Here is a 57671-nt window from a genome sequence, read left to right on the forward strand (position 1 = left end):
TCGCCGAAAACAATTGCGGCACCTTAATGGCAACGAATGTCCTTAAGGGGGATTTACCCAAACTCAGTGCTACGCGAGTAAAGCTCGGATTATAGGCCCGCCATGGACCGTCAAGCGCAAGGTAGATAAATGGAAAGGCAAAAAACATATGCGCCCAGCAGACCCACAACCAATAATGGTCGCCTCCGACGAATAAGGTCATCATCTGAAAACCAAATAAGATTGAGAGCTGAGGGATCAGCATTGGCACCGCGATCAGATACCCCGGCACTTGCCAGCGATACTTAATTCGATACTCGTGAGCGATAATGGCAAACAGCAGTGCCACACTGGCAGAGATGAGTGCCAAAGTCAGGCTTTGCTCAACGGTCGAGACAATACCTGACCACTCATGCTGCCAAAATCTTAAGCTGTATCGTGTCGGTAAAAAATCAGGAAAGCGCCATCGCTGGGCAACACTCCAAATAACAGTAACAGGAATGATCAGACTACTGATCGCCACCATGGTAACAATCAGGCTAACGCCGGGCAGTTTCAGCCCTGACCGCCCTGAGGTTTGCCATTGACGTAAGCCTTTAGTAAGTACCCATTCTATCGCGCGAACCATGGCTATCATGACGCCCGCCAGCAAAAACAACACACAGGCCCCTGCGGACGCTCGAGGCAGTAAGGTCAGTTCGGGATCATTGAACCACTGCCAAACCAAAACGGAAAACGTGGGCGGATTGGTGGGTCCCAATATCAGTGCGACATCAACCACCGACAACCCATACGCCAAGACGGCCAAGATTGGAAAGCGCATTTTGACCAGCCACTGGCTAAACATGCACTTCCACCAAAACTGATGGTGTTGATAACCCAGTGATTGGCACACCTTGTCCGACTTTTCCGTATTAAGCTGTTTTAAGACCGGAATGCTCATTAGCAGCAAAAATGGCACTTCCTTGAGAGTCAGCATGACAATTAGACCCAAACCGTAAGGGTCTTGAACTAGGGTGGCAAAGCCCTGCTCACCAGCTCCCGTCAGGTCAATACCAAACAGCTGGAAAAAGGCTCTTACCCCCAAGCCGGTAGGTGCAAATAGAAAGGCAAAACCGATGGCATACGCCACATGAGGCATCGACATCAAGGGGGATAAACACCACTCAACACGTCGCCATCCCCTTCTGCCCCACAAGCGTTGAAGGATGCAGAAGGTCGCTAAACAAGTCAGTATCGTACTGAACAGGGAGGTCGTGAATGACAGTAACAGTGACTTGCCTACCCCGTGCCACGCCAACACTTGAGAAAAGCCATTCAGCGAAAACGTCTCCATACCCAAAACTGGTATAAAGCTTAATGACGCTATGACCACACCCAAAAAACCAGGCAACGTGGGAAGCATGCAAATCGCTACCACAAAAAAATATAACAGTCTTAACATGGTGTTCGGTTATCGGCCGTAGCGTTTAAACCACTCCTGCTCAATCGCAGATTGCCAGCTAGGGTGTGGCTCCGCTATCGCTTGATAGTAGCGAGTGTTGGCCGCACTGCCCGTTAAGTGTTTTACATCTAAAACCGAGGGATCGCCCCAGATATTCAGGTCACCCTTGCGCGATTGTGCCTCCGGGCTCAATAAGAAGTTGATCGCCAACAGTGCCCCTTCTCTTGCGGTCGCGTTCCAAGGAATGGCAAGAAAATGGATGTTAGACAAGGCCCCAGATTCAAAAGCAAACACTTGGGTTGTTTCAGCTAACTGGCCCGATGCTTGTGCCGAATACACCGCATTAGGGTTGAAGGTAATTGCAAAGTCTAGCTGGCCATCATCGAGCAAACGAATCGTCTCTGAAGTTCCTGCGGGAAACTGACGACCGCTGCGCCAGGCAACTTGGTGGAATTCATCAAGGTACTGCCACATTGGACTCGTTACCTGGTCAAATACAGCCTGATTGACCTCTTGATAGAGCGCGGGGTGATGGTTAGAAAGCTCAATCAGTAATGCCTTTAGAAAGCTCGTACCATGAAACTCCGGTGGTTTAGGGTAACTGAGGCGGTTTGGAAATACCTTGGCATAACTAAGCAGCTCGCTAAACGATTGCGGAGGGTTATTCAGCTCATCTTGATCATGAATAAACACCAACTGACCTACTCCCCACGGAGCCTCAAGCCCTTCGGTTGGCTCGGAGAAATCAACGTCAATTGGCAGAGTTTTATCTACATACTGCCAGTTTGGCAACTGCTCAGTGAAAGGGCCAAACAATAGCTGGTTGTCTTTCATTGATTTGAAGTTTTCACCGTTGATCCACACGAGATCAACGCTGCCACCAGTGTTTTTTCCTACCGCCTTTTCTGCAATCAAGCGTGGGGTCGTCTCAGCAATATCCGTGACTTTGACATGATGCAACTGCACGCCGTAACGTGAACTCAGCTCTTTACCTGCCCATTGTATATAGCGATTGATCTCTTGGCTTCCACCCCAGGCATGAAAATAGACAGTTTGTCCTTGAGCCTTCTCGGTGATTTGTTGCCATTGCTGCTCTGCTGCGTTGACACTTAAAGACAGTGCTGCCACAAGAGTCAATATCTGGTTCATTTTATTCATCAGTTTGACATTCCATTTCATTACCTGTCGCCCAACCCATTTAAGCGTTGATCGAGTGTAACAAAATTTCTTCAATAGTTTGTAAAACAAAAACAGAAGGGAGAATCCGGACACAAAACACCCTTCCTTTCAAAGGGTTGGGTAGATTGTAATGATACTTGCCATTAAAAGGGATGGTTGTTTTGTATACTAAGATTTTGCCTTTCCGGACACAATGCACCCAGAACGTCACTACTTAGCCAAGACTTCGATACCAATGCCCTTATTCTTGGCAATCTACTTTGGAGTTAATGGCATACCAAAAAAGCCAAGCCAGCCGCAACCTATGACTGACCAGCTGTGCCTGTCACTCCGAACGATTGAAGTACACCGCTCAAATATTCTAGACAAGCTTGCGCTCACTACCCTCGCTGAACTGATGTTGAAATACTGCGATATCATCAGAAATGGTACTTAGACTTGAGACGAAAAAAGCCCCGAACACCGTATATAAAGTACTCGGGGCTTTTTAGATTCAGTCACTAAGTGGCGGGGATTATTCCCACTCGATAGTCGCTGGTGGCTTACCTGAGATATCGTAAACCACGCGTGAGATGCCATCGATCTCGTTGATGATGCGGTTCGATACCTTACCTAGGAAGTCATATGGTAGGTGTGCCCAGTGTGCAGTCATGAAGTCAATCGTCTCAACCGCGCGCAGTGAGACTACCCAGTCGTACTTGCGGCCATCGCCCATTACGCCAACAGAGCGTACTGGTAGGAATACCGTAAACGCCTGAGAAACCTTGTGGTATAGGTCCGCTGCGTGTAACTCTTCAATAAAGATAGCGTCGGCGCGGCGTAGCAGGTCACAGTACTCTTTCTTGATCTCACCAAGAACGCGTACACCAAGACCAGGACCCGGGAAAGGGTGACGGTAAAGCATGTTGTATGGTAGACCAAGCTCTAGACCAATCTTGCGTACTTCATCTTTAAACAGCTCACGTAGAGGCTCAACCAGACCCATCTCCATATCGTCAGGCAGACCGCCAACGTTATGGTGAGATTTGATCACGTGCGCCTTACCCGTCTTTGACGCTGCTGACTCGATAACGTCGGGGTAGATAGTGCCTTGAGCTAGCCATTTAGCGTTCTCAAGCTTCTTCGACTCCTCATCGAATACATCAACAAACACGTGACCGATGGTTTTACGCTTGTCTTCTGGATCAGATTTGCCTTCTAGAGCGTTTAGGAAGCGCTCTTCTGCGTCAACCTTGATGATGTTCAGACCGAAGTGGTCACCAAACATCTCCATTACCTGCTCGCCTTCATTCAGGCGCAGTAGGCCGTTGTCAACGAACACACACGTCAGCTTGTCGCCGATCGCGCGGTGCACTAGCATCGCTACCACAGATGAATCAACACCACCTGATAGACCTAGGATCACTTCATCATCGCCCACTTGCTCTTTGATGCGAGCGATCGCATCATCGATGATCGACTGAGAAGTCCATAGCTTTTCACAGCCACACACGTTAAGAACAAAGTTCTCAAGCATGCGAGTACCTTGGCGAGTGTGCGTCACCTCTGGGTGGAACTGCACGCCGTAGTACTTCTTCTCTTCGTTGGCCATTGCCGCGTAAGGACAGGTGTCTGTTTGGGCAATCTTGGTGAAGTCAGATGGGATCTCAACCACTTTGTCACCGTGGCTCATCCATACGTCGAGTAGTGCTTTGCCGTCTTCCGCAATCGCATCTTCAATGTTGCTAAACAGTGATGACTCGTGAACCACTTTGACTTGTGCGTAGCCAAACTCGCGCTCGTCAGAGCCTGCTACTTTACCGCCTAGCTGCTCAGCCATGGTTTGCATGCCGTAGCAGATACCCAGTACAGGAACACCTGAATCAAACACGTATTGTGGTGCGCGTGGCGAGTTGTCTTCGGTTACGCTTTCAGGGCCACCAGAAAGGATGATACCGTCTGGATTGAATTCACGAATATCCGCTTCTTCTACGTCCCAGCTCCATAGTTCACAGTAAACACCGATTTCGCGAACGCGGCGGGCTACGAGCTGAGTGTATTGCGATCCGAAGTCTAGGATCAGGATACGCTGGTCATGAATATTTTTTGTCATATTGGGCAGTCTTTTTAAGCTGGGTTAAGAAAACGAGGCGAGTTTACTCGCCCCGCTTAAATGCTTCAAGGAAAAAGCAAACGTTTTCGTCGGGCGACTCTTATCCAGAGTCTCTAATTTCTGCTGAGAAATTAACCGCGACGGTAGTTTGGTGCTTCCTTAGTGATTTGAACGTCATGCACGTGCGATTCCGCCATACCTGCACCCGAGATGCGGACAAATTCAGCTTTAGTACGCATATCTTCGATAGTGGCAGAGCCAGTTAGACCCATGCTTGAACGCAGACCACCCATTTGCTGGTGTACGATCTCTTTTAGGCGACCTTTGTACGCGATACGACCCTCGATACCTTCTGGTACCAACTTGTCTGCAGCGTTATCAGTCTGGAAGTAACGGTCTGAAGAGCCTTGAGACATCGCGCCAAGAGAGCCCATACCACGGTACGCTTTGTATGAACGGCCGTTATATAGAATCACTTCACCCGGTGCTTCTTCAGTACCAGCGAACATTGAACCGACCATCACACAAGATGCACCAGCAACAATCGCTTTACAGATATCGCCAGAGAAGCGGATACCACCGTCAGCAATCACAGGAATGCCTTGCTTGTTAGCAACTTCAACCGCATCAGCAATCGCTGTCACCTGAGGAACACCGACACCCGTTACGATACGAGTAGTACAGATTGAGCCTGGGCCGATACCCACTTTCACTGCGCTAACGCCAGCGTCGATCAATGCCTGAGCACCAGCAGCGGTCGCTACGTTACCGCCGATGATATCGAGTTCTGGGTAAGCTGCGCGAGTTTCACGGATACGGTTTAGAACACCCTCAGAGTGGCCATGCGAAGAGTCAATTAGAAGAACATCGATACCCGCTTCAACAAGGGCTGCAACACGCTCTTCGTTGCCTGCGCCAGCACCCACTGCAGCACCGACACGCAAGCGACCTTGTGCGTCTTTACATGCGTTTGGCTTGCGCTCTGCTTTGTGGAAGTCTTTTGCCGTGATCATACCGGTCAGTTGGAACTCTTCGTTCACTACCAGTACTTTCTCAACGCGCGCTTCGTGCATCTTCTCTTGCACTTCTTCACTCGTTGCACCTTCCTTCACTGAAGCTAGGTTCTCTTTTGAGGTCATTACTGACTCAACAGATTTGGACAAATCAGTTACAAAGCGTACGTCACGACCAGTGATGATGCCCACTAGCTCATTGTTTTCGGCAACAACCGGGAAACCAGCAAAGCCATGCTTTTCAGTCAAAGCTACAACATCGGCAATCGTCGCATGTGGGTTAACCGTTACAGGATCTGTCACTACGCCAGCTTCAAATTTCTTAACTGTGCGAACTTCAGCAGCTTGCTGCTCGATAGACATGTTCTTATGGATAAAACCAATGCCGCCTTCCTGCGCCAGAGCGATAGCCAGACGGGCCTCGGTCACGGTGTCCATCGACGCAGAGATCATTGGAATGTTTAGAGTAATATTCTTCGTCAGCTGAGTGCGAAGATCAGCTGTATTTGGGAGAACGGTGGAGTGTGCTGGCACCAGGAGTACGTCGTCGAATGTCAGCGCTTCTTTGGCAATTCTTAGCATTTGCAATATCTCACAATTAGGATAGGTAAAAATGGAAAAACCCAAACTCATCGTTTCGCATAATGAGTGCACTTGGCTGTGTTTGGATTAGATATTGCGGAGGGATTATACGGTCAACGAAAACGGTTGGCTACACATTTTTCTATTTTTTATTTGCGTTTTACCCCTTGCTATGTATTATATTGCCGCTAACTTCCATATTCACGCCCTGAGATTCGCTGTGTCTGCTGCGACCAATCCTAATATCTTCACTGTTTCACGGCTCAATGCCGAAGTGCGCCTCCTTCTTGAAAACGAGATGGGTATCGTTTGGCTGCTCGGTGAGATCTCCAACTTCTCAGCCCCGGTATCGGGCCACTGGTACTTCACGCTCAAAGATGCTCGCGCTCAAGTTAAGTGCGCCATGTTTCGTGGTAATAATCGCCGCGTCAGCTTTAAGCCACAGTCTGGGCAGCAGGTATTAGTCAAAGCGCGCCTATCGCTTTATGAGCCACGCGGCGACTATCAACTGATTATCGAAAGTATGCAGCCTGAAGGCGATGGCCGGCTGCAGCAGCAGTTCGAAGAGCTAAAAATGCGCCTTGCAGGCGAGGGGCTGTTCGCCCAAACCAATAAGCAGCCGCTTCCTGAACACCCTAAACAGGTTGGGATCATCACCTCGAAAACGGGTGCTGCTCTATTTGATATCTTAGATGTGCTGAAAAGGCGTGACCCGACGCTTCCAGTGGTGATCTACCCTACCATGGTCCAAGGTGGTGATGCCGCGATTAAGATCGCTCAAGCCATTGGTACCGCCAATGAGCGTAATGAGTGTGACGTACTGATCGTCGGGCGTGGTGGTGGCTCACTTGAGGATCTATGGTCCTTTAACGAAGAGATTGTTGCCCGCACTATTGCGGCGAGCCAGATCCCCATCATTAGTGCCGTTGGCCACGAGATTGATGTGACTATCGCTGACTTCGTTGCCGATATGCGCGCACCAACGCCGTCGGCCGCGGCCGAGTTAGTCAGTCGTGATAACAGCCATAAGCGTCAAGGTGTACAAACTCGCGTCAACCGTTTGTTCAATGCCGCACGTTTGTATTTTCAAGAGCAAAAGCAGCGTCGAGCGCAACTGCTGCACCGACTCGAGAAACAGCACCCAAGCTATCAACTTGAACGCCAGTCACAACAGCTCGATGAACTCGAGCGCCGCATGCAACACGCGATGGCACTGTATATGACCAAGCAACGCAGTGGTGTTGAACGTCAGCAGCAGAAAATCCTGTCTGCCTCACCAGTCAACAACATTAACCAACAGCAACATCAACTCAGTCGCACCCAGCATCGCTTGGTAGACGCCATAAAGCGTCAACTTCTGACCTCCCAACACCAAGTCGCACTCGCGGCTGAAAAGCTCGATGCGGTCAGCCCACTGGCAACACTCAAGCGCGGCTACTCGATCACCCAACTAGAATCTGGACAGGTCGTTACACAGGCTGAGCAAGTTAAATCCGGGGATGTGTTGGTGACGCGACTTGCTGATGGTGACGTTACTTCTATTGCGCGCTAAGCGCAGAGGCGGGAGGCGAGATCGGGCTTTGCCCTGCGAGAGGCGAGGAGTTTCCACCTCGTTGTGACTCCTCGCTCCCCGAAGCGCAGCGTCCTCGCACCTCGTTCCTTTTGTTAATCTTGTACGAATTCGACCCTGACTCGCGATTTAGACTTTAGCTCGTTACAGCTGTTACAGAAATAGCTGGCGGCGCCGCAGGCTTGGAGCTTCTCTAATTGGGCTTGGCAGTCTGGGCAGAAGGCGAGCTTTTTAACGCGCACTTCACACTTATTACACACATAGCCACCATCCCAGTCCAACTCTTGATGACAATTTGGACAATCATTGCTGCTCATTACGACTCTCACTAAATAAGTTTGTTATAAATTGAAGAAGCTGACCCAAGCTTTCGCCAATGATCTTTACACGATCATCGGCGTTTTCCAATCTGATCAGCGATCTGTATCAAAAAGAACATTTATATAACCACACACCGAAAGCATAAGTTACATATCCTGCATTTCAATTTCCTGTAGTATAAAATACTATAGAAATGGTATTGAAACACTAATTACCACACTTAATAAAAGGATCTTATTCTTAATCTGCACTAATTACATTGGTGTGCATTTCAATGTTCTGCGCATCAATTTGACGCAGTTCGACGTTAATCGTCGCATACTCTTTGAGCGATTTCACGTGGGTTCCACCACATGGGATCACGGCAGGAGCTCGCTCACCGAGATCACAGTGCCAGTAGCGTGAATGCGTCAGTGCCTTGCCTTGGCACTCCATTACCACATCCGCGCCAGTAGCAAGCCAGTCCACCAGCTGTTGATTCACCTGCAGGGCTATCTGTTCGAGGTTGGTCAGCATATCGGCGCTATTTAGGCCCCGTTTGCGTAGAGTCTTACCTAAGCGATACTGGTCAACACAACGGTCCTCACTAACAAAACTGGTTTCTTGTGCGTAGCTATTAAAATCGTAATGCCCATGTGGATCGAGGCGATCTGCTTGTTTGCGCCAGTAGCTGCCCTCGACCAGAACTTTATTAAGAGCAAGGTACGCCAAGTGACCTGCACTGTGACCACGACTTAAAGCACGTTGATAGCTTTGATCCACATTCAACGATACGTCAGCATCAACGCTTACCGTCACTTCTCCATCAAGCACGTGTACCACAACAAACGCCCAGCCAAACTGATCGCGCTTTACTGGGATCGCACTATCGACAAACAACTCTCCGGTGGCGAGATCAACGGCACCAACCAGACAATCGACGACCTGGTGTGACTCACTTCCTAGCGCAAGGTTACCCTTATCCGCAGGATGATCCGGCCAGATATGACTCACTGGATGAAAAGGACTTTGCTCGGTGATCACATAGGTTTTATCAGCTTCGTGCTTAACCAGTTGCACCTTGCTCGTCAGCGACCAAATACCATGACAAAACTGTACTTGGGTTGGAGATACTTGCATCTTTACTCCTTAGGTTAAATGCAAAAAGCGCCATAGACTTTGGTCTATGGCGCTTTTAAAATCAATCGACTGGATTACTTCTTACGGCCTTTCATCATGCTCATAAGCTTTTTACGCTTACGTTCTTGAGACAGCGTCATCTTGCTCGACTTACCCTCAAACGGGTTATCGCTGCTCTGGAACTGGATACGGATTGGTGTACCCATGATATCGAGAGACTTACGGTAGTAGTTCATCAGGTAACGCTTGTACGAATCTGGCAGCTCGTTAACTAGGTTGCCGTGGATCACCACGATTGGTGGGTTGTAACCCCCTGCGTGTGCGTACTTAAGCTTCACGCGGCGGCCACGCACCATTGGTGGTTGGTGATCATCGGTTGCCATCTTCATGATACGGGTCAGTACTGAAGTGCCCACGCGTGTTGTTGCTGAGTTGTATGCCTCTTGTACCGACTCAAATAGGTGACCAACACCTGTGCCGTGCAGCGCAGAGATAAAGTGAATGCGCGCAAAGTCAACAAAGCCAAGACGACGGTCGAGCTCTTTCTTCACGTGCTCTTTGACATCCATATCCAGGCCGTCCCACTTGTTAACAGCAATCACAATTGAACGACCCGCGTTCAATGCAAAACCTAGCAGGCTCAAGTCTTGATCCGAGATGTTCTCACGTGCATCGATAACTAGCAGTACTACGTTAGCATCTTCAACCGCTTTCAGCGTTTTTACCACCGAGAACTTTTCAACTGTCTCGTTGATACGCTTACGACGACGTACACCCGCCGTATCGATTAGGACATACTCACGACCGTCACGCTCCATCGGGATATAGATAGAGTCACGCGTTGTGCCTGGCATATCGTACACCACCACGCGCTCTTCACCCAAGATGCGGTTAGTCAGGGTCGATTTACCGACATTTGGACGACCGATGATCGCCAGCTTAATTGGCTTTTCTTGCAGGCGTTGGTACTCGGCTTCAGCCTCTTCCTCGGTGTAATCGAGTTTCTCGTCCTCAACGTCTTCAAACTCGGTCAGATCTTCAATCTCACCCTGCTGCTGCTCAAGCAGCTGCTCAGCAAATGGGTTTAAAGCACGATCAATCAGAGCGCCGACACCACGGCCGTGCGCTGCAGCAATCTGGTACATACTCTCAACACCCAGCTGCCAAAAGTCGGCACTGGCTGCATCGGCATCAATACCATCAACCTTATTCACCACCAGCATTGATGGCTTTTCGATCTTACGCAGGTGATTTGAGATCGCGATATCCGATGGCGTCAGACCAGCACGGCCATCCACCATAAACAGCACCACATCCGCCTCATCAATTGCCGCTAGCGACTGCTCCGCCATTTTGGTCTCAACACCTTCCTCAGTACCGTCGATACCGCCGGTGTCGATCACAATAAATTCGTGCTCACCAAGCTTAGCTTGGCCGTATTTACGGTCGCGCGTTAACCCAGGGAAATCCGCAACCAATGCGTCGCGCGTACGAGTCAATCGGTTAAACAACGTCGACTTACCAACGTTCGGACGCCCAACGAGGGCAACAACAGGTACCATAATAACCTCTACACTATGTTCTCTCTGTAGCTATAGGTAACCGCTTGCTTATCAGTTCGCCAACGTTTTACCTATAACCACAAGTTTATAAAAGATTGAGTAATTTTCGTCCCTTGTTTACTCGCTTTCAATAAAACGGCCCCTAACTGCGCAGCAGCCAGGAGCCGAATGTGAATACTATCACAAATTATTTGTTAAGCGTCAGTTTCTTTACATCGCCATTACGCGTGATAAGCACATAGCCATCATCTACCGCGATTGGGCTGACAGCAAATCCACTCTCATCAACTAACTGCTTAGAGACAAAGTCGCCTGACTCACGATCCAGCCAGTAAAGGTAGCCTTCACTGTCCCCCACCACCACATGACGCTCAATGATCACCGGCGCGGTCAGCAAGCGGTGCTCAAGCTGATTGTTAACCCACAACTCAGTACCACTGCGCGCATCGACCGCCACAAGATGGTCTTTGTCCGTCGCTAGATAGATGTTGCGGTTATCGGTCGTCATATCGTTGGCTGATGAGTATGGGCGTTTCCACACTGGCTGCCCAGAGCGAAGATCAACGCTGACCAAGTTGCCATTAAAGCCAACAATGTACAGCGTGCTACCAAGAATAATTGGTGACGCATCGACATCGACCAAGCGATCGATCTCAGTTGCCCCTTGCGGCAAACCGATCGGTTGCTGCCAGATCAACTGACCATTATCGACAATGGCTGCCGCCAAGCGACCATTCGCCGTGCCCCAGAAAACACCACCAGACACTGCTGCCGGGCGACTATCACCGCGCAGAGTCAGGTTCGGTACATCCATACTGATGGCCCAGCGCTGATTACCGGTATCTTGGTCTAGCGCCAGTAGCATGCCGCGAGCGGTATGCACGATAATAAGGTTGCTCTCCGCAATCGGCGCGGTTAAGACCTCACCCTCAACTTGTGCTCGCCACAGCGTTTCACCACTGTCTTGATCAAGGGCGATGACTTCACCATTTTCACTGCCGATATACACCTTAGAGTAGGCGCCTAAAATACCGCCAGAAAGACGAGCAGAGGTATCGCCTGCGAGATTAGCTTGCCACAACTGCTTACCATTTTCAGGATCTAGCGCCTTGATTAAGCCCTCTCGGTTTGCAACAAACACCTTGTCATAAGCATATTCTGGCGACAGCTTAGAGAAGTAGTGTTCAACACCACTGCCAACTGAACTTTTCCATTGTTGCTGAGGAGAAAACTGACTCTCCACCTCTGGCACTGGTGCCATGATAATGGTGTCTTCTTCTCCCGCACATCCTGCCAAAATACCAAGTGCCACCGCTGGCATCAGTACTTTGCGAAGCAGTTTATTCATCAAAGGCAATCCTTATTTCGCTAAGTCGTCCAACTTCATTTGCAGACCTGGACTGTTGTCTGCTGACTGCTGCGCTTCTGAATACGCTTGGTAAGCCGCATCTTCATCACCTGAGCGAAGCAAGATATCACCACGTAGTTCAGCGACACGACCCGCCCAGTCTTGGTGCGTCAATGAGTCTAGGCTTGCCAATGCATCGCTATCGTTACCTAGTTCTGCTTGTAGGCGTGCCACGCGATAAGTCGTAACTGCTTTCAATGCGTTATCACCAGTATTGGCCTGTGCCCAGTTGAGCTGCTCAAGAGCGCCATCAAGCTCACCCGCTTCAACCTGAGCTTTTGCCAGCTGAAGAGCGGCGAGTACAGCGTATTCAGAGTCGCTGTTAGTGCTGATAAAGGCTTCGACTTGGTCTTGAGCTTGCGCACCTTGATCAGTCAATTGTGTCATCGCTGTCATGTAAGCATCAGAGGCAGCCTCCTGCGCTTCAAGCACGGAGTCCTGGTAAAAACGCCAGCCCAGAAGACCACCAATACCTACTACTGTGCCGACAATAACGGCCTTGCCGTTTTCCTTCCACCAATCCTTAATGGCTTCTACTTGTTGTTCTTCGCTATCGTAGAGTTCCACGTGCATTCCTCTATAAATCTACGCAAGAAGGCAGTCAACGCTGCCTTCTAAAATAAAATGGGTTATCTAATTAAACCAGTTCACTTAGTTTTGTCACAGCATCTTGCTGTGACATCGTGGTTTGCTCACCACCAATCAAATCTTTTACCACCACAGTGCCATCAGCAACTTCGTTCTCACCAAGAACCAATGCCACCGCTGCGCCAACTTTGTCCGCACGCTTGAACTGCTTCTTAAAGTTACCGCCACCGAAGTGATTCATTACGCGCAGGCCCGGAACTTGTTCACGAAGCTGCTCAGCCAGCTTCATCCCCGCCATCATGGTACCTTCACCCGCAGTCACCATGTAAACATCAACACCACGGCGTACCTCGGTAAGATCAAGCGTTTCCATCATCAGAACCAGACGCTCAAGACCCATAGCAAAGCCTACCGCAGGGGTTGGCTTGCCACCCAGTTGCTCAACCAGGCCATCATAGCGGCCACCACCACACACCGTGCCTTGTGCGCCTAAGCTCTCAGTGATCCACTCGAACACGGTGCGGTTGTAGTAGTCCAGGCCACGTACCAAACGCTCATTAACGGTATATTCGATGCCGGCTGCGTCAAGAAGTTCACACAGACCTGTAAAATGTTGTTTCGACTCTTCACTTAGGTAGTCAGATAGACGTGGCGCGTCGCCAAGAATGGCTTGTACGTCAGAGTTCTTTGTATCCAATACGCGCAGTGGGTTGGTGTGCATACGACGCTTACAGTCTTCATCCAACACCTCTTCGTGCTGCTCAAGAAACGCAATCAGCGCAGTACGGTAGTTAGCGCGATCTTCGGTTGAACCAATCGAGTTCAGCTCTAGGCGTACGTGCTTATCGATGCCCAGCTCACGCCATAGGCGCGCTGTCATCATGATTAGCTCAGCGTCTACATCAGGACCATTTAGGCCGAAGACCTCGACACCACATTGGTGGAATTGACGGTAACGACCTTTTTGTGGGCGCTCGTGACGGAACATAGGGCCCATGTACCATAGGCGCTGCTCTTGGTTGTATAGCAGACCATTTTCGATACCCGCACGCACACAACCTGCAGTGCCCTCAGGGCGTAGGGTTAGGCTATCACCGTTACGGTCTTCAAAGGTGTACATCTCTTTTTCTACCACGTCGGTCACTTCACCGATCGCGCGACTAAATAGATGCGTCATCTCAACGATTGGCATACGTACTTCGTTGTAACCGTATGCACTAATTACGTTTTTCACTGTACCTTCCACTTTTTGCCAAAGTGGAGATTGCGTTGGGAGGCAGTCGTTCATGCCTCGAATTGCTTGAATTGTTTTTGCCACAATACTTACCGTAATGTCGTTGAGATTAATTTGATTCGATATTTTTGACGTCGATGCGACTGTCGCTATCGAGCGTCGCCGCTTTGGCGCGGATCTTTGCTTCGAGCTGATTAACTAGGTCATCATTGTCAAAACGCTCTTTTTGACGCTTACCATCTTCGTAGAAAGCGCTCTTCTTGTTGCTTCCTGCCAGCCCTAGATGTGACACTTCCGCCTCACCAGGACCATTAACCACACAACCGATGATAGACACATCCATTGGGGTAATAATATCTTCTAGGCGCTGTTCAAGTGCGTTGACTGTGCCTATTACATCAAACTCCTGACGTGAGCAGCTTGGGCACGCAATAAAATTGATTCCACGCGAGCGAATACGCAGCGATTTTAGGATATCAAAGCCAACTTTGATCTCTTCCACTGGATCAGCGGCTAAAGAGATACGCAGCGTATCACCGATACCTTCAGCCAGCAGCATACCTAAACCGACGGAAGATTTCACTGCGCCGGCGCGCGCGCCGCCCGCTTCTGTGATCCCTAAGTGCAGTGGTTGGTCGATTTTTTGTGCCAACAGGCGATATGAGTCCACCGCCAAGAAAACATCAGACGCCTTCACACTTACTTTAAACTGGTCAAAGTTGAGTCTATCAAGAATATCGACATGGCGCATTGCCGACTCGACTAGCGCCTCTGGGGTTGGCTCGCCATATTTCATCTGGATATCTTTTTCCAGAGAGCCGCCATTGACACCGATGCGAATTGGGATGTTCTTATCGCGGGCGCAGTCGACAACCGCACGAATGCGGTCTTCTTTGCCGATATTGCCTGGGTTAATACGCAGACAGTCGACACCGTATTCAGCCACTTTAAGGGCAATGCGGTAGTCAAAATGAATATCCGCCACCAGCGGTACCGACACTTGCTGCTTAATTTGCTTGAAGGCCTCGGCAGCATCCATGGTGGGAACGGAGACGCGCACAATGTCTGCACCGACATTTTCCAGAGCGCGGATCTGCGCAACGGTGGCATCGACATCCGTTGTGCGTGTGTTAGTCATTGATTGAACGGCGATTGGTGCACCATCACCAATAGGCACATCGCCCACATAAATACGCGTAGAGGGGCGACGTTTGATCGGAGATTCGTGTTGCATAATGTCTACTATGGTAAGGTGATTCGAGCTACTTTACCCGCAGTATACCCAGAAAGGTCCACAGGTTCACTTGCAAAAGTGATCGAAACGTTCTGTGGGGCACCTAAAACAAGGCTATAGCTGCCTGGCTGGTCAAAATCGAGTACTTCACCCGCGCTCTTGGTTCCGATGGCCAGCGTCGCACCTGTCGCATCTTTGACCTGAAGCCAGCAATCACCAGTTAGAGTTAAGCGCAGTCTTGGCAGATCAGCATCGACAACCGGTACTTCTTCTTCAACCACGACCTCTTCAATCGTCTCAGCAACCAGCGCCTGTTCCTCAACCAAAGCCGTGTCATCGCTCACTTCATTCTCAGGCAATGTTTCAGGCTCTGGGTTATAGATTGGCTGTTCTATCTCTGGTAATGGCTCTAACGTAGTAAGCTCTTGGATTTCGTCGTCAAGTACCGTCACCTGCTCCGTCAGCTCTTCAATCTGAGTGCTTGGCTCTTGAACCAACTCAGGCTCTGCTAACTCACGCTCACCAAGCCACCAAAGGACGCTAATACCCACCACCGCAATCACTACAGCACAAGAAATCAGTATAATGCGGCTGTCTTGCTTCTCCTTGTTGGTCTTTTTCGAGAAGCTATGCATTGCCTGTTCTTTGACAGCAGTCGAGTCACAGTCATCCAGAGCATTGAGGATCTCTTTTTCAGGCACTCCCACCAGCTTGGCGTAGTTACGAATGTAGCCGCGGGTAAACGTCGCCACCTGTTGCTGGGAAAAATCGTTGTTTTCAAGATTTTGTACCACAGAGACTTTAAGGCAAAGTCGCTCAGCGACCTGCTCTTGAGTGAGCCCCAGTTCTTTACGTTTTACTTTAAGCAGTGTACCGGCTTGGATTTGTGGTGTCTCTGCGACACTAGGTTCTTCATTTGTCATTGAGAATAATTTCTAAGTTGGTCCATTCGGAGGTGCTATCGTTATTATTTTTCATAACCGAATAGAGAGTGTGCTTTTGTTCAGTATAATCACGCTAGGTTAGATATAGCCAATAGACGAGACCGCGTGTTAATAAATGCGAAAAATATCGTGTTCATTCTAATAGATAATAACTTCGAAACAACATGACCAGCAGACAGAAATTGACTACGCATCAATGTTTTTTCACAAAACTGACATTTTCACGGCAAATAAAAACCAAAAACCAGGCTAAAAGACCTGGTTTTTTCATCATACGTGGGTTTTGTTAAACCGATTTGACATCCAGCATCTCGCCTTTGGCCACTCGCTGTTGCTGAGTACGTTTGGTGCGGTCAATCACATCGCCCACCAACTGGCCACAAGCCGCATCGATATCGTCACCACGCGTCTTACGTACCGTGACCGTGTGATCATATTGCATCAAGGTCTTTTGGAAGCGATCAATACGTGAGTTGCTCGGTTTTTTGTACGGCGAGCCTGGATATGGGTTAAACGGAATTAGATTGATCTTACACGGCGTGTCTTTAAGTAGCTCTGCAAGCTCACGCGCATGGTCCATATCGTCGTTGATATGATCAAGCAACACATACTCAACCGTCACCTTACCGCGGTTGGCATTGGAGGTCGCAATGTAGCGACGCACTGACGCAAGAAAGTCTTCAATATCCCAGCGGTCATTGATCGGCATAATAGAGCTGCGTAGCTCATCGTTTGGTGCGTGCAATGAGATAGCCAATGCCACATCAATTTGACCAGCCATCTGATCAAGACCGGATACCACCCCTGAGGTTGATACTGTTACACGACGCTTCGAGAGACCAAAGCCAAGATCGTCTAGCATGATCTCTAGAGATGGGATCAGGTTTTTCATGTTCAGCAATGGCTCGCCCATCCCCATCATCACCACGTTGGTGATTGGGCGGCGACCGGTCTCTTTCTCTAGACCAACTTCACGTGCAGCGCGCCACACCTGACCAATGATCTCAGAAACCTTTAGGTTACGGTTAAAACCCTGTTGCGCCGTTGAGCAGAACTTACACTCAAGCGCACAACCCACCTGTGAAGACACGCACAATGTAGCGCGATCATCTTCTGGGATGTACACAGTTTCAACGTCTTGATCGCCAACGCGCATAGCCCATTTTATCGTGCCGTCTGACGAGTGCTGAGCATCAGAAACTACAGGTGCCTTTACCTCACACTTTAGGTGAAGTTTTTCACGTAGTTTCTTGTTAATGTTTGTCATTTTATCGAAGTCATCGATACCGAAATGGTAGATCCACTTCATCACTTGGTCAGCGCGAAACGCTTTTTCGCCGAGCTCGTCTGCGAAGAATGCACGCATTGCCTTGCGATCAAAATCGAGTAGATTGATTTTCTCTGTGGTCATATGGCCTCTCAAATGACAGAACACGAAATAAGGGCGCGAATTGTACAGCCTTTACGCGATTTCAACAAGTGCTGTCACAGGCGTAAGTGTAAGTATAGTCCTGACCTCACTTCTCGCCTCTATAACAAAAAGCCCCGACACTAGGTCAGGGCTTGAAACTTAAAACACGCGATTTATGTACGCGGATGGATCTCAGAGTTTGGGAAGAAGAACTCAATCTCGCGCGCAGCAGAGGTTGGGCTATCCGAACCGTGCACCGAGTTGTGACGCATACTCAGTGCGTAATCCGCACGCAGCGTGCCACAAGCCGCCTCTTCCGGATTGGTCTTACCCATCAGTTCACGATAGCGATAGATAGCATCCTCTCCCTCAAGCACCTGGACCATTATCGGCCCCGAGGTCATAAATGCCTTTAACTCATCAAAAAAAGGCTTGCCCTCGTGCTCGGCATAAAAGCCGGCAGCCTGCTCTTCAGTGAGCGTGAGCATTTTAGCTGCGATGATCTTAAGACCGGCCTTCTCGATGCGATGATAGATTGCACCGATAAGGTCGCGTTTTACGGCGTCGGGTTTGATAATAGAGAATGTTCTTTCTAGAGCCATATAATTTCCCTTTATTGTAATTGTAAGCTTACTGCGCGCTGTCAGTCAGCAGACGAGCCAGTGTACGGACACCAACGCCCGTCGCCCCTGCAGACCACTTATCAGTTGCAGATTTGCGGTATGTTGCTGCGCAGTCAAAGTGCAGCCAACCCTTTTTATAATCATCAACAAAGTAAGACAGGAACGCAGCTGCCGTGCTCGCACCTGGTACGTAATCACCCGTGCTGATGTTCGATAGGTCTGCAAAATTTGACGGTAACATACCACGGTGGAACTCCGCTAGCGGTAGCGGCCACAGACCCTCGTTTTCCGCGCGAGCTGAAGTCAGGGCTTGATGAGACAGTTCATCATCAAAGCTCATCAGGGCGTGGTAATCGTTGCCTAAGGCATTTTTCGCCGCGCCAGTTAGCGTGGCACAGTCGATGATAAGCTCTGGGTTTTGCTCACTAGCGTAGATAAGACCGTCCGCTAAAACGAGACGTCCCTCTGCATCGGTGTTCATGATCTCAACTGTCTTGCCATTCTTGTAGGTGATTACATCACCCAGCTTAAGAGCACGACCTGAGATCATATTCTCCGCACAGCACAGAATTAGCTTCACGCGCTTATTCAGGCCACGCAGAATCGCCAAGCCCAGGCCACCAGTGATAGTACCAGCGCCGCCCATGTCCGCTTTCATCGCGGTCATGAAGTTTGATGGTTTAATACTGTAACCGCCAGAATCGAAAGTAATGCCTTTACCGACTAAGCAAGCGAACACTGGCGCATTTTCATCACCGGTTGGGTTAAAGTCGAGCTGAAGCATCGCTGAGGTGCGCTCAGAGCCACGGCCAACGGCAAAAATACCCTGCCAACCTTCCGCTAACAAATCTTTGTCTTTAACAATCTTCGTTGTGACTGTGCCCTCTGGCGCTACCGATTTGATAAATTCCGCCGCCATAGTGGCAAGTTGACGCGGTGCGACTTCTTCTGCCGGTTTATTGATGATATCGCGGGTAAAACTGGTTGCTTTAATGCGTGCATCAAGCTCACGTTGATCATCATCGCTAAGCGCAGACCACTCTAGTGAGTTGTGTTTTTTAGGGTTTTGATAACCTTGGTGGAATGCCCAGACTGATTCTAGATCCCAAGCATCACCTTGAAGTAATACTGAGCGGATGCCTTGGCTGTCAAGTTTACGCGCAGCGCGTTGAACAACCGTGGTATCTTGGCTCTGATCTTGGTGAATCGTTGCCCCGTCCTGAGTAAACGAAACAATCGCCTTTTCTCCCCACTGCGCAGCAGCAGGCTCACGGCTCAATTGGACTAACATCTGGTTAGACATGGTTTCTCCTTGTCTGGCAGCAAAGTGGTACTGCTCGTTTTTATAGTTACTTTAGGATGTTAGCATTATGTACGGCGTAAGTGTCACTTTGATAAAAAAAGCGAGCTAAAAAGCTCGCTTTTATAGTCGCATCTCGCAATTCTAGTCGAACTCATCCATCCAACATAGAATCACCGCCTCAAGAATCTTCTCATTGCAGTGTGCCGGATCATCATCAAACTCGTCCAGCTGCATAATCCACTCACGTAGGTCGGTAAAACGCACGGTTTTAGGATCGGTGTCTGGGTACAACTCGCATAGCTCAATCGCAATATCGCGTGAATCAATCCATTTCATTAGCTACTCCTTGTCTCAATGAGAGTTTAGACGCGTTTAGTGATCTTCTGAGGCGTGGTTTAGAGTGTATTTAGGGATCTCAACAACCAGATCCTCATCGGCCACTCTTGCCTGACAGCCCAGACGAGATTCCGGCTCTAGCCCCCACGCCTTATCCAGCATATCGTCCTCAAGCTCATCGCTCTCTTCGAGCGAATCAAAGCCCTCTCGGACAACGACGTGGCAGGTGGTACAGGCACATGACTTTTCACACGCGTGTTCAATACCAATGCCATTTTTTAGCGCAACATCGAGAACCGTTTCACCACTCTCGGCTTCCAACACCGCACCTTCAGGACAAAGGTCTTCATGGGGTAAAACTACAATTTTTGGCATAACGTTCTATCTCTTATATATCATCTACAGACTGACCAGAAAGGGCAGCTCGGATTGATTTATCCATACGACGTGAGGCAAATTCTTGGCTTGCCTTATCAGTATCCTTGATGCCTTGCTCAATCGCGGCTGTGTCCCCACCATTGCGCAATTCAATCAATGCCTCTATCGCTTTGAGCAACACATGTTGCTCTTGCTCTGAGAGTAGCTCATCACCATCGGCCTGAAGCGCAGCCACCAGCCCCTCGATAACACGATCGGCCTCAACACGCTGCTCAGCAAGCGCACGCGCCTGCATGTCCTCTTCTGCATAGGTCATGGAATCTTTGAGCATATTAGCGACTTCATCATCACTCAACCCGTACGAAGGCTTGACCTGGATCTCCGACTGAACGCCAGTGCTTTTTTCCATCGCAGTCACAGACAGCAGGCCATCAGCATCGACCTGATAAGTCACACGAATATGAGCCGCGCCCGCTGCCATTGCCGGGATACTCTTGAGTGAAAAACGCGCCAGGGAGCGACAGTCATCAACCATCTCACGCTCACCTTGCACAACGTGGACACTCATTGCCGTTTGTCCATCCTTGAAGGTGGTAAACTCTTGCGCTCGCGCCACAGGGATGGTGGTGTTACGCGGAACGATCTTCTCCACCAATCCGCCCATGGTTTCAATACCTAATGATAGTGGGATCACGTCCAACAGCAGCATCTCAGAGTCAGGCTTGTTGCCTGCAAGGATATCCGCTTGGATACCGGCGCCGATTGCCACTACCTCATCAGGGTTAATACTGGTCAATGGCGGGCGTTCAAAGAAGTCCCCTACCATCTCACGCACTAAACCTGTACGGGTAGAACCACCGACCATGACGACTTCAAGCACTTGCTCGGTGTCTACCTGGGCATCTTTAAGAGCCCGGCGACAAGACATCAGGGTCTTTTTGACTAATGGACGGATCAGGTCTTCAAACTCATCACGGCTCACCTGCCCCTGCCAACCAAGCACGTCGACTGCGACAGTGTCTTGCTCAGAGAAAGCAATTTTGGTGGCCGTTGCCACGTTGAGCACAATACGATTTTGCTCAGCCGTCAATGGTTGCTCGATACCCGCTTTTTCCAGCAGGTGCTCGGCAAGCAGATGATCAAAGTCATCACCACCCAGCGCAGAGTCACCACCGGTTGCTAGCACCTCAAATACGCCCTTTGACAGACGTAGAATAGAGATATCAAATGTGCCACCGCCGAGGTCGTACACCGCGATAATGCCTTCTTGACCACTATCCAGGCCATACGCAATCGCGGCAGCCGTTGGTTCATTAAGCAGACGTAACACATGCAGCCCTGCAAGCTTAGCCGCATCTTTAGTACCGGCGCGCTGAGCATCGTCAAAGTAGGCCGGTACAGTGATCACCACGCCTGCCAGCTCACCACCTAACGTCTGCTCTGCTCGCTGACCAAGTGTTCTAAGAATATCGGCTGAAACCTCAATCGGGTTTTTATCTCCAGCAGGGGTTTCAAGTAATGGAAGCCCATTTTCACTGGCTTTGAAGCGATAAGGTAGTGATGGGTAGCGCGCATTGATATCGGCTAGTGAACGCCCAATCAGGCGCTTAACCGAGATAATGGTGTTTTGTGGATCGCTCTCTGCGAGTTGCTGCGCAGTGTAGCCAACTTGAGGCGTCTCCGATGAATAGTTGACAATAGAGGGCAGAATAGCCTTGCCCTGCTGATCCGTCAGGGGCTCTGCACTGCCACTGCGCACAGAGGCGACCAGTGAGTTGGTCGTACCTAAGTCAATACCAGCGGCTAGTTTATGTTCATGGGGTGCCGAGCTTTGACCCGGTTCTGCGATTTGAAGTAGTGCCATTAGTGTTCCTTGTTCCCAACTCGTCTGTCACTAGTTGAGTAGGTGATCTTCGACTCGTTCGATTTCGTTCTTTAGCTTTGCGATAAATTTTAGCTTACGCACCAGGTCTGCAACCTCATCCCAGGTCTGAGCCTGGATCTGCTGCTCCACCAAGCCTAGGTGCTGTTTATACATCTTGCTGATCTTGCTATCAAAATCAAACAGCTCATCCGCGCCATCCGGGCTTGATGAGATATGCTCCAGCTCCTCACGCAACTCCATCTGCTCCATCAAAAACTCTGGGTCTTGCAGTGTCTGTTGCTCGGCTCGAATATCGATACCATTGAGGGATAGCATATACTCTGCGCGTGAGATAGGTTGCTTGAGCGTTTGGTACGCATCGTTGATTTCAGATGCCTTCTGCACGGCCATCAAGCGGTCTCGCTCAGAAGCACTAGCAAAATTATCCGGATGAAACTGCTTTTGTAGTTCTCGGAACTGAGAAGAAAGAAGGCCACCATCCAGCGTAAACTGGCTTGGTAGCCCAAATAATTCAAAATAATTCATGTTGCGGTCGATCCCTGCTAACAAGGCGTGGGCAAATCTGCCCACCGCTCTTATCGATTAAACGTTGAAGCTCTCACCACAACCACATTCGCTTTTTGCGTTTGGGTTATTAAACTCAAAGCCCTCGTTTAATCCTTGCTTCACATAATCCAGCTCAGTGCCGTCTAGGTAGACTAAGCTCTTCTTGTCGATGATCACTTTGACACCTTGGTGCTCAAACACCTCATCGCCTTCGTCGAGCTCGTCGACAAACTCAAGGACGTAAGCCATACCCGAGCAGCCAGTGGTCTTCACCCCTAGACGCAAGCCCAGACCTTTGCCTCGACTGTCTAAAAAAGCTCTCACTCGATTTGCTGCGGTTTCTGTTAATGAAATGGCCATACTACACCCTTGGTCTTCTATTGAACGTGCGAAAGATGATAGGGCAATATCCGGCCAGGAAAAGCCCTATCAGCGATTATTGGTCGTGCTTTTTCTTGTAGTCAGCAACAGCTGCCTTGATTGCATCCTCGGCAAGGATAGAGCAGTGCACCTTAACCGGTGGTAGCTCTAACTCGTCAGCAATCTCGGAGTTTTTGATCGCAGCCGCTTCATCGACAGACTTGCCCTTCACCCACTCAGTAACCAGTGAGCTCGATGCGATTGCACTACCACAACCGTATGTTTTGAACTTCGCGTCTTCGATAATGCCATCTGGCGTTACCTTGATTTGCAGTTTCATTACGTCGCCACACGCAGGTGCACCGACCATGCCACTACCTACGTTTGGATCTTCTTTGTCGAAAGAACCTACATTACGTGGGTTTTCGTAGTGATCAATTACTTTTTCGCTATATGCCATAATAAGTTACCTCGAATCCTCTATATCAATCCATTGGACAGACGGCGCCGTCTTAGTGGTGTGCCCACTCGACAGTGCTCAAATCGATCCCTTCTTTGTACATATCCCATAGAGGAGACATGTCGCGCAGCTTGATAACTGCTGAGCGAATTTGCTCGATTGCGTAATCTACTTCTTCTTCAGTCGTAAATCGACCGAAAGAGAAACGAACTGAACTGTGTGCTAGTTCATCATCCAAGCCAAGCGCACGTAAAACATACGATGGCTCAAGGCTTGCTGAGGTACATGCACTGCCTGAAGACACCGCTAGATCTTTTAGCGACATCAGCAATGACTCACCCTCAACAAACGCAAAACTCACGTTTAGATTGTGCGGTACGCGCTGGTCCAAATCACCGTTGATCGTCACCGCTTCTAGGTCTTTCACACCATCTAATAGGCGGTTACGCAGTGCCATCGCATGGTCGAAGTCTTTTTGCAGATCTTCTTTCGCCACACGGAACGCCTCGCCCATACCCACAATTTGGTGAGTCGGTAGCGTACCAGAGCGGAAACCACGCTCATGACCACCACCGTGCATTTGCGCCTCTAGGCGAATACGCGGCTTACGACGAACATACAAAGCACCAATGCCCTTAGGGCCATACGCTTTGTGTGCAGACAATGAGATCAGGTCAATCTTCATTTCCTGCACGTCTAGTGGCACTTTGCCTGCTGATTGCGCTGCGTCAACATGGAACACAATCTTGCGCTCACGACATAGTTCACCGATGGAAGCGATGTCTTGAATCACACCGATCTCATTATTTACGTGCATGATCGACACCAACACGGTGTCATCGCGCATCGCTGCTTCGAGCTTTTTAAGGTCAACAATACCATTCGCTTCAGGCTCAAGGTACGTCACCTCAAAGCCCTCACGCTCCAATTGACGGCATGGATCAAGAACCGCTTTATGCTCTGTTTTGCACGTGATCACGTGCTTGCCTTTCTTGGAGTAGAAGTGTGCTGCACCCTTGATCGCTAGGTTGTCAGATTCAGTCGCACCAGAGGTAAAGACAATTTCACGCGGGTCGGCATTAAGCAGGTCTGCAATCTGTTCACGTGCGGTATCAACCGCCTCTTCTGCTTGCCAACCATAACGGTGTGAGCGTGAAGCAGGGTTACCGAACGTGCCGTCGATAGTCATGTACTGAACCATTTTTTCAGCAACTCGCGGATCGACAGGGCAAGTTGCAGAGTAATCAAGATAAATAGGCAGTTTCATTATTTTCTCCAATGTAAAACCTTGCCACTATATGCGATGAGCTATGAGCGCACATCAACGCCAATCGATGATAAGCTCGAATTGCCGTGTGTAAGGCTATGATTTAGCGCGAGATCTATGTCTTGCTTATCAGAAATTTCAAGGACTTCGTTGTCCTTCATCAATTGACCCAACGTAATATTGTTGAGGAAATCAGAAATGCGTGTACTCAAGTCACGCCACAAGGTGTGAGTTAAGCAACGGGAGCCACCTTGGCAATCTCCCTTACCATTGCATTTCGTCGCATCAACCGACTCATCAACGGCTGAGATCACGGTACCAATCGAGATTGTGTGCGCTTCTGCACCAAGGCGATAGCCGCCACCGGGACCTCTTACACTAGCGACTAGGCCAGCTTTTCTGAGTTTGGAAAATAGCTGCTCTAGATACGAAAGCGAAATCCCTTGTCGCTCTGAAATATCCGCCAAAGGAACGGGGTTATGCTGCGAGTGCAATGCCACATCTAACATGGCAGTGACTGCATATCGTCCTTTCGATGTTAATCTCATAATCCATCCTTAACACACTGTTTATGTGTTAAGAAGTTTTTCATACCTGACTAAAATGGTCAAGTATTTATTTGACTAAATTAGTCAGGTATTTTTTACAACCTAACTACTTCAGTTTGTTCGTTTTCTCGATCGCGGTTAGCACGCCACGTAGAATGTTGAGCTCTTGAGATTCAGGCCTTGCACGGGTAAACAGACGACGTAACTTGTCCATCACCTTCTGTGGCTTGTCTCTCTCAATAAAGTGGGTATCGTAAAGCACTTTTTCAAGGTGTACGTAAAATTGTTCAAGCTGCTCATAACGCGGGTAGCTGTCCGCCTCAGCAGGCGTGTATTGGCACTGCTGGTGAGCCAGAAAAGCCATACGAATTTCGTACGCGACCGTCTGCACCGCCATCGCGAGGTTCAGCGAGCTGTATTCAGGGTTTGCCGGAATGCTTAGGTGATACTGACACTTTTGCAGCTCTTCGTTGGTCAGGCCTGTGCGCTCACGACCGAACACCACCGCAACCGAGGCATTATCATTATCAGAGACCAGAGTGGAGATCAGCTTCTCGCCACACTCACGTGGCTCTACCATCGGCCACTCGAGCGTGCGAGAACGTGCACTCGTACCAATGACTAGGGTGCAATCCGCCACGGCTTCCTCAACGCTGCTAACAACTGCAGCGTTCATCGCGACGTCGCTAGCGCCAGAAGCCAATGCTGTCGTTTGTCCATCACGCTCGCACTGAGGATCAACCAGTACCAGATTTGATAGCCCCATCACCTTCATGGCTCTAGCGGCAGACCCTATGTTGCCTGAGTGAGATGTACCTACCAAAACGATTTTAACGCGATCTAACATGATGATGACTTACCCCTATAATTTGGACGCAGAATGTTATCATAATATGCTCAATAGCGTCAGTTTGATTTCCTATCCACTACTGATAAAGTGCAAAAAATAACCACTTCCATTTGCGAAAATAACTGATATACTCGTCGCGTTTTTTGTTCTTTAACATCCGTTGGGAAGATATCTATGCATCCTATGCTGAATATTGCTATTCGTGCTGCACGAAAAGCAGGTAACCATATCGCTAAATCACTAGAAACTGCTGATAAAATTGAATCTACACAAAAAGGTACGAATGATTTCGTAACAAACGTAGACAAAGAAGCTGAAGCTATCATCATCGATACGATCAAGAATTCGTACCCTGATCACTCTATCGTTGCTGAAGAGAATGGTCTGATCGAAGGCAAGGACAAAAACGCACAATGGATCATCGACCCACTGGATGGCACGACTAACTTTGTCAAAGGTCTTCCTCACTTTTCTGTCTCTATCGCAGTGCGCCTAAACGGCAAGACTGAGGTAGCGTGTGTGTACGACCCTATCCGTAACGAGCTATTCACTGCTCAACGTGGTGCTGGCGCACAGCTAAACAACACGCGTATCCGTGTAAACGCACTAAAAGATCTACAAGGTGCCGTACTAGCGACAGGCTTCCCATTCAAACAAAAGCAGCACAGCGAATCTTACCTAAAGATCGTTTCTGCACTGTTTGTTGATTGCTCTGACTTCCGTCGTACTGGCTCTGCTGCTCTTGACCTATGTTACGTAGCGGCTGGTCGCGTTGATGGTTTCTTTGAACTAGGCCTTAAGCCTTGGGACATCGCTGCGGGTGAACTTATCGCTCGTGAAGCAGGTGCGATTGTAACTGATTTTGCTGGCGGCACTGACTACATGAAGTCTGGTAACGTTGTTGCGTCAAGCGCACGTGGTGTGAAAGGTATTATCAAGCACATCCGTGAAAACGGTAACGAAGCGCTGCTTAAGTAATCTGCGCTGCGTATTTTGGTAGTTTAAAAACCTCGCTTTGGCGGGGTTTTTTTATGCCTGGAAGGCAGAGGCGATACTCGAGAGACGAGAAACGAGTGAGAGTCTTGCTGTACAAACAATGAGGAAGTTTCTCGGGTGATGACAAATGCCTATATGTTTTGTATGTTGTTTAATCATCTAATATTCAGATAGTTAGGTACATACTACCGTGAAAAAATTACTCTAATCACAACTCTTACCTTATTCACAACTGGTTGTAGTGAACAGCCAGACAGTGTCCCTCTGTCCGAATACGACTATTGCGCGCTGCGCCCGACTACAGAGGTAGAACCTCTCTCCACTTATATCACTCCCTTCCAACACGAGTTAGAAACCAAGACTGGAGTTTATGTGCTCGAGCAAGGGGCTGAGGCGATGATGTCTAGGGCTTGGCTGACATCTCGGGCAGAGCAATCTATCGATATCCAGTACTTCATCTTTTCGGTCGACAATGTGGGTCTTATTGCAACCGACTATCTGGTGAGGGCCGCTGAACGTGGCGTGAAGGTTCGGGTCATCATTGATGACTTGTTACTGGGTGCTAGAGCGGATGAGTTGCAGATGTTATCCGCTCATAAGAACATCGCGTTCAAGGTCTATAACCCAAATACCAATATGGGTAGAAATCTAGTTCAGAAAGTCGGCACTCTAATGTTGGATTTTCACGCATTCAATCAGAGAATGCATAACAAAGTCTTCATCGTGGATGGACAGGTAGCCATCACTGGTGGACGTAACATCGCTAATGAATACTTTGGTTTTGATCATGAATATAACTTTAGAGATCGAGATGTGTTTCTGGCGGGTGAAGCGGTGGATGATATGCAGTCATCGTTTGAGACATTTTGGCACAGTGAATTAAGTGTGCCCATAGAACACCTTGCCGAGTTTGATGATCAAGACGCTCAACCGGAGTTCTCCCGATTACACAGCTATGCTTGTAATCCAACCAATTTTCATCCTGATGTTCGTAAAGAGATAGAACAAGTCCCCCACACTTTCCAACGTCTCGCCGAGCAAGGTAAATTTACTTTTGTCGATCGTGTTGAATATATATCTGATCAACCGGGCAAAAATGATCAAACCGCTTTTCTAGCCGGTGGCAGTCCAACTCACACCAAGTTGATCGAGCTGCTCAGCCAATCGGAAAAGAGCATCATAATTCAAACTCCCTACTTGGTGACGAGTCAGGCAGATCGAGAGTTTCTCCAACATTTGGTCGATAGTGGTATCGAAATAAAGATACTGACTAACAGCCTTGCATCAACTGATAATCTCGAAGCGTTTAGCGGTTATCAACGCAGCCGAGAAGCCCTACTGAACACTGGCGTTGAGCTATATGAGTTTCGTCCGGACGCTAGAGTTAGGCAAAGAGTGATGACAGAACATATGTTTAAACGTCTGCCAACCACACCTATTTTTGGGCTTCATGCCAAGAGTATGGTGATCGATGACTCAACAACAGTCATAGGCACCTATAACTTCGATCCTCGCAGCGCCAACCTCAATACAGAAAGCTTTACGGTAATCCACTCACCAGAGATTACTAAAGGTGTAAAAGACGCAATGCTTATAGAAATGGAACCGGACAATGCATGGCAAATCACCCCCGATTTCAGCCCAGACCATAACGTCAGTCTGTGGAAAAGGTTCAAGGTCAAACTGCGCCGAATCGTACCGAAAAGCATCTTATAAAACCACAGGGGCGGAAATTACAGGGGCGGGGTTCGAGTACGGGCTATCGCCCTCCGGGGAGCGAGCGGTATGGTGATAGCCACTAGTTCGCTATTATACCAATCTAAGTAAAAGTATGATCTAATTGAGGTTGTTTCTTTAATATGAATTCGGATGCTATGGACAGCCTCGATAATATTGATTTTAAAAAACTTGCTAGACAACAAAAATCTATCCAGATGAAGATGCGATTACTCGCGCTGGCTCACTTCAAAGAGGGTCAGTCTCGCACCCAGATCGCCAAATTTCTTAAAGTCAGTAGAACCAGCGTAAATAAATGGGTGCGAACATTCTTTGAGGAAGGGCTTGAAGGACTGCAAGACAAACCAAGAACGGGTCGGCCCGCATTTCTCAATGCCCAGCAGCGTGAACAGTTAAGCCAATTCATAACGTCTCAAGCAGAAGACTCATCTGGCGGCAGGTTAACCGGGGCTGATATACATGCCTATATCGTGAAAGAGTTTGGTAAACACTATCACCCCGATTCTATCTACTATTTACTCAATCATATGGGCTTCTCTTGGATAACCTCTCGCTCCAAGCACCCTCGCCAATCACAGCAAGTACAAGACGATTTTAAAAAAATTCAAAATTGAAACGATCCTTAAGATCCCCGGCCATGTGGCGCTCAATAATGTCGATGTCTGGTTTCAAGATGAAGCGAGATTTGGTCAGCAAAATACCACAACTCGTCTTTGGGCAGAGCGTGGTTCGAGACCGAGAGCGGTAAAGCAGCAGCAGTTTGAATATGCGTATTTGTTTGGCTTTGTATGCCCGGCTAGAGGGATCGGTGAAGCGATAATTGTTCCCTGGGTCAATAAAGAGATTATGATTGAGCATCTCAAACAGATTTCAACGGTTACTCAGAAAGGTCATCACGCGGTGGTCATTATGGATGGTGCCGGATGGCATACTGATGATATTGCACAAGAGTTCGACAATGTCAGCATCATTAAGCTTCCGGCGTATTCACCAGAGCTAAACCCAATAGAGCAAGTGTGGAGCTGGCTCCGACAACATTATCTTGCCAATCAGAGCTTCACTGATTACGACGATATCGTGTCGAAAGTGTGCAAGGCATGGAATCGCTTCTTGGATAGTACAGATAGGGTTACCAAAATGTGCACGCGAGAGTGGATTAACCTGACCAGTTAATTTTCCAGATTGGTATAAAATCGCAGGTGCGGGGTTCGGGGACGGGCTATCGCCCTACGAGTAGCAAGTGGTGCGGAGATAGTCGAAAGTTCAATACTCCTACTGCACACTTATGCGACAATGAAAAAAAGCCCAGCATTCGTAAATGCTGGGCTTTTTCCTTTTGATCTCTGGGATATATAGAAGTATGCGTGAGCGGTAAACTTCCCTCACCCACAAACTACTCGCTACTCGTAGCGTTAGCGTCCTCGAACCCCGCACCCTCGATTCTCGCCTCTCGCAGCGCAGCGATCTCGCCTCTTAGACGCAAAAAAGCCTCGGTCTTTCGACCGAGGCTTTCGTGTATGGCAGGGGTGGAGAGATTCGAACTCCCAACACGCGGATTTGGAATCCGCTGCTCTGCCAATTGGAGCTACACCCCTGTAGTTGTTTTAGAGACTTAACTTTGTCTTTGAATAAGTGGCGGAGTGGACGGGACTCGAACCCGCGACCCCCGGCGTGACAGGCCGGTATTCTAACCAACTGAACTACCACTCCGCAGTGGTCCATTTAAAGTCTTATCTCTAGAGCGCTTTAAACAGAGTATGTTCAAAGCCTGGCGATGTCCTACTCTCACATGGGGAAGCCCCACACTACCATCGGCGCTAATTCGTTTCACTTCTGAGTTCGGCATGGAAATCAGGTGGGTCCAAATCGCTATGGTCGCCAAGCAAATTTTTAAATTCGGAAAGCTGTAAGCTTAAAAACTCGTCTCTCGACTCTCGTTTCTCGCTTCTATTCTCTTACACATTCAAAGTTCTTAGCTTTGAGTCCATCAAAACCCTTTGGGTGTTGTATGGTTAAGCCTCACGGGCAATTAGTACAGGTTAGCTCAACGCCTCACAACGCTTACACACCCTGCCTATCAACGTTCTAGTCTCGAACAACCCTTAAGGATACTTAAAGTATCAGGGAAGACTCATCTCAGGGCTCGCTTCCCGCTTAGATGCTTTCAGCGGTTATCGATTCCGAACTTAGCTACCGGGCAATGCGATTGGCATCACAACCCGAACACCAGAGGTTCGTCCACTCCGGTCCTCTCGTACTAGGAGCAGCCCCCTTCAATCTTCCAACGCCCACGGCAGATAGGGACCGAACTGTCTCACGACGTTCTAAACCCAGCTCGCGTACCACTTTAAATGGCGAACAGCCATACCCTTGGGACCGACTTCAGCCCCAGGATGTGATGAGCCGACATCGAGGTGCCAAACACCGCCGTCGATATGAACTCTTGGGCGGTATCAGCCTGTTATCCCCGGAGTACCTTTTATCCGTTGAGCGATGGCCCTTCCATACAGAACCACCGGATCACTATGACCTGCTTTCGCACCTGCTCGAATTGTCATTCTCGCAGTCAAGCGGGCTTATGCCATTGCACTAACCTCACGATGTCCAACCGTGATTAGCCCACCTTCGTGCTCCTCCGTTACTCTTTGGGAGGAGACCGCCCCAGTCAAACTACCCACCAGGCACTGTCCTCAACCCCGATAAGGGGTCTAAGTTAGAACATCAAACATACAAGGGTGGTATTTCAAGGATGGCTCCACAGATACTGGCGTACCTGCTTCAAAGCCTCCCACCTATCCTACACATGTAGGCTCAATGTTCAGTGCCAAGCTGTAGTAAAGGTTCACGGGGTCTTTCCGTCTAGCCGCGGGTACACTGCATCTTCACAGCGATTTCAATTTCACTGAGTCTCGGGTGGAGACAGCGTGGCCATCATTACGCCATTCGTGCAGGTCGGAACTTACCCGACAAGGAATTTCGCTACCTTAGGACCGTTATAGTTACGGCCGCCGTTTACCGGGGCTTCGATCAAGAGCTTCGACCTAAGTCTAACCCCATCAATTAACCTTCCGGCACCGGGCAGGCGTCACACCGTATACGTCATCTTACGATTTTGCACAGTGCTGTGTTTTTAATAAACAGTTGCAGCCACCTGGTATCTGCGACTCCCCATAGCTCCATCCGCAAGGGACTTCACCGCGAGGAGCGTACCTTCTCCCGAAGTTACGGTACCATTTTGCCTAGTTCCTTCACCCGAGTTCTCTCAAGCGCCTTGGTATTCTCTACCCGACCACCTGTGTCGGTTTGGGGTACGATTCCTTACAATCTGAAGCTTAGAGGCTTTTCCTGGAAGCATGGCATCAATGACTTCACATCCGTAGATGCTCGACATCGTGTCTCAGCCTTAAAGAGAGCCGGATTTACCTAACTCTCAAGCCTACGCACTTGAACCTGGACAACCGTCGCCAGGCCCACCTAGCCTTCTCCGTCCCCCCATCGCAATTGTAAGAAGTACGGGAATATTAACCCGTTTCCCATCGACTACGCCTTTCGGCCTCGCCTTAGGGGTCGACTTACCCTGCCCCGATTAACGTTGGACAGGAACCCTTGGTCTTCCGGCGAGGAGGTTTTTCACCCCCTTTATCGTTACTCATGTCAGCATTCGCACTTCTGATACCTCCAGCAAGCCTTACAGCTCACCTTCAACGGCTTACAGAACGCTCCCCTACCCAATGACTAAAAGTCATTGCCGCAGCTTCGGTGTATAGCTTAGCCCCGTTACATCTTCCGCGCAGGCCGACTCGACTAGTGAGCTATTACGCTTTCTTTAAATGATGGCTGCTTCTAAGCCAACATCCTAGCTGTCTAAGCCTTCCCACATCGTTTCCCACTTAGCTATACTTTGGGACCTTAGCTGGCGGTCTGGGTTGTTTCCCTCTCCACGACGGACGTTAGCACCCGCCGTGTGTCTCCCGGATAGTACTTACTGGTATTCGGAGTTTGCAAAGGGTTGGTAAGTCGGGATGACCCCCTAGCCTTAACAGTGCTCTACCCCCAGTAGTATTCGTCCGAGGCTCTACCTAAATAGATTTCGGGGAGAACCAGCTATCTCCAGGTTTGATTGGCCTTTCACCCCTAGCCACAAGTCATCCGCTAATTTTTCAACATTAGTCGGTTCGGTCCTCCAGTTGATGTTACTCAACCTTCAACCTGCCCATGGCTAGATCACCTGGTTTCGGGTCTATATCCAGCAACTCGACGCCCAGTTAAGACTCGATTTCTCTACGGCTCCCCTAGATGGTTAACCTCGCTACTGAATATAAGTCGCTGACCCATTATACAAAAGGTACGCAGTCACACCACGAAGGTGCTCCTACTGCTTGTACGTACACGGTTTCAGGTTCTATTTCACTCCCCTCACAGGGGTTCTTTTCGCCTTTCCCTCACGGTACTGGTTCACTATCGGTCAGTCAGTAGTATTTAGCCTTGGAGGATGGTCCCCCCATATTCAGACAGGATATCACGTGTCCCGCCCTACTCGATTTCACTGATTATGATATGTCGGTTACGGGGCTATCACCCGGTATCGCGCCACTTTCCAGAGGCTTCACCTGTATCATTAAAAGCTTAAGGGCTAATCCAATTTCGCTCGCCGCTACTTTCGGAATCTCGGTTGATTTCTTTTCCTCGGGGTACTTAGATGTTTCAGTTCCCCCGGTTCGCCTCACTAACCTATGTATTCAGTTAGTGATACTCTCTTATGAGAGTGGGTTTCCCCATTCAGAAATCCCAGACTCACAGGTTGTTACTACCTAATCTGGGCTTATCGCAAGTTACTACGTCTTTCATCGCCTCTGACTGCCAAGGCATCCACCGTGTACGCTTAGTCACTTAACCATACAACCCCAAAGAGTTTCAAAGAAACCATGAGATTGTCGTTAAACAACCAAAGTTGTCTGCAATTTTTATACATGATGCAGACTCGATTTTGCCGGACTCAAATATTAAGTAGCTTTCGCTACTTCCAAGAACACTTGAATGTGTGTTGGTACCTAAATCTTAAAGACTTAGGATTTGAGAACTTTTATTTGAATAACAACACTTATCTAAAAGATAAGGGGATTGTTGTTATTCGTCAGCTTTCCAAATTGTTAAAGAGCTTGATTCAATTAAATGAACCATTTTTAAAGATTCTTAAGGAAAAACCCTTAAAGATGGTGGAGCTAAGCAGGATCGAACTGCTGACCTCCTGCGTGCAAGGCAGGCGCTCTCCCAGCTGAGCTATAGCCCCATCAATGGATAAATCCATAAACAGTCATTGAGACTGGGAATCTTTTCGTATGCAAGGAAACAAGTAAGGCCGTGTACATCAGTACACAACGCGCTTGTTGACGCAGCAGACGGAAAGATTTGGTGGGTCTGAGTGGACTTGAACCACCGACCTCTCGCTTATCAGGCGAACGCTCTAACCACCTGAGCTACAGACCCCCAATTTTGATTTTACCTAAACAGTAAAATCACTCTTTCTTTTACAAACCATATCAATCTGTGTGAACACTCATCGCAATAATCATCGTATAAGGAGGTGATCCAGCCCCAGGTTCCCCTAGGGCTACCTTGTTACGACTTCACCCCAGTCATGAACCACAAAGTGGTGAGCGTCCTCCCGAAGGTTAAACTACCCACTTCTTTTGCAGCCCACTCCCATGGTGTGACGGGCGGTGTGTACAAGGCCCGGGAACGTATTCACCGTAGCATTCTGATCTACGATTACTAGCGATTCCGACTTCATGGAGTCGAGTTGCAGACTCCAATCCGGACTACGACGCACTTTTTGGGATTCGCTCACTCTCGCAAGTTGGCTGCCCTCTGTATGCGCCATTGTAGCACGTGTGTAGCCCTACTCGTAAGGGCCATGATGACTTGACGTCGTCCCCACCTTCCTCCGGTTTATCACCGGCAGTCTCCCTGGAGTTCCCGACATTACTCGCTGGCAAACAAGGATAAGGGTTGCGCTCGTTGCGGGACTTAACCCAACATTTCACAACACGAGCTGACGACAGCCATGCAGCACCTGTCTCATAGTTCCCGAAGGCACCAAAGCATCTCTGCTAAGTTCTATGGATGTCAAGAGTAGGTAAGGTTCTTCGCGTTGCATCGAATTAAACCACATGCTCCACCGCTTGTGCGGGCCCCCGTCAATTCATTTGAGTTTTAATCTTGCGACCGTACTCCCCAGGCGGTCTACTTAACGCGTTAGCTCCGAAAGCCACGGCTCAAGGCCACAACCTCCAAGTAGACATCGTTTACGGCGTGGACTACCAGGGTATCTAATCCTGTTTGCTCCCCACGCTTTCGCATCTGAGTGTCAGTATCTGTCCAGGGGGCCGCCTTCGCCACCGGTATTCCTTCAGATCTCTACGCATTTCACCGCTACACCTGAAATTCTACCCCCCTCTACAGTACTCTAGATGACCAGTTTCAAATGCTGTTCCGAGGTTGAGCCCCGGGCTTTCACATCTGACTTAATCATCCACCTGCATGCGCTTTACGCCCAGTAATTCCGATTAACGCTCGCACCCTCCGTATTACCGCGGCTGCTGGCACGGAGTTAGCCGGTGCTTCTTCTGCAGCTAACGTCAAATACCGCAGCTATTAACTACGATACCTTCCTCACTGCTGAAAGTGCTTTACAACCCGAAGGCCTTCTTCACACACGCGGCATGGCTGCATCAGGCTTGCGCCCATTGTGCAATATTCCCCACTGCTGCCTCCCGTAGGAGTCTGGACCGTGTCTCAGTTCCAGTGTGGCTGATCATCCTCTCAGACCAGCTAGGGATCGTTGCCTTGGTGAGCCATTACCTCACCAACTAGCTAATCCCACCTGGGCTAATCTTGACGCGAGAGGCCTAAAAGGTCCCCCTCTTTGGCTCCTGTTCATTATAAACAAGGGCATTATGCGGTATTAGCTATCGTTTCCAATAGTTATCCCCCACATCAAGGCATATTCCCAGGCATTACTCACCCGTCCGCCGCTCGCCGCCCAGAAACGCACCCGAAGGATTGTAACTGTCGCTGCCGCTCGACTTGCATGTGTTAGGCCTGCCGCCAGCGTTCAATCTGAGCCATGATCAAACTCTTCAATTTAAGATTTTGTCGGCTCAATGAATACTGAATTCATATCTAACGATATGTGAATTGACTGTGCTCGAATGATTGCTCATTCAAATTGGTCACTCAGTTCATTGATAGCCAAATGATTCCGAAGAATCAGTTTTTGATTTTACTTTTTATAAAAAAGTGAAAACCAAAAGTGGATTATCATCAACGAGTGCCCACACAGATTGATAGGTTTATATTTTTAAAGAGCTTTGCTTTGAACTTCATCTCAAAGCGGACGGTCATTCTAGCCAAATAAATCTTAGTGTCAAACACTTTTTTAAATTTATTTTTTGAAGCTATCTAATTAACTTCAATGACCTTTTGTCTTCTCGCTCGACCGTTTGGTTTTGCGTGACAACGGAGGCGCATTATAGAGATTGTTTGACGCTTGGCAATAGCCAATTTCAAAAAAAAACACCAAAACCAATCGTTCGGACAAATAGCAACCAATGCGCACAAAAAAAGACCGAAAACACACGTTTTCGGCCTCTTTGGGGTACTAATGAGAGTTATCTTTGCGTTGCGACTATGTGTTGGTCCTTAACCGATAACTCAATAGGTCTATCCGGGACGATTTGTCCGCCAAGGATAGCTTTCGCTAAAGGATTCTCTACCGTCTGTTGGATCGCCCTCTTTAGTGGGCGCGCGCCATAGACAGGATCGAAGCCTACCTGAGCGATAAACTCTAGTGCTTCATCACTGGTATCGAGCAAGTAGCCTTTTTCTTCCATTCGTTTGGCAAGGCGACGCAACTGGATTTGTGCAATCGACTTGATGTGCTGCTGCCCCAGCGGATGGAATACCACGCTCTCATCGACTCGATTAAGAAATTCCGGTCTAAAGTGACTACCAACCACTTCCATTACCGCACTCTTGATGCCCTCATAATCTAATTGAGCAAAGTTCTCTTGGATTCGGTTTGAGCCTAGGTTCGATGTCATGATCACGACCGTATTTCTAAAGTCGACCGTTCGCCCCTGTCCATCGGTGAGTCGCCCGTCATCGAGCACCTGCAGGAGAATGTTAAACACATCTGGATGCGCCTTCTCTACTTCATCCAACAAGATCACTGAATAGGGCTTGCGTCTGACCGCTTCCGTCAGGTAACCCCCCTCTTCATAGCCAACATAACCCGGAGGAGCACCAACCAATCGCGCAACCGAGTGTTTCTCCATAAACTCCGACATATCGATACGTACCATGGCGTCTTCACTATCGAACATAAAGTTCGCCAATGTTTTGCATAGCTCGGTTTTACCGACCCCAGTTGGCCCTAAGAATAGGAACGAACCAATCGGCTTATTGGGATCCGACAGGCCAGCGCGGCTGCGACGTATGGCATTGGCCACAACATCGACGGCTTCTTTTTGTCCAATCACGCGCTTATGTAGAACCTCTTCCATGCGCAATAGCTTTTCTCGCTCAGCCTCAAGCATCTTCGACACAGGAATGCCGGTTGCTTTTGACAACACTTCGGCGATCTCGCTATCGGTCACCTTGTTACGCAACAGCGTCATCTCTTGCATTTCAGCTTGGGTGGCTAAGTCGAGTTGCTTCTCAAGCTCTGGAATGCGTCCATACTGAAGCTCAGACATACGGTTAAGATCCCCCGCTCGACGAGCAAAATCCATATCCATCCGAGCCTGCTCAAGCTCTGCCTTGATGTGTTGTGTACCCGACAGCGCCGCCTTTTCCGCGTTCCACACCTCTTCAAGCTCAGCAAACTCACGCTCTTTCTCGACAAGTTCAGAATTGAGCGAGTTAAGGCGCTTTTCACTGGCATCGTCTTGCTCGTTCACTAGAGCCTGTTGCTCAATCTTAAGCTGAATGATCTTACGCTCAAGCTTATCAAGTGACTCAGGCTTCGAGTCCATCTGCATACGAATGCTTGAGGCTGCCTCATCAATCAAGTCAATCGCCTTATCCGGCAACTGGCGATCAGAAACATAGCGATGGGATAAGCTTGCCGCTGCGACAATTGCGGGGTCGGTGATCTCAACGTGGTGGTGTAGCTCGTAGCGCTCTTTGAGGCCACGCAATATAGCGACAGTATCTTCTACGGTCGGCTCATCCACCAGCACTTTTTGGAAACGACGCTCGAGCGCAGGGTCTTTCTCAATGTACTGTCGATACTCATCCAGCGTCGTTGCGCCAACACAGTGCAACTCACCTCTCGCTAGGGCTGGCTTGAGCATGTTACCAGCATCCATTGAGCCTTCGCCTTTACCCGCGCCGACCATGGTGTGCAGCTCATCAATAAAGAGGATGATATTACCCTCTTCTTTGGATAGTTCATTGAGCACCGATTTGAGGCGTTCCTCAAATTCTCCGCGATATTTGGCACCGGCAACTAACGCCCCCATATCCAGCGCAAGCACACGTCGACCACGTAGCCCCTCCGGCACCTCATCGTTGATGATACGCTGCGCCAAACCCTCAACAATCGCCGTCTTACCGACCCCAGGCTCACCAATGATCACTGGGTTGTTTTTAGTGCGACGCTGCAGCACCTGAATGGTACGACGGATTTCATCATCACGTCCTATCACTGGGTCCAGTTTGCCCTGCTCTGCACGCTCGGTAAGGTCAATGGTGAACTTTTCCAGTGCTTGACGCATCTCTTCAGCGTTAGGGTCATCGACCTTTTGGCCACCTCTGATCTTTTCGATCGCTTGAGTCACCTTTTGCTCGTTTAGACCGAGTTTTTTCAACAGGGCGCCTAGCGGGCCCTTGTCTTCGAGTGCGGCAAGCAAAAAGATCTCTGACGAGATGTAGCTGTCTTGGCGCTTTTGCGCGACCTTATCGCACAGGTTGAACATATTGCCCATATTGCCCGATAACTGCACGTCACCACCAATGCCGCTGACCTTGGGCAACTTATCGAGCAGTTCGCTCAGTTTTGAGCGTAGGTGAGTGATGTCGACTCCGAGCATAGTCAACAATGGTCGGATAGGACTGCCATTCTGATCAAGCAAGGCCACCATTAAGTGTACCGGTTCGATATACTGGTGATCTCGACCTAGAGCCAGAGATTGGGCATCAGAAATAGCAACTTGAAATTTGCTCGTAAAACGATCTAGACGCATAACTGCCTCCATTCATTGGTATAACCACAACCCGGTTAGCGGACCTGTGTGGTGTAGTAAACGCTGCGCGCTAAGTGTCGCACTTCATATATCAATAGATGGATATTTAGTGGGGATTTTTCAAGGGGAATTTTTAAAGCGAGGCTTTCAAGGTAAGAGTTATAGTTGGTAAGGCGCAGCGCTAAGGGCGCTACGCATCAATCCAGATACAGGTCACTTGCCTTCCGGTAACGCCATCACGACGGTAAGAAAATAGCGACTCCTTCTCCGTGTGGGTACACAACTCACTACGGTAGACCTCATCAACACCAAAACGGTTGAGCACCATTGTCGCTAGTAGGTGCATATTGGCAAAATACTTACCACTCTCATTGGAGCTCGGTTTAAATGCCACTTGCGCTTGGCGATTTTGCCCAACAAAGGCATCAAACACATCCTGACCAACCTCAAAGGCATCTGGACCAATCGCAGGCCCTAACCAAGCGATAATATCGCTTGGTGATTCAACCGCAAACTTAGCTAGGGCATTGTCGACAATGCCATTGGCAAGACCACGCCAACCGGCATGTACCGCCGCTACCTGCGTCCCTGCTTTGTCGGTGAGTAGGACAGGAAGGCAATCCGCCGTCATCGCTGCGCATACCACGCCTTGCACGTTAGTGAAGGTTGCATCCGCATCAATAACCTCAGCCGTCGGCTGCACAAGCTCGTGAACATAGTTGGAGTGAGTCTGATTTAGCCACACTGGATTCGAAGGCATCTCGGCCGCGAACACCAAGCGCTGTCGATTGAGTTCCACTGTGCTGTTGATGTCCCCAACATGCATGCCGACATTGAGTGAATCGTATGGGGCAAGCGAGGCGCCTCCTTTTCTTAGCGAAGATATCGCCTTGATATTCACTGGCGCAGGCCAGTTAGGGACAATCATCATATTAGAACTCGTCTGCTAGACCGTGGATTTGTGTGTCTTCACGCAGCGCTTCCGTAATGGCAACCATGTCATCTGGGATCGGGGCGTGGAACTCAACCTCTTCACGGGTCACTGGGTGCTCAAACTTGAGCATCGCCGCATGCAGTGCTTGACGGTCAAACTGGCGAATATGCTCAGTAAGCTCTTCAGAGGCACCATTCGGAATGCGTGCACGACCACCGTATGCCGTATCACCCAACAGTGGATGCTGAAGGTAAGACATATGCACACGGATCTGGTGCGTACGACCGGTCTCTAGGCGCAGGCGAATACGCGTATGCTCGCGGAAATGTTCTGCAACGCGGTAATGGGTTACCGCAGGCTTACCCATTGGACTGACAGCCATCAGGGTACGCTTGGTTGAGTGACGACCAATTGGCTGCTCAACACGACCACCAGCGGTCATACGACCAATCGCAATCGCCTCATACTCACGGGTAATGTTGCGTTTTTGCAGTGCACGAACCAAGCGAGTTTGTGCAGGAACGGTTTTCGCTACCACCATCAAACCTGTGGTGTCTTTATCCAAGCGGTGAACAATCCCGGCACGCGGCACTTCCGCCACCTGTGGGCAGTGGTGCAACAATGCGTTGAGCACTGTGCCATCGGGTGTGCCCGCTCCTGGGTGAACAACGAAGTCGCGTGGTTTGTTGATCACCAAGATGTCGTCATCTTCATAAACGATATCCAACGGGATATCTTGTGCTTCCCAGCGCTCTTCGTCCTCAAGCTCTGCTTGCAGCACGATTACCTCGCCACCCATCACCTTGGTGCGTGGCTTAGTGACAACTTGACCATCCACTGATACCTTGCCTGACAATAGCCACTCCTTGAGTCGCGAGCGGGAGAAATCAGAGAACAATTCAGCGATTGCCTGATCCAGACGCTGACCTAGTTGGCTATCTTGTACGGTTTGTGTTAACTCAATCTGTTGTGCCATATCGAACTTTTTTAAAAACTGTGAGACTAATGACCACTACTGTGGAAGAATAGGCGCTATTGTATCTGTTACAGTGTAGAAAGTAACGGAAGCGCAGAAAATATTTAATTATGGATTGAACACCTGACATGAAATACCGCACTTTATCAGGCCTACTCGCAACTGCACTTCTTTTCGGCTGTTCGAGCACCGAAGAAATTGTCCCTGACGTACCACCTTCAGAGCTTTACGCTGAGGCGCAAACTGCCTTGCAGGGCGGCAATTGGATAACGGCCATTGAACAACTTGAGGCTTTGGACTCTCGCTACCCATTTGGCGCATACTCTGAGCAGGTACAATTAGATCTGATCTATGCCTACTACAAGAACGACGACCTGCCACTTGGCCTCGCCACGATTGAGCGTTTTATGCGCCTTAATCCAACCCATGAGAAAATCGATTGGGTGTTGTACATGCGTGGCTTGACGAATATGGCGCAAGACCGCAACTTTATGCACGACATCTTTAATGTCGATCGTAGCGATCGTGACCCTGAGCCGGTTAAGGCTGCTTTCGCTGATTTCAAGCGACTGCTAGAGCGTTACCCGAACAGCCAATATGGCAATGATGCACGTCAACGTATGTTGGCCCTAACCAATCGCCTAGCCGAGTATGATCTGGCGACCGCTGACTTTTATCTGCGTCGTGAGGCATGGATTGCGGCCATCAATCGTGCCCAAGAGCTGCAGCGTACCTACCCGGACACGGAAGCGGCTCGCAAATCTTTACGCATTCAACTTCAAGCTTACGAACAGCTAGGGCTGCAAGAGCCTGCGCAGCGTACCCGAGAATTAATCGAACTTAATCCGCTGTAATCTCGCTATTTTACCCTTGAGCGGCTACCTTTTAGGTAGCCGTTTTTATTTACTCCCCTGCTCGCTGATACGCCACTTTGCTACTAACCCTGAACAAACTTCTCTTTAGTGCGTGAGGTTTACTATGCAGTTATTCCGCTACCTGATGGTGTTATGCACCTGCTTTTCCCTCAATGCTTGGGGGCTGGCACTTGCTCCCCTACAAAAAGACCCTTACCTAGGAGACATGGATACTTTTATCGAAAAAGGGGTGGTGCGGGTATTGGTCTCTGCTGACCTTGGTTTTTACTACGTAGAATCAGGGCGACCGAAAGGTATCGTCGCCGAGTTGCTTTACAACTACGAGCAGCAGCTCAAAAAGCGCTCTGCCTATCTGAAAATTCAAGTAATTCCTGTCGCGCGTGATGATCTTATTCCGTCACTCACCAAGGGCTACGGTGATTTGGCGGTCGCTAACCTTACCATCACCCCTAAGCGTTCACTACAAGTCGATTTTAGTGACCCATTAACCAATACTGTGCGCGAACTTTTTATCACCGATAAAGCGCACTCCCCTATTGCCAGTATCGAACAGTTGAGTGGTGAAGAGGTTTGGGTTCGTAGTAGCTCGAGTTACTTTGAGAGCCTGCAGAAGATCAATGCAGAGCTGCATCAGAGAAACCTTCCGCCTATGTTGATCGAGTTTGTCGAGGAGACACTGCAAGACTTTGAATTGTTGGAAATGATCAACCAAGGCCATATCAGTAAAACTGTACTTGATGGCCATAAAGCCAAGCTTTGGCTCGATGTCGTTGACAACATCCAGATCCACGATGCGTTGCCACTGCGTGAAAATGGTCAGATAGCCTGGGCGATGCGTAAGCAGTCTCCGCAGCTCAAGGCTTCAGTGAACAAGTTCATCAAAACCGCTAAGGCCGGCACCCTGCTTGGTAACGTGCTCTATGGCAAGTATATCCAAAACACTAGTTGGTTAAAGCAAATCCTTAACCCAACTAAGATCGAGCGCCTGGAGTCCCTCTCCGGTATTTTCGAGACCTACTCAGAGCGCTATGGCTTTGACTCTCTAATGATCTCTGCGCAGAGCTTTCAAGAGTCTGGGCTAGATCAAAGTAAAGTCTCTCGCGCTGGCGCGGTTGGGATCATGCAGATCCTCCCCAGCACAGCCAAAGACCCCAATGTTAATATTCCCAATATTTATGAAGTGGAAAACAACATTCATGCGGGCGTCAAGTACATGCGTTTTATCAAAGACCGCTACTTTGATGACGACACCATCACCGCAGACAATCAGGTCTACTTTGCACTGGCTGCCTATAACGCCGGACCTGGCAATATTCGCCGCATGCGTCGCCTTGCAGAAAAAAACGGCTATGACCCCAACCAGTGGTTCCACAATGTGGAGATAGTGACGCGACGAAACATCAGTCGCGAGCCTGTGGAGTATGTGGCAAATATCAATCGGTATTACGTGATTTACAAGCAGCTCGAAGAGATCTATGAGCATGAAGAGAGCAGCAATGCAGCCACATTGACAACCAAACCGAGACTATCAGAAAGAAACCAACGGGAAGATTAACGCACTCGAGGAGAGTCGGTGATACTCATCACGTTTTTTGGTTGAGCAAAAAAACAGCACCAACCTAGCTTAGGTTGTACAAAGCCCCTAAAAAACCGGGGATTTTTAGTAATGACTCTTACCAATCTAACCACTCAACGAGCTAACTCAAGTTTTTATGCCAATCTTTTTGCCAGTCTTTGTCAGCGATCACATTTGTGTTTGTCATCAAAATTACACCTCACAAGGGTGATCAGCATCACGTTATTTCATCACTAGAAACGTAATCTGGAGTTAACCCATGAGGGATGACACAGAGGAAATACACATATGAAAATAAACATGACTGGCAAGAACATCGAACTAACCTCTGCTATCCGCGCTCATATTGAGAGTAAATTCAAAAAGCTAGAAAAGTGGCAAGTCGACATAATCAGCTGCCAAGCTAGCATCAGTGAGGAACCAAACAAACAGAAAAAAATCGAAGCGATCATCACTGTACCAAAGGGTCAACTCATCGCTTCGGCAAGTGGAGAAGATCTCTACGCAGCAATTAACGAAGCTGAACAAAAACTCGAGCGCCAACTTAACAAACTGAGACACAAGCCAGCAGCGCGCCGAGCTGATAAACCTGAACTTGAGCCAATTGAAGAATAACCCACAACGAAAGTGAGATTAGCGCCCGCAAGGGCGCTATTTTTTTGCTTGACGCTCATTGGGCGCTTGCTTATTGTAGAGGCAGATAGATTAAATTTTAGATACTTATGCAGACTTCACGATTTTTCTTTGGCCTCTTTTTTATCCGGTAATCCCTGGAGGCTAAGTGGTTCGTGTCGCAACATCAGATGAACAAAAGCCTCCCACCAGGGAGGCTTTTTCGTAAGGACATCAATATGAGTGAAACCCAGTATTCGTTGGATAAAATCCGCCTGCGCCTCAATGAACTCGACGATCAGTTGCTTAAACTGCTCTCTGAGCGACGCCAAATGAGCATCGAGGTCGCAAAATCTAAGGTACAGACCTCTAAGCCAGTACGCGACGCGAGCCGCGAGCAAGAGTTGTTGGTGAAACTGATCAATAATGGTAAGTCTAAGTACCAGCTCGATGCTGAATACATCACTAAGTTGTTTCACACCATCATCGAAGATTCTGTTCTGCTCCAGCAAGCCTATCTGCAAGAGCTTGCCAATCCAGACCACCAAAAACCCCTAGCGCGTGTTGCCTTCCTTGGAGCCAAAGGCTCATATTCACATCTGGCTAGCCGTGAGTTTTTCTCGCGAAAAAATATGGAGTTGGTCGAGCTCAATTGTGATGTCTTCAAAGAGGTCGCCAAAACCGTAGAGAGTGGTCACGCCGACTACGGGGTACTACCAATCGAGAATACCAGCTCTGGCTCAATCAATGAGGTCTATGACCTTTTGCAGCACACCACTCTCTACATTGTTGGTGAGCTTACCCTACCTATCGAGCACTGCCTTGTCGGCGTCAGCGATGTCCGTCTTGAGGACATCACCACTTTATACTCGCACCCACAACCTCACCAGCAATGTAGTGAGTTCCTGAGCCGCCTGAACAACGTCAAGCTGAAAACCTGTGCCAGCACCGCGGATGCGATGAAAAAGGTTCAAGAGTTGAACCAGCCTGAAATTGCGGCTATCGGCAATGCCTCAAGCGGTAAACTGTATGGGCTGCAGCCTCTGCAAGGCAATATCTCGAACCAAACTGAAAATCATACTCGTTTTATTGTAGTGGCGCGCAAACCAGTTGATGTCTCACCGCAAATCCCGGCCAAGAGCACCTTGATAATGTCGACATCACAGCAAGCTGGCTCTCTCGTTCAAACTCTGCTCGTGCTGCAGCGCTTTGGTATCAATATGACCAAGCTGGAGTCACGCCCAATTATGGGCAATCCATGGGAGGAGATGTTCTACGTCGACCTCGAGGCACATCTGGACTCCGAGGACATGCAGCAAGCCCTTGAGCAATTGACCAAGATTACCAAGCACCTGAAAGTGCTTGGCTGTTACCCGAGCGAGAATGTGAAACCCACCCAGGTTAAACTGATATAATCGCTTTCCCCGGCAACCACCAAGGGCTTGTCGGGGGCTTTGTCCCATCGAAACTAAGGTCAACTATCAGCCCATGAAAACCGTCGTTATCGCCTCACTTAACCCCGCTAAAATCAATGCTGTGAAAGCGGCATTTAGTGCTGTATTCCCTGAGCAGAATTTTCATTATCAAGGGGGCAGTGTAGCCAGTGAGGTCGCGGATCAACCAATGTCGAATGCCGAGACCAAACAAGGCGCACTTAATCGTGTCAGTAATGCTCGTCATGCAGTAACAGATGGTGACTTTTATGTCGGCCTAGAGGCCGGAATTGAGCAGAGTTCAACCTTTGCCTGGATGATCATCGAGTCGGGAAGCCTACGTGGCGAGTCTCGCTCATCAAGCCTGCAACTGCCACCAGTTGTAATGGACAAAATCAGCCAAGGTATAGAGCTTGGTGATGTGATGGATGAGGTGTTCTCAACCGAGAATATCAAACAGAAAGGTGGGGCGATTGGTTTGCTGACGAACCACCTGCTCACTCGCAGCAGTGTTTACCAGCAGGCGCTTATTCTCGCGCTGATCCCATTTTCAAACCCCGACCACTTTTGATTTAGTCTGCGCGCGAGCGGTCTTTGAGGACTAGCTGCTCAATGGTCGCTTTTTGCTCACTCGACTTTGTTTTCAACTCTGCCGAACCGCGTGTAATGGTTGCAACCCCCACGCCGAGCAGCTGACTAATTTGGCGCTGGGAAAGGTCACCCTTAAGTAGCTCACACACGATATTCACCCGTGTCTGTATCGCCTCGCGCTCATCGGGTGTCATCAACATCGTCAGCAATAGCTCGTGTTGACCCTGCTCAACCGATTCTTTGATCAACGCGCTTATCTCTGCCCAATGGTTATATTCTGGTTTGGATGACATGTGAGCAACCCTTAAACATACAACAAAACCCCAATACTACCGCCAGTGATGACAAAATCCTATCCCCTCCCTGAGGTTAATAGCGTTGAAGCAGCTCCTGCTCGGTAAGAAACTGCGCCGGGAGCTCTAGGTTATCTCGATAGTAGGTTTCAAACATCAGGATATTTTGCACATAGTTGCGAGTTTCATAAAATGGGATCGCTTCGATAAAGGCAAAAACATCCAGTTGTGCATCGCTGCGCTCTCGCCACTGCCTAACACGTCCAGGCCCGGCATTGTACGCCGCCAAAGCAAAAATCCGATTGTCATCATAACGATTCATCAAGCTCTTAAGGTACTGGCTGCCAATCTCGATGTTCTTTTCCACCTGATATAATTGCTGACTACCGGAGTAGCTAAGTCCAAATTTCCTTGCCGTGTCTTTTGCCGTGGCTGGCATAATCTGCATGATCCCTCTCGCTCCAACCGGTGAGCGCGCCTCGACATCAAGCGCACTCTCTTGCCGTGCCAACGAGAGCAGTGTGGTGAGATTGAGGTCGTGTCGCTTGGCGTAAAACTCAAACCACCAGCGGTGCGCAATCGGAAAGCGCAGCTCGATGTTATCCCACATCTTTGCCTCAATAGTCGCTGTAACAGTCAGGTGATACCAACGCTTGCTCGCGGCAAAACTAGCGAGCAGCTGTTTGTCTCCTTGCTCAACACGACTGAGTAAAAAGCGCCACTCGCTCTTCGCAGTAGTGATCTTGTCTCGTCGTATCAGCTCTTCTATCCGAGCAAGGCTTGATTGGTAAGCCGCCACCTGGCTTTGATCATAGGGCAGGCTGCTAGTGGGGTACTGATAGTCCTGCTCCAGAGCCGTTGCTGCTGCAACGCTGTAAAAATTACGCTCGCCAACCAGGCTTTGTAGTTGCAACTCACCACGCTCGGTATTGTCCAGCGCAAGATCTGCCCTCGCCTGCCAATAACTCCAGCGCTGGGATTGCAGCGCATCTGAGCTAAGCAAGCTTAGCCACATCTCGACGCCCGCCCAATCTGCTTGTCCAATCGCCAGTCGCACACGACGCTCTATTAAGCTCTGATCACTGGTTCGCTCGATGACTGCATCGCGCCACGAAATTAAGCGCTCGCTGCCTGTGGTCATCAGTCGCCTTGCGGTATAGTCCACGACTGATTGTGACTGATCGGGTGTCAAAAAGTTGGGCTTTATCTGATCTTGAGCCTTGATGGCTTGCTCGGTGTCACGACGAGCGAGTTTTTTCAGAGCCAACTCAACCAGTTTCTGATTATAAGCATTGACTGTCTGCTGACTTGTAAAGGTGACAACGGTGTTTGGCTTGCGATTGAGCGCCAACACTTGCTCCGCCTTGCTCTGTGCTTGCTCAGATTTAGCCTGACGACTGAGGTAACTCATCAAACTGCTGTTACGTTGTTCAAATGCCAATAACATCCGCTCGAGAATATCTTGATCGGTTTTGTGTCCCGCTTTCGACCAAGCCCTAAAAAGTGGGTCACAAGCATCACTGACGCTGCGGCCACTTTGCCATAGGGTTTTCGCGCCTGCATAGGCAGCATCGGTATCCCCAGTCTCAAGTTTGGCGACATAATACTGACATCGATAACGCTCATCATTAGGCAGATTGGGCTGAAACACGAGCCAATCACTCCAGCGACGTTTAGCCGCGAGGCGATCGAGAAAGACGGCACGGATCGAGCGAGAAAAAGGCAAGGTGTTGTGGTCAGTGATAAACTGCTCAACCTCAGCGGGGCTGCGCTCAGCGAGATCAATCAGAAACACACGGTAGTCTAAATAAGGGGTAAGTGGGTATTGGGTGATTTGCGAGCGCAGAGCAGAAAAGCGCTCAATTTGACGCATCTCGACCAATGCCTTGGCATCATCATACATCTTGCGCTGCTCTTCAAGCGTGGCTCCCTTGGCCTTTGATAACCAACTGCTACCAAGAGCCAACACTGCCGCTGCCGCACAACATACGGTTGCAATTTTCAACATCGAGTGTCCTTTTGATCAATACATCCTTGCCCAGCCGCGCTTGTCCCTGCACAGCTGTATAGCAGTTTATCCATTAAGTCTAGGATAAGCTCACCGGATACCCAAGTGACCTCAAGGTGCAGACTTCAGAGCCAATATACGTGCACATATCAAGGAGAATGACTGCAGACATGGGCCCTCTTTTACAGTCATTTGACGCAAAGTTAAGCCTGTCTATTGATTCTCTCTGGGGGACTTTACTTGTCTCACTGAAACGGCATCTTAAGGTTACTTGGCGATATCAGAATTTGGATTGTTTAATTCCAAGGTTGGTAACATCTTGTAGGGAATTGGTATAAAATAGAGGATTGAATTTGCAATTATATTTTTAGGAACGATCGGCAATGGCTGAATACGTATATACCATGTCGCGGGTGAGCAAAATCGTGCCACCAAAGCGTCAAATTCTTAAAGACATTTCTCTAAGCTTCTTCCCAGGTGCAAAAATCGGCGTTCTCGGCCTCAATGGTGCGGGTAAATCAACCTTGCTGCGTATCATGGCTGGAATTGATACGGATATCGATGGTGAAGCGCGCCCACAACCGGGTCTAAATGTGGGTTACCTACCTCAGGAGCCAGTACTGGATGAATCGAAGACGGTGCGTGAAATCGTTGAAGAGGCGGTGTCTGATGTTGCTGGTGCGATGAAACGTCTTGATGAGGTATATGCCGCTTATGCAGAGCCAGATGCCGACTTTGATGCCCTAGCGAAAGAGCAAGGTGAGCTAGAAGCGCTGATCCAGGCAAAAGATGGCCATAACCTAGAGAACTCGCTTGAGCGTGCTGCTGATGCGCTGCGTCTGCCTGAGTGGGATGCGAAGATTGAACACCTGTCCGGTGGTGAGCGTCGCCGCGTCGCTATCTGTCGTCTTCTGCTAGAGAAGCCAGACATGCTTCTGCTCGATGAGCCTACCAACCACTTGGACGCTGAATCAGTTGCATGGCTAGAGCGCTTCTTGGTTGATTACACAGGTACCGTTGTTGCTATTACCCACGACCGCTACTTCCTTGATAATGCAGCTGGTTGGATCCTAGAACTTGACCGTGGTGAGGGCATCCCATGGGAAGGTAACTACACCTCTTGGCTTGAGCAAAAAGATGCACGTCTACAACAAGAAGCCTCGCAAGAAAAAGCACGTCAAAAGACCATTGAGAAAGAGTTGGAATGGGTTCGTCAAAACCCGAAAGGTCGCCAAGCAAAATCGAAGGCACGTATGGCTCGCTTTGAAGAGCTACAAAGCGGCGATCATCAGAAGCGTAACGAGACTAATGAGCTGTTTATCCCACCAGGTGAACGCCTAGGTGACAAGGTTATCGATGTACAAAACCTGACCAAATCATTTGATGGTCGCGTGCTGATTGATGATCTCTCATTCAGCATTCCGAAAGGCGCGATTGTCGGTATCATTGGTGCCAACGGTGCGGGTAAATCGACCCTATTCAAGATGCTTAGCGACACTGAACAACCAGACTCAGGTACCATCGAGATGGGTGACACAGTGAAGTTGGCATCGGTGGATCAGTTCCGTGATAGCATGGACGACAGCAAAACGGTATTCCAAGAGATCTCTGAAGGCGCTGATATCATCAAGATCAATAATTTTGAGATCCCAGCGCGTGCTTACTGCTCACGCTTTAACTTTAAAGGCTCAGATCAACAGAAGATCATTGGCGAGCTATCTGGTGGTGAGCGTAACCGTGTTCACCTAGCGAAACTGCTTAAAGCCGGTGGTAACGTACTGCTTCTCGATGAGCCGACCAATGACCTCGATGTAGAAACCCTGCGTGCGCTGGAAGAAGCGCTGCTTGAGTTCCCTGGCTGTGCCATGGTTATCTCGCACGACCGCTGGTTCCTAGACCGCATCGCAACCCACATCATCGACTACCGTGATGAGGGCCAAGTTAACTTCTACGAAGGTAACTACACCGAATACATGGAGTGGTTGAAGAAGACCCTTGGTCCTGAGGCTGCAGAGCCACACCGCATTAAATACAAACGTATTGCTAAATAACATTACTGTTTGATTTTTTAGACAAAAGCCGTTAGAAATAGCGGCTTTTGTGATCTTGATACATAAAACCTGCATGCCACGCGTGTTAAATTGATAGCTTTGTTCCAGTTCTAGACTAGAAACCTTGACTAAACCGAGCCTGTTGCATGTGCAATGGCGGTTTTGGCAAGCGAGGCTTAACACTCCGCCCCAGAGTAATAAGACAACGAGCTTATGCGGCGTGGCTTGAAAAAGATCCTAGTTTTTTACCCCAAACCAAGAAGCTATGTCTAAAAAAATAACAATACAGGTTCCAGCGTCAGCGGGAGAGCAGCACTTCGCTTTATCTCGAGTCGCTCTAAGTGGCCTATTATTCATCACTACGGTGTGTATAGGTACAACTGCTGTCTATATCTACTCAACCCAAGATCAGATCCAACAACTTCATCAAGCACTTTCAGCCTCGCAACAAGAGTCGCTGCACTCGCGTCAACAACATCGAACGCTGCTCAGGACTCATCATGACTTAGAGATGTTGCTTGCCGAGCAAGAGGACGAAGTGCACCAACTCAATCAAGATCTCGCCAGTAAGCAACAAGAGATAAAGATCCTCGGCCAACGAGTTTATGACGTTGAGCATGTGCTTGGCTTAACAGATGAAACTGACCCAACTTACCAAGACCAGCTCGAACAGCGCATCGATGCTGCCGCGCTCAACTCCGCCGTGAGAGCGACCCTACTGCGTCTATTACCCAACGATACACCAGTCAATTTCGGCCGTGTATCGTCCTCATTTGGCCGTCGCACCAACCCAATTACCGGCAAGGTTCATACCCACACCGGTATCGATCTCACCTGTCAGGTAGGTGAGCCAATCTATGCGCCCGCCGATGGCGTGATAGAAACCGTACGTCCAAGTGACAGTGGCTTTGGCAACTTCTTAACCGTGCGCCACGCCTATGGCTTTATGACCTCCTATGCACACTTGCACCAGTTTAAGGTGCGCAGCGGTGCCTTTGTTGCCAAGGGCGATCAAATTGCCACCTGTGGCAACTCAGGCAACTCAACTGGACCACACTTACACTACGAAATCCGCTTCTTGGGTCGAGCCCTCAACCCGCAATACAGCATCGATTGGTCACCGGATAACTTTGATTATCTGTTTGAGAAAGAGAAGCGAGTCAACTGGCAACCCCTGCTGGAGCTCGTCGACAACTCAGTAAGAATGCAGGTCAATCTCACCAACGCGCCTTCAAGCAGTCCATCGCTTAAAACGGCTAGCCATGAGACGGATGCCGACAGAGAGCTAAGCACCCAATAAAGCGCCATGCTCGCAAAAACACAAAAGGCGACCTTATGGTCGCCTTTTATTTCGTTGTGGGTAAACAATTAGCCTCGATGAATACTGTCATTTGCCTGCTTGAGTAGATGCTGGCTTTCAGACATAAACTGCTGCGAGTAATCACCAAACCAGTTACTGACCTGCTCAAAGCTATCAACGAAATGACGCTTGTCTTTACCATCAAGCAGCGCCAATGCCTCACCAAAGCAATGGTGGAAACGCTTGATCATATCGATGTTCTCTTGTGAGGAGAGAATAATGTCACCGTAAAGATTTGGGTCTTGCGCAAACAGACGGCCAACCATCGCCAACTCCAAGCGATAAATTGGCGAGCTAAGCTGCAGCAACTTATCAATATTAGGGTTCTCGCGACTCAAGTGCAGACCATAAGCGAACGAGGTAAAGTGGCGTAGTGCCTGGATCAGCGTCATACCGTGGTCGTGCTCCTGAGCATCAACCGAACACAGGCTCGCTCCCCAGATCGCAAACTGCTCTAACAGCCACTGGTAGCGCTCAGGCATACGCCCATCACAGTACACTATCACCTGCTTGGCTAGGCTGGCCACATCCGGACCAAACATCGGGTGTAAACCCACCACAGGGCCAGAATGAACCTGTTTCATCGCCTCAAGAGGCTGTGATTTAATCGAAGTCAGGTCACACAAGATGCAATCTGGTGGAAGATTTCCGAGGCGTTCAATCACGCCCTTGGTTAGGTGAATTGGCACCGTCACAACCACCAGTCCAGCATCACTCAACAGCTCATCCGCGCGATGCCAATCTTGGCTGCCCAACAGCTTCACCTGGTAGCCAGATAGAGTGAACATCCGTGCAAACAGGCCGCCAAGTTGACCACGACCACCAACGATGACAACCGAACGCAGCTCAGGATTAAGGCATTTAAACCCTGAGTCTTTCTCACTCGCATAGGACTCACGCATGGTGCGACGCAGAATATCTTCGATCAGTTGAGGCGGCACGCCCTTCTTTTCTGCCTCCTCGCGTCGAGAAGCCAGCATCGCTGCTTCTCGGTCTGGGGCATAGATAGGCAGGCCATGTTCACTTTTGACCTCGCCGACCTTCTCGACTAGCGCAAGGCGCTGGGCAAGAAGGTCTAAGATTTGCTTGTCGACTGCGTCAATTTGATCGCGTAATCCGTTCAGTTCAACTGCCATGGTGTTCCTTGTTCATTACTCGTTGTTTGGCAAGCGGTTTTCTAGGAAAGGTACCAGCTCTTTGTGTGCGTGACGTAATAGTGCCTCAGTCGAGTCCCAATTGATACATGCATCGGTGATCGAAACGCCATATTTCATTTCGCTAAATGGCAGATCAGAGGACTGATTACCCTCATCGATATGACTTTCAATCATCACGCCAATAATCGATTTATTGCCTTCACGGATCTGATGGATGACATCCTCAGCCACCAATGGCTGGCGACGATAGTCTTTACGCGAGTTTGCATGACTGCAGTCCACCATCAAGGACGCATCCAGCCCCACACCTGCCATCTCTTGCTCACACTCAGCCACCGATACCGAATCGTAGTTGGTTTGCTTGCCACCACGCAGGATAACATGGCCATTTGGGTTACCTTGAGTCGTCAGCAGCGCCACTTGCCCCTCACGGTTAATACCCATAAAGCGATGGCTTGATGAGGCCGCCTGCATAGCATTAATTGCCGTTGCTAGGCTGCCATCGGTGCCATTTTTGAAACCAATCGGCATCGATAGGCCGCTGGCCATCTCACGGTGAGTCTGTGACTCAGTGGTACGAGCACCAATCGCTGCCCAGCTGAAGGTATCTGCCAAGTATTGAGGGCTGATTGGATCAAGGGCTTCTGTGGCGAGTGGGATTTCCATCTCAGCCAACTCGACCAGCAGTTGGCGTCCAACATGCAGGCCATGCTCGATATCAAATGTACCATCAAGATGTGGGTCATTGATCAGGCCCTTCCAACCGACTGTGGTGCGCGGCTTTTCAAAGTAAACACGCATAACAAGGTAAAGCTGATCACTAAGCTGCTCTGACAGTGCTTTCAAACGCTTGGCGTAGTCTTTAGCAGCATCGATATCGTGAATTGAACAAGGGCCACACACCACCAACAGGCGATGATCCTTCTTCTGAATGATGTTGGCAATCGTCTCTCGAGACTCTTGGATAAAGCGACGCGCCTTGTCTGATAGCGGTAATTTCGCCTTTAACTCTTCTGGAGTGATCAGGACTTGCTCATCACTGATGTTAATATTACTCAATTCACTTTTTTGCATAACCATACCTGTAAACTAAAAATTACACCCACTTTCTATCCATGCAGTGTAAGAAGCGATTTCACATTAAACTATCACTCTTACTTAATATTGCAAGCGTAAATAATATAAAACAATGCGTAAATTTTTATTTACATCTATATCTAGCTCACGTTATTGGTGACATTTTCTGTTTAGCGAAGAAATAAGCATTAAGCTATGCCTGTTTTTGGGGATTCTGCGTGGAACAATTATGGGACTGATAATTTCATTATTACAGCAAATGTGCGTCTATCTGGTGCTTGCTTATATGTTGAGTAAGACGCCGATTTTTAAGCCCCTGCTGTACATGTCTACGCGCCTGTCTCACCGTGTCAGTGTTTACTTGGTCTTCTCTTCATTTTGTATTCTTGGAACCTATTTGGGACTACAGATCGATGATGCTATCGCCAACACACGCGCTATTGGCGCGGTCATGGGTGGACTGTTTGGCGGACCTGTAGTGGGTTTTCTTGTTGGTTTAACTGGCGGTTTGCACCGTTATACTCTGGGCGGATTTACCGACCTTGCCTGCGCGATATCTACCACTGCGGAGGGCTTGATTGGAGGGCTAGTCCATCTTTATTTAGTTAGAAAAAACTGGGTAGAGGAAGTATTCAATCCCCTTATCGTACTCTGTGTCACCTTGATTGCAGAGATCAGTCAAATGCTGATCATCTTGGCAGTCGCTACGCCTTTTGACAAAGCCTACGCCTTGGTTTCGGAGATTGCAGCACCGATGATCATTGCTAACTCCATAGGCGCAGCGCTATTTATCAGTATTTTGCACGATAGAAAAACCATCTTCGAAGAGTATTCAGCCATGTTCTCACGCCGGGCGCTACGCATAGCTGAGCGCTCTGTCGGCGTTATCGCCTCGGGGTTTGAGACTGACAATGCCAGTCGCATCGCCAATATCGTCTACGAAGAAACCAGTGTTGGGGCGGTCTCGATTACTGATAACCACAAGATTTTGGCCTTCGTGGGTATCGGTAATGATCATCACTTGCCAGGAACACCTATATCCTCAGCTAGCACGCTAGAAGCAATGCGAGACGATCGGATTATCTACCTCAACGGGGATGATAATCCTTACCAATGCTCAATATCACAAGGCTGTAAGCTGGGGTCAGCATTGATTATCCCGCTGAAAGCGGGTGACCGAGTCGTGGGAACCATCAAGCTCTATGAGCCGAAACGAAAGTTATTTTCCAAGGTCAATATGTCGATGGCGCAAGGAATCGCTCAGTTGCTCTCAAGCCAAATCCTCTATGGTGAGTATCAGCAAAAGCAGCACCTATTGTCCCAGGCTGAGATCAAACTGCTTCACGCCCAGATCAATCCACACTTTCTGTTTAACGCCCTCAACACCATCAGTGCGGTGATCAGGAAAGACGCCAATATGGCCCGTAGCCTAATCCAGCATCTGAGTCAGTTTTTTCGCAGCAATCTAAAGCAGAACATCGAATCTATCTCGTTACGAGAGGAGTTAGCGCACGTCAATGCTTATCTAACCATTGAGCAAGCGCGCTTTGCTGATCGGCTGTCTGTAGACATTGCGATTGATCAGCAGTGGCTGGACTATAAACTACCAAGCTTTACCCTTCAGCCTCTAGTTGAGAATGCTATCAAACACGGCACCTCAAATCTGCTCGAGTCTGGCAAAATCCGCATCTATAGCGAGACGGTTGAGCAAGGGGTTCAAATCACAGTAGAGGACAATGCTGGTAGCTATCAGCCACCAGAGCATCACCACCAAGGGCTAGGCATGCAGATAGTCGATAAGCGTCTCATTAATCAATTTGGCCCTGCGGCAAAATTAACTGTCGATGTCGATACCCATCACTACACCCGAATGCAATTTATCATCCCTTGCACCACAATCCACTGAGGAGCGTTATGTTATCAGCCCTAGTCATTGATGATGAAATCCATGCCCGCGAGGAGCTCACGGAGCTGCTTGAAGAGTCAAAACAGATCAAGGTTATTGCCGATGCCAATAACGCGATTGAAGGGTTAAAAAAGATCCACCAGCTAAAACCTGACGTGGTCTTTCTCGACATTCAGATGCCGCAGATCTCGGGTATCGAGCTGCTGGGTATGCTCGACCCCGAAACCATGCCCAAAGTTGTGTTCGTCACGGCCTACGATCAATTTGCCATTCAAGCCTTTGAGGAAAATGCCTTCGACTACCTGTTAAAACCCGTTGACCCACAGCGCTTGGCGAAAACCCTATGCCGCCTTGGCAAACAACAAGCGCCAACCAACCCAATCACTAAGCTGGCACCCGAGCAACTGGTCCACGTTCCTTGTGTCGGGCTCAATCGGATCATGATCATCCCCGCTGAAGAGGTTCAATTTGCTTGGAGCGACATCAGTGGAGTACAGGTGCAGACTCAACAACAAACTGCAACCAGTCAGTTGACACTCAAGGTCTTGGAGGAAAAGACCCCGCTGGTGCGTTGTCATCGCCAGTATTTAGTCAATATCAACTCGATCAAAGAGATCAAGCTGCTAGAGAATGGACTGGCAGAAATTATAACCACCAGCCAGCACCAAGTGCCCGTCAGCCGGCGCTACCTTAAATCACTCAAAGAGCGCCTCGGCTTCCACTAGTTTGACTGAATACGTAGTAAGGCATCCTGAGCTTGGCGCCACTCTTGAGTGCGCTTTAGCTCCGTGAGTTCAAAACTGTTTTGCTTGAGCAATCGGATTGCCTGCGGCGTTTCTATTTTCGGCAAGTGATCAATGACCGCGACTTGAGCGTTACGCTGGTTACACATCAGTAACATATCGCAGCCAGCTTCAAGGGCTTGTTGTGCGCGCTGTGCTGGCGTGCCCATCACGCTGGCCCCCTCCATGGTCAGGTCATCCGAGAAGATGATGCCATCAAAGCCGAGCTGCTCACGCAGTACTTGTTTGAGCCAAAACGCAGAGCCGCTAGCCGGCTGTGAATCGAAATGCGGATAAATGACGTGCGCGGGCATCATAGCATCCAACAAGCCTGCCTCTATCTGCGCTTTAAATATCGCCATATCACCGGCGAGAATGTCTTCACGCAGATCAACAGGCATCTCAACGTGGGAATCGGCAAGGACGCCGCCGTGGCCAGGAAAATGCTTACCTGTGGTTGCCATACCTATGTCTTTCATACCACGTATAAATGCGCTGCTATACCGTAAAATCGTGTCACTGTCCTCACCAAAAGCACGATTACCAATCGCCTTGCTCTCGTGGCCTTTGTCTAACACTGGGGCAAAGCTGAAATCAATGCCATGCGCCATCACCTCGGCCGCCATCATCCAGCCGCCAAGTTTGGCAAGCTGTTCACCATCGGGAAGTGTGGCATAGGCTTGCGCTGGCGGGATTTGAGTAAAGCCTTCACGAAAGCGCTGCACTCGCCCCCCTTCTTGATCAACCCCTATCAAGATCGGACGCTTGGCCGCCTCGCGCATAGTGCGGGTCAACTCACTCAGTTGCGCGCTGTCGTGGTAGTT

The 57671-nt window shown here is 49.2% G+C and carries 46 protein-coding genes, 4 tRNA genes and 3 rRNA genes (2 of these 53 running past the window's edge); 14 read left to right on the plus strand and 39 right to left on the minus strand.

Features of this window, described 5'->3' with window-relative positions; translation table 11 throughout:
* Together ACZ5R2_RS15110 and ACZ5R2_RS15115 are read right to left on the minus strand one after the other, a co-directional pair.
* Positions 1–1423, minus strand: the 5' portion of a protein-coding gene (locus ACZ5R2_RS15110; protein ID WP_464900147.1) for an ABC transporter permease. Its footprint begins 290 nt before the window's first position; only the first 1423 of its 1713 coding nucleotides appear in the window; its start codon is at positions 1421–1423; its stop codon lies beyond the left edge, outside the window.
* A 9-nt stretch (positions 1424–1432) separates the two neighbouring features.
* Positions 1433–2572, minus strand: a complete 1140-nt coding sequence (locus ACZ5R2_RS15115) for an ABC transporter substrate-binding protein (RefSeq protein WP_464902384.1) — start codon at positions 2570–2572, stop codon at positions 1433–1435.
* A gap of 334 nt (positions 2573–2906) precedes the next feature.
* Here ACZ5R2_RS15115 and ACZ5R2_RS15120 point away from each other — a divergent pair, with 334 nt between their 5' ends.
* Positions 2907–3038 carry a LuxR C-terminal-related transcriptional regulator gene (locus ACZ5R2_RS15120; protein ID WP_464919420.1) on the plus strand — a complete coding sequence of 44 codons (132 nt, stop codon included), beginning with the start codon at positions 2907–2909 and terminating at the stop codon, positions 3036–3038.
* Positions 3039–3116: 78 nt separating this feature from the next.
* On the opposite strand, the gene guaA is transcribed toward ACZ5R2_RS15120, so the two are convergent.
* Together guaA and guaB are read right to left on the minus strand one after the other, a co-directional pair.
* Positions 3117–4694 (minus strand): glutamine-hydrolyzing GMP synthase, encoded by a 1578-nt coding sequence (gene guaA, locus ACZ5R2_RS15125; RefSeq protein WP_464900149.1) that lies wholly within the window; start codon positions 4692–4694, stop codon positions 3117–3119.
* 131 nt (positions 4695–4825) lie between these two features.
* Positions 4826–6289: an IMP dehydrogenase gene (gene guaB / locus ACZ5R2_RS15130; protein ID WP_464900150.1), complete on the minus strand. Its 1464-nt coding sequence runs from the start codon at positions 6287–6289 to the stop codon at positions 4826–4828.
* A 172-nt stretch (positions 6290–6461) separates the two neighbouring features.
* On the opposite strand from guaB, the gene xseA reads away from it, so the two are divergent.
* On the plus strand, positions 6462–7841 hold the full coding sequence (gene xseA, locus ACZ5R2_RS15135) for an exodeoxyribonuclease VII large subunit (protein ID WP_464900151.1): 1380 nt from the start codon (positions 6462–6464) through the stop codon (positions 7839–7841).
* Between the two features lie 113 nt (positions 7842–7954).
* On the opposite strand, the gene ACZ5R2_RS15140 is transcribed toward xseA, so the two are convergent.
* From ACZ5R2_RS15140 to trmJ, 20 genes are all read right to left on the minus strand, one after another.
* Positions 7955–8176 (minus strand): zinc ribbon domain-containing protein, encoded by a 222-nt coding sequence (locus tag ACZ5R2_RS15140; protein WP_464900152.1) that lies wholly within the window; start codon positions 8174–8176, stop codon positions 7955–7957.
* Positions 8177–8420: 244 nt separating this feature from the next.
* Positions 8421–9299, minus strand: a complete 879-nt coding sequence (locus tag ACZ5R2_RS15145) for an alanyl-tRNA editing protein (RefSeq protein ID WP_464900153.1) — start codon at positions 9297–9299, stop codon at positions 8421–8423.
* 74 nt (positions 9300–9373) lie between these two features.
* Positions 9374–10861 (minus strand): ribosome biogenesis GTPase Der, encoded by a 1488-nt coding sequence (gene der, locus ACZ5R2_RS15150; protein WP_464900154.1) that lies wholly within the window; start codon positions 10859–10861, stop codon positions 9374–9376.
* 187 nt (positions 10862–11048) lie between these two features.
* Positions 11049–12209 (minus strand): outer membrane protein assembly factor BamB, encoded by a 1161-nt coding sequence (gene bamB, locus ACZ5R2_RS15155; protein ID WP_464900155.1) that lies wholly within the window; start codon positions 12207–12209, stop codon positions 11049–11051.
* Positions 12210–12221: 12 nt separating this feature from the next.
* A complete protein-coding gene (locus ACZ5R2_RS15160; protein ID WP_464900156.1) occupies positions 12222–12836 on the minus strand; it encodes a YfgM family protein in 615 nt (204 codons plus the stop codon).
* A 70-nt stretch (positions 12837–12906) separates the two neighbouring features.
* Positions 12907–14175, minus strand: coding sequence for a histidine--tRNA ligase (gene hisS / locus ACZ5R2_RS15165; RefSeq protein WP_464900157.1), 1269 nt, complete (start codon positions 14173–14175; stop codon positions 12907–12909).
* 25 nt (positions 14176–14200) lie between these two features.
* On the minus strand, positions 14201–15325 hold the full coding sequence (gene ispG, locus ACZ5R2_RS15170) for a flavodoxin-dependent (E)-4-hydroxy-3-methylbut-2-enyl-diphosphate synthase (RefSeq protein ID WP_464900158.1): 1125 nt from the start codon (positions 15323–15325) through the stop codon (positions 14201–14203).
* 8 nt (positions 15326–15333) lie between these two features.
* Entirely contained in the window at positions 15334–16248 is a 915-nt protein-coding gene (locus ACZ5R2_RS15175; RefSeq protein WP_464900159.1) for a RodZ domain-containing protein, read from the minus strand.
* 307 nt (positions 16249–16555) lie between these two features.
* Positions 16556–17680 (minus strand): dual-specificity RNA methyltransferase RlmN, encoded by a 1125-nt coding sequence (rlmN, locus tag ACZ5R2_RS15180; protein ID WP_464900160.1) that lies wholly within the window; start codon positions 17678–17680, stop codon positions 16556–16558.
* Positions 17681–17853: 173 nt separating this feature from the next.
* Positions 17854–18282: a nucleoside-diphosphate kinase gene (gene ndk, locus ACZ5R2_RS15185; protein WP_464900161.1), complete on the minus strand. Its 429-nt coding sequence runs from the start codon at positions 18280–18282 to the stop codon at positions 17854–17856.
* 28 nt (positions 18283–18310) lie between these two features.
* Positions 18311–19606, minus strand: a complete 1296-nt coding sequence (pepB, locus tag ACZ5R2_RS15190) for an aminopeptidase PepB (RefSeq protein ID WP_464900162.1) — start codon at positions 19604–19606, stop codon at positions 18311–18313.
* A gap of 141 nt (positions 19607–19747) precedes the next feature.
* The gene (gene iscX / locus ACZ5R2_RS15195) at positions 19748–19942 is read right to left on the minus strand and encodes a Fe-S cluster assembly protein IscX (protein ID WP_438460205.1); all 195 of its coding nucleotides are present in this window, start codon (positions 19940–19942) and stop codon (positions 19748–19750) included.
* Between the two features lie 36 nt (positions 19943–19978).
* Entirely contained in the window at positions 19979–20317 is a 339-nt protein-coding gene (fdx, locus tag ACZ5R2_RS15200; RefSeq protein ID WP_438460204.1) for an ISC system 2Fe-2S type ferredoxin, read from the minus strand.
* A gap of 13 nt (positions 20318–20330) precedes the next feature.
* On the minus strand, positions 20331–22184 hold the full coding sequence (hscA, locus tag ACZ5R2_RS15205; protein WP_464900163.1) for a Fe-S protein assembly chaperone HscA: 1854 nt from the start codon (positions 22182–22184) through the stop codon (positions 20331–20333).
* A gap of 30 nt (positions 22185–22214) precedes the next feature.
* Positions 22215–22730 carry a co-chaperone HscB gene (gene hscB, locus ACZ5R2_RS15210; RefSeq protein ID WP_464900164.1) on the minus strand — a complete coding sequence of 172 codons (516 nt, stop codon included), beginning with the start codon at positions 22728–22730 and terminating at the stop codon, positions 22215–22217.
* A gap of 57 nt (positions 22731–22787) precedes the next feature.
* Complete coding sequence (gene iscA, locus ACZ5R2_RS15215; protein ID WP_438460201.1) at positions 22788–23111, minus strand: iron-sulfur cluster assembly protein IscA; 324 nt, start codon at positions 23109–23111, stop codon at positions 22788–22790.
* A 76-nt stretch (positions 23112–23187) separates the two neighbouring features.
* Positions 23188–23571, minus strand: a complete 384-nt coding sequence (gene iscU, locus ACZ5R2_RS15220) for a Fe-S cluster assembly scaffold IscU (RefSeq protein ID WP_438460200.1) — start codon at positions 23569–23571, stop codon at positions 23188–23190.
* Between the two features lie 52 nt (positions 23572–23623).
* Positions 23624–24838, minus strand: coding sequence for an IscS subfamily cysteine desulfurase (locus tag ACZ5R2_RS15225; RefSeq protein ID WP_464900165.1), 1215 nt, complete (start codon positions 24836–24838; stop codon positions 23624–23626).
* A 41-nt stretch (positions 24839–24879) separates the two neighbouring features.
* A complete protein-coding gene (iscR, locus tag ACZ5R2_RS15230; protein WP_438460198.1) occupies positions 24880–25386 on the minus strand; it encodes a Fe-S cluster assembly transcriptional regulator IscR in 507 nt (168 codons plus the stop codon).
* 106 nt (positions 25387–25492) lie between these two features.
* Entirely contained in the window at positions 25493–26233 is a 741-nt protein-coding gene (trmJ, locus tag ACZ5R2_RS15235; RefSeq protein WP_464900166.1) for a tRNA (cytosine(32)/uridine(32)-2'-O)-methyltransferase TrmJ, read from the minus strand.
* A 177-nt stretch (positions 26234–26410) separates the two neighbouring features.
* Here trmJ and suhB point away from each other — a divergent pair, with 177 nt between their 5' ends.
* The 3 genes from suhB (at position 26411) to ACZ5R2_RS15250 (ending at position 30142) form a co-directional block, all read left to right on the plus strand.
* Positions 26411–27214, plus strand: a complete 804-nt coding sequence (gene suhB / locus ACZ5R2_RS15240) for an inositol-1-monophosphatase (RefSeq protein WP_438460196.1) — start codon at positions 26411–26413, stop codon at positions 27212–27214.
* A gap of 414 nt (positions 27215–27628) precedes the next feature.
* Complete coding sequence (locus ACZ5R2_RS15245) at positions 27629–28948, plus strand: phospholipase D-like domain-containing protein (protein ID WP_464900167.1); 1320 nt, start codon at positions 27629–27631, stop codon at positions 28946–28948.
* A gap of 158 nt (positions 28949–29106) precedes the next feature.
* Positions 29107–30142 (plus strand): IS630 family transposase gene (locus ACZ5R2_RS15250; protein ID WP_464902385.1). Its coding sequence is split into 2 segments (ribosomal slippage): positions 29107–29565 and positions 29567–30142, totalling 1035 coding nucleotides; the frame shifts between segments, so codons are not numbered across the junction.
* A 345-nt stretch (positions 30143–30487) separates the two neighbouring features.
* Here ACZ5R2_RS15250 and ACZ5R2_RS15255 read toward each other — a convergent pair.
* The 10 genes from ACZ5R2_RS15255 to rluD all read right to left on the minus strand — a co-directional run bounded on the left by ACZ5R2_RS15255 (position 30488) and on the right by rluD (position 41126).
* Positions 30488–30564, minus strand: a tRNA-Trp gene (locus ACZ5R2_RS15255).
* Positions 30565–30602: 38 nt separating this feature from the next.
* Positions 30603–30679: transfer RNA gene (locus ACZ5R2_RS15260), tRNA-Asp, on the minus strand.
* A 56-nt stretch (positions 30680–30735) separates the two neighbouring features.
* Positions 30736–30852 (minus strand): 5S ribosomal RNA (rrf, locus tag ACZ5R2_RS15265).
* A 125-nt stretch (positions 30853–30977) separates the two neighbouring features.
* Positions 30978–33865 (minus strand): 23S ribosomal RNA (locus tag ACZ5R2_RS15270).
* A 318-nt stretch (positions 33866–34183) separates the two neighbouring features.
* Positions 34184–34259 (minus strand) — tRNA-Ala (locus tag ACZ5R2_RS15275).
* 120 nt (positions 34260–34379) lie between these two features.
* Positions 34380–34456, minus strand: a tRNA-Ile gene (locus ACZ5R2_RS15280).
* 90 nt (positions 34457–34546) lie between these two features.
* Positions 34547–36115 (minus strand): 16S ribosomal RNA (locus ACZ5R2_RS15285).
* Together the 16S, 23S and 5S rRNA genes with 4 tRNA genes alongside form the textbook arrangement of a ribosomal RNA operon.
* A 524-nt stretch (positions 36116–36639) precedes the next feature.
* A complete protein-coding gene (gene clpB / locus ACZ5R2_RS15290) occupies positions 36640–39216 on the minus strand; it encodes an ATP-dependent chaperone ClpB (RefSeq protein WP_464900168.1) in 2577 nt (858 codons plus the stop codon).
* A gap of 190 nt (positions 39217–39406) precedes the next feature.
* Positions 39407–40144 (minus strand): peptidoglycan editing factor PgeF, encoded by a 738-nt coding sequence (gene pgeF, locus ACZ5R2_RS15295; RefSeq protein ID WP_464902386.1) that lies wholly within the window; start codon positions 40142–40144, stop codon positions 39407–39409.
* A gap of 4 nt (positions 40145–40148) precedes the next feature.
* Positions 40149–41126 carry a 23S rRNA pseudouridine(1911/1915/1917) synthase RluD gene (rluD, locus tag ACZ5R2_RS15300; protein ID WP_438475986.1) on the minus strand — a complete coding sequence of 326 codons (978 nt, stop codon included), beginning with the start codon at positions 41124–41126 and terminating at the stop codon, positions 40149–40151.
* A 128-nt stretch (positions 41127–41254) separates the two neighbouring features.
* Here rluD and bamD point away from each other — a divergent pair, with 128 nt between their 5' ends.
* The 5 genes from bamD (at position 41255) to yjjX (ending at position 46193) form a co-directional block, all read left to right on the plus strand.
* The gene (gene bamD / locus ACZ5R2_RS15305) at positions 41255–41980 is read left to right on the plus strand and encodes an outer membrane protein assembly factor BamD (RefSeq protein WP_464900169.1); all 726 of its coding nucleotides are present in this window, start codon (positions 41255–41257) and stop codon (positions 41978–41980) included.
* A 124-nt stretch (positions 41981–42104) separates the two neighbouring features.
* Positions 42105–43556, plus strand: a complete 1452-nt coding sequence (locus tag ACZ5R2_RS15310) for an MltF family protein (RefSeq protein WP_464900170.1) — start codon at positions 42105–42107, stop codon at positions 43554–43556.
* A 309-nt stretch (positions 43557–43865) separates the two neighbouring features.
* The gene (gene hpf, locus ACZ5R2_RS15315; protein WP_464900171.1) at positions 43866–44192 is read left to right on the plus strand and encodes a ribosome hibernation-promoting factor, HPF/YfiA family; all 327 of its coding nucleotides are present in this window, start codon (positions 43866–43868) and stop codon (positions 44190–44192) included.
* 236 nt (positions 44193–44428) lie between these two features.
* Complete coding sequence (pheA, locus tag ACZ5R2_RS15320) at positions 44429–45604, plus strand: prephenate dehydratase (RefSeq protein WP_464900172.1); 1176 nt, start codon at positions 44429–44431, stop codon at positions 45602–45604.
* Between the two features lie 73 nt (positions 45605–45677).
* On the plus strand, positions 45678–46193 hold the full coding sequence (gene yjjX / locus ACZ5R2_RS15325; protein ID WP_464900173.1) for an inosine/xanthosine triphosphatase: 516 nt from the start codon (positions 45678–45680) through the stop codon (positions 46191–46193).
* A 1-nt stretch (position 46194) separates the two neighbouring features.
* Here yjjX and trpR read toward each other — a convergent pair whose 3' ends face one another.
* Together trpR and sltY are read right to left on the minus strand one after the other, a co-directional pair.
* On the minus strand, positions 46195–46506 hold the full coding sequence (gene trpR / locus ACZ5R2_RS15330) for a trp operon repressor (protein ID WP_464900174.1): 312 nt from the start codon (positions 46504–46506) through the stop codon (positions 46195–46197).
* Positions 46507–46582: 76 nt separating this feature from the next.
* The gene (gene sltY, locus ACZ5R2_RS15335) at positions 46583–48514 is read right to left on the minus strand and encodes a murein transglycosylase (RefSeq protein WP_464900175.1); all 1932 of its coding nucleotides are present in this window, start codon (positions 48512–48514) and stop codon (positions 46583–46585) included.
* A gap of 383 nt (positions 48515–48897) precedes the next feature.
* On the opposite strand from sltY, the gene ettA reads away from it, so the two are divergent.
* Positions 48898–50565: an energy-dependent translational throttle protein EttA gene (gene ettA, locus ACZ5R2_RS15340; protein ID WP_464900176.1), complete on the plus strand. Its 1668-nt coding sequence runs from the start codon at positions 48898–48900 to the stop codon at positions 50563–50565.
* A 265-nt stretch (positions 50566–50830) separates the two neighbouring features.
* Complete coding sequence (locus ACZ5R2_RS15345) at positions 50831–51865, plus strand: peptidoglycan DD-metalloendopeptidase family protein (RefSeq protein WP_464900177.1); 1035 nt, start codon at positions 50831–50833, stop codon at positions 51863–51865.
* A gap of 68 nt (positions 51866–51933) precedes the next feature.
* Here the strand turns inward: ACZ5R2_RS15345 and tyrA are convergent, their stop codons facing one another.
* Positions 51934–53061, minus strand: a complete 1128-nt coding sequence (gene tyrA / locus ACZ5R2_RS15350; RefSeq protein ID WP_464900178.1) for a bifunctional chorismate mutase/prephenate dehydrogenase — start codon at positions 53059–53061, stop codon at positions 51934–51936.
* 15 nt (positions 53062–53076) lie between these two features.
* A complete protein-coding gene (locus ACZ5R2_RS15355) occupies positions 53077–54156 on the minus strand; it encodes a 3-deoxy-7-phosphoheptulonate synthase (protein ID WP_464900179.1) in 1080 nt (359 codons plus the stop codon).
* A gap of 232 nt (positions 54157–54388) precedes the next feature.
* Between ACZ5R2_RS15355 and ACZ5R2_RS15360 the strand changes: the two genes are divergently transcribed.
* A complete protein-coding gene (locus ACZ5R2_RS15360; RefSeq protein WP_464900180.1) occupies positions 54389–56065 on the plus strand; it encodes a LytS/YhcK type 5TM receptor domain-containing protein in 1677 nt (558 codons plus the stop codon).
* 8 nt (positions 56066–56073) lie between these two features.
* Positions 56074–56790, plus strand: coding sequence for a two-component system response regulator BtsR (gene btsR / locus ACZ5R2_RS15365; RefSeq protein WP_464900181.1), 717 nt, complete (start codon positions 56074–56076; stop codon positions 56788–56790).
* Here btsR and nagZ read toward each other — a convergent pair.
* Positions 56787–57671 carry the 3' portion of a beta-N-acetylhexosaminidase gene (gene nagZ, locus ACZ5R2_RS15370; protein WP_464900182.1) on the minus strand. The gene runs 102 nt beyond the window's last position, so 885 of the gene's 987 nt are visible here — the last part of the coding sequence; its start codon lies off the right edge, out of view — the gene reads right to left on this strand; the stop codon is at positions 56787–56789. The two genes, btsR and nagZ, sit on opposite strands and share 4 nt — an antisense overlap.

It is taken from the genome of Vibrio sabulosilitoris (assembly GCF_055391395.1).

Coding starts and splice junctions, on each gene's coding strand:
- ACZ5R2_RS15115 (WP_464902384.1), bottom strand. CDS start 2,572: ATGAACCAGATATTGACTCTTGTGGCAGCACTGTCTTTAAGTGTCAAC.
- ACZ5R2_RS15120 (WP_464919420.1), top strand. CDS start 2,907: ATGACTGACCAGCTGTGCCTGTCACTCCGAACGATTGAAGTACACCGC.
- guaA (WP_464900149.1), bottom strand. CDS start 4,694: ATGACAAAAAATATTCATGACCAGCGTATCCTGATCCTAGACTTCGGA.
- guaB (WP_464900150.1), bottom strand. CDS start 6,289: ATGCTAAGAATTGCCAAAGAAGCGCTGACATTCGACGACGTACTCCTG.
- xseA (WP_464900151.1), top strand. CDS start 6,462: ATGTATTATATTGCCGCTAACTTCCATATTCACGCCCTGAGATTCGCT.
- ACZ5R2_RS15140 (WP_464900152.1), bottom strand. CDS start 8,176: ATGAGCAGCAATGATTGTCCAAATTGTCATCAAGAGTTGGACTGGGAT.
- ACZ5R2_RS15145 (WP_464900153.1), bottom strand. CDS start 9,299: ATGCAAGTATCTCCAACCCAAGTACAGTTTTGTCATGGTATTTGGTCG.
- der (WP_464900154.1), bottom strand. CDS start 10,861: ATGGTACCTGTTGTTGCCCTCGTTGGGCGTCCGAACGTTGGTAAGTCG.
- bamB (WP_464900155.1), bottom strand. CDS start 12,209: ATGAATAAACTGCTTCGCAAAGTACTGATGCCAGCGGTGGCACTTGGT.
- ispG (WP_464900158.1), bottom strand. CDS start 15,325: ATGCAACACGAATCTCCGATCAAACGTCGCCCCTCTACGCGTATTTAT.
- ACZ5R2_RS15175 (WP_464900159.1), bottom strand. CDS start 16,248: ATGACAAATGAAGAACCTAGTGTCGCAGAGACACCACAAATCCAAGCC.
- rlmN (WP_464900160.1), bottom strand. CDS start 17,680: ATGACCACAGAGAAAATCAATCTACTCGATTTTGATCGCAAGGCAATG.
- ndk (WP_464900161.1), bottom strand. CDS start 18,282: ATGGCTCTAGAAAGAACATTCTCTATTATCAAACCCGACGCCGTAAAA.
- pepB (WP_464900162.1), bottom strand. CDS start 19,606: ATGTCTAACCAGATGTTAGTCCAATTGAGCCGTGAGCCTGCTGCTGCG.
- iscX (WP_438460205.1), bottom strand. CDS start 19,942: ATGAAATGGATTGATTCACGCGATATTGCGATTGAGCTATGCGAGTTG.
- fdx (WP_438460204.1), bottom strand. CDS start 20,317: ATGCCAAAAATTGTAGTTTTACCCCATGAAGACCTTTGTCCTGAAGGT.
- hscA (WP_464900163.1), bottom strand. CDS start 22,184: ATGGCACTACTTCAAATCGCAGAACCGGGTCAAAGCTCGGCACCCCAT.
- hscB (WP_464900164.1), bottom strand. CDS start 22,730: ATGAATTATTTTGAATTATTTGGGCTACCAAGCCAGTTTACGCTGGAT.
- iscA (WP_438460201.1), bottom strand. CDS start 23,111: ATGGCCATTTCATTAACAGAAACCGCAGCAAATCGAGTGAGAGCTTTT.
- iscU (WP_438460200.1), bottom strand. CDS start 23,571: ATGGCATATAGCGAAAAAGTAATTGATCACTACGAAAACCCACGTAAT.
- ACZ5R2_RS15225 (WP_464900165.1), bottom strand. CDS start 24,838: ATGAAACTGCCTATTTATCTTGATTACTCTGCAACTTGCCCTGTCGAT.
- iscR (WP_438460198.1), bottom strand. CDS start 25,386: ATGAGATTAACATCGAAAGGACGATATGCAGTCACTGCCATGTTAGAT.
- trmJ (WP_464900166.1), bottom strand. CDS start 26,233: ATGTTAGATCGCGTTAAAATCGTTTTGGTAGGTACATCTCACTCAGGC.
- suhB (WP_438460196.1), top strand. CDS start 26,411: ATGCATCCTATGCTGAATATTGCTATTCGTGCTGCACGAAAAGCAGGT.
- ACZ5R2_RS15245 (WP_464900167.1), top strand. CDS start 27,629: ATGATGTCTAGGGCTTGGCTGACATCTCGGGCAGAGCAATCTATCGAT.
- clpB (WP_464900168.1), bottom strand. CDS start 39,216: ATGCGTCTAGATCGTTTTACGAGCAAATTTCAAGTTGCTATTTCTGAT.
- pgeF (WP_464902386.1), bottom strand. CDS start 40,144: ATGATTGTCCCTAACTGGCCTGCGCCAGTGAATATCAAGGCGATATCT.
- rluD (WP_438475986.1), bottom strand. CDS start 41,126: ATGGCACAACAGATTGAGTTAACACAAACCGTACAAGATAGCCAACTA.
- bamD (WP_464900169.1), top strand. CDS start 41,255: ATGAAATACCGCACTTTATCAGGCCTACTCGCAACTGCACTTCTTTTC.
- ACZ5R2_RS15310 (WP_464900170.1), top strand. CDS start 42,105: ATGCAGTTATTCCGCTACCTGATGGTGTTATGCACCTGCTTTTCCCTC.
- hpf (WP_464900171.1), top strand. CDS start 43,866: ATGAAAATAAACATGACTGGCAAGAACATCGAACTAACCTCTGCTATC.
- pheA (WP_464900172.1), top strand. CDS start 44,429: ATGAGTGAAACCCAGTATTCGTTGGATAAAATCCGCCTGCGCCTCAAT.
- yjjX (WP_464900173.1), top strand. CDS start 45,678: ATGAAAACCGTCGTTATCGCCTCACTTAACCCCGCTAAAATCAATGCT.
- trpR (WP_464900174.1), bottom strand. CDS start 46,506: ATGTCATCCAAACCAGAATATAACCATTGGGCAGAGATAAGCGCGTTG.
- sltY (WP_464900175.1), bottom strand. CDS start 48,514: ATGTTGAAAATTGCAACCGTATGTTGTGCGGCAGCGGCAGTGTTGGCT.
- ettA (WP_464900176.1), top strand. CDS start 48,898: ATGGCTGAATACGTATATACCATGTCGCGGGTGAGCAAAATCGTGCCA.
- ACZ5R2_RS15345 (WP_464900177.1), top strand. CDS start 50,831: ATGTCTAAAAAAATAACAATACAGGTTCCAGCGTCAGCGGGAGAGCAG.
- tyrA (WP_464900178.1), bottom strand. CDS start 53,061: ATGGCAGTTGAACTGAACGGATTACGCGATCAAATTGACGCAGTCGAC.
- ACZ5R2_RS15355 (WP_464900179.1), bottom strand. CDS start 54,156: ATGCAAAAAAGTGAATTGAGTAATATTAACATCAGTGATGAGCAAGTC.
- ACZ5R2_RS15360 (WP_464900180.1), top strand. CDS start 54,389: ATGGGACTGATAATTTCATTATTACAGCAAATGTGCGTCTATCTGGTG.
- btsR (WP_464900181.1), top strand. CDS start 56,074: ATGTTATCAGCCCTAGTCATTGATGATGAAATCCATGCCCGCGAGGAG.